Annotated in this window: 46 protein-coding genes, 1 tRNA gene and 5 pseudogenes (2 of these 52 cut by a window edge); 27 read left to right on the top strand and 25 right to left on the bottom strand. The window is 55.6% G+C overall.

The annotated features are described in order from the left end of the window. The 6 genes from I9H07_RS22895 to I9H07_RS22870 form a co-directional block, all read right to left on the bottom strand. Positions 1–1,574, bottom strand: partial view of an extracellular solute-binding protein gene (locus I9H07_RS22895; protein WP_236425620.1) — the 5' portion only. It extends 310 nt beyond the left edge of the window; the window shows 1,574 of its 1,884 coding nt (coding positions 1–1,574); the start codon lies at positions 1,572–1,574; its stop codon lies beyond the left edge, outside the window. A 145-nt stretch (positions 1,575–1,719) separates the two neighbouring features. Beyond that, on the bottom strand, positions 1,720–4,440 hold the full coding sequence (locus tag I9H07_RS22890) for a TonB-dependent receptor (protein WP_058824855.1): 2,721 nt from the start codon (positions 4,438–4,440) through the stop codon (positions 1,720–1,722). A 204-nt stretch (positions 4,441–4,644) separates the two neighbouring features. Continuing rightward, positions 4,645–5,046, bottom strand: a complete 402-nt coding sequence (locus I9H07_RS22885) for an ExbD/TolR family protein (protein WP_002555939.1) — start codon at positions 5,044–5,046, stop codon at positions 4,645–4,647. Continuing rightward, entirely contained in the window at positions 5,046–5,732 is a 687-nt protein-coding gene (locus I9H07_RS22880) for a MotA/TolQ/ExbB proton channel family protein (protein WP_032606084.1), read from the bottom strand. Before I9H07_RS22880 ends, I9H07_RS22885 begins: the two co-directional genes overlap by 1 nt. A 71-nt stretch (positions 5,733–5,803) precedes the next feature. Then, positions 5,804–6,628, bottom strand: a complete 825-nt coding sequence (locus tag I9H07_RS22875) for an energy transducer TonB (protein WP_080394603.1) — start codon at positions 6,626–6,628, stop codon at positions 5,804–5,806. Between the two features lie 1,172 nt (positions 6,629–7,800). Further along, a complete protein-coding gene (locus tag I9H07_RS22870) occupies positions 7,801–8,955 on the bottom strand; it encodes a cysteine desulfurase family protein (RefSeq protein ID WP_236425603.1) in 1,155 nt (384 codons plus the stop codon). Positions 8,956–9,298: 343 nt separating this feature from the next. Between I9H07_RS22870 and I9H07_RS22865 the strand changes: the two genes are divergently transcribed. Then, positions 9,299–9,769, top strand: a complete 471-nt coding sequence (locus I9H07_RS22865; RefSeq protein WP_024673691.1) for an Lrp/AsnC family transcriptional regulator — start codon at positions 9,299–9,301, stop codon at positions 9,767–9,769. An 83-nt stretch (positions 9,770–9,852) separates the two neighbouring features. Beyond that, positions 9,853–10,107, top strand: a complete 255-nt coding sequence (locus tag I9H07_RS22860; RefSeq protein ID WP_236425604.1) for a hypothetical protein — start codon at positions 9,853–9,855, stop codon at positions 10,105–10,107. A 100-nt stretch (positions 10,108–10,207) separates the two neighbouring features. On the opposite strand, the gene I9H07_RS22855 is transcribed toward I9H07_RS22860, so the two are convergent. Both I9H07_RS22855 and I9H07_RS22850 read right to left on the bottom strand, forming a co-directional pair. Beyond that, entirely contained in the window at positions 10,208–10,882 is a 675-nt protein-coding gene (locus tag I9H07_RS22855) for an HAD family hydrolase (RefSeq protein ID WP_236425605.1), read from the bottom strand. A gap of 423 nt (positions 10,883–11,305) precedes the next feature. Continuing rightward, positions 11,306–12,142 (bottom strand): helix-turn-helix transcriptional regulator, encoded by an 837-nt coding sequence (locus I9H07_RS22850; RefSeq protein WP_236425606.1) that lies wholly within the window; start codon positions 12,140–12,142, stop codon positions 11,306–11,308. Between the two features lie 97 nt (positions 12,143–12,239). Between I9H07_RS22850 and I9H07_RS22845 the strand changes: the two genes are divergently transcribed. Then, on the top strand, positions 12,240–13,127 hold the full coding sequence (locus I9H07_RS22845) for an SDR family oxidoreductase (protein ID WP_236425607.1): 888 nt from the start codon (positions 12,240–12,242) through the stop codon (positions 13,125–13,127). A 142-nt stretch (positions 13,128–13,269) separates the two neighbouring features. Here I9H07_RS22845 and I9H07_RS22840 read toward each other — a convergent pair whose 3' ends face one another. Then, positions 13,270–13,896 (bottom strand): FMN-dependent NADH-azoreductase, encoded by a 627-nt coding sequence (locus I9H07_RS22840; RefSeq protein ID WP_236425608.1) that lies wholly within the window; start codon positions 13,894–13,896, stop codon positions 13,270–13,272. A gap of 168 nt (positions 13,897–14,064) precedes the next feature. Here I9H07_RS22840 and I9H07_RS22835 point away from each other — a divergent pair, with 168 nt between their 5' ends. Continuing rightward, positions 14,065–14,730, top strand: a complete 666-nt coding sequence (locus tag I9H07_RS22835) for an SMI1/KNR4 family protein (RefSeq protein WP_236425609.1) — start codon at positions 14,065–14,067, stop codon at positions 14,728–14,730. 65 nt (positions 14,731–14,795) lie between these two features. Here I9H07_RS22835 and I9H07_RS22830 read toward each other — a convergent pair whose 3' ends face one another. From I9H07_RS22830 to I9H07_RS22815, 4 genes are all read right to left on the bottom strand, one after another. Continuing rightward, complete coding sequence (locus I9H07_RS22830; RefSeq protein WP_058392340.1) at positions 14,796–15,161, bottom strand: histone-like nucleoid-structuring protein, MvaT/MvaU family; 366 nt, start codon at positions 15,159–15,161, stop codon at positions 14,796–14,798. Between the two features lie 165 nt (positions 15,162–15,326). Next, positions 15,327–16,091, bottom strand: coding sequence for a hypothetical protein (locus I9H07_RS22825; protein ID WP_236425610.1), 765 nt, complete (start codon positions 16,089–16,091; stop codon positions 15,327–15,329). Positions 16,092–16,248: 157 nt separating this feature from the next. After that, positions 16,249–16,584 (bottom strand): hypothetical protein, encoded by a 336-nt coding sequence (locus I9H07_RS22820; RefSeq protein ID WP_024640768.1) that lies wholly within the window; start codon positions 16,582–16,584, stop codon positions 16,249–16,251. Between the two features lie 456 nt (positions 16,585–17,040). Next, positions 17,041–18,117 carry a PIN domain-containing protein gene (locus I9H07_RS22815; RefSeq protein ID WP_236426604.1) on the bottom strand — a complete coding sequence of 359 codons (1,077 nt, stop codon included), beginning with the start codon at positions 18,115–18,117 and terminating at the stop codon, positions 17,041–17,043. Positions 18,118–18,468: 351 nt separating this feature from the next. Here I9H07_RS22815 and I9H07_RS22810 point away from each other — a divergent pair, with 351 nt between their 5' ends. Both I9H07_RS22810 and I9H07_RS22805 read left to right on the top strand, forming a co-directional pair. Next, entirely contained in the window at positions 18,469–20,112 is a 1,644-nt protein-coding gene (locus tag I9H07_RS22810; RefSeq protein WP_236425631.1) for an SIR2 family NAD-dependent protein deacylase, read from the top strand. A gap of 385 nt (positions 20,113–20,497) precedes the next feature. Continuing rightward, complete coding sequence (locus I9H07_RS22805) at positions 20,498–21,559, top strand: hypothetical protein (RefSeq protein WP_236425630.1); 1,062 nt, start codon at positions 20,498–20,500, stop codon at positions 21,557–21,559. Between the two features lie 354 nt (positions 21,560–21,913). On the opposite strand, the gene I9H07_RS22800 is transcribed toward I9H07_RS22805, so the two are convergent. The 5 genes and pseudogenes from I9H07_RS22800 to I9H07_RS22780 all read right to left on the bottom strand — a co-directional run. Further along, positions 21,914–23,650: a DUF262 domain-containing protein gene (locus tag I9H07_RS22800; protein WP_236425629.1), complete on the bottom strand. Its 1,737-nt coding sequence runs from the start codon at positions 23,648–23,650 to the stop codon at positions 21,914–21,916. Between the two features lie 385 nt (positions 23,651–24,035). Beyond that, the gene (locus I9H07_RS22795; protein WP_236425628.1) at positions 24,036–24,377 is read right to left on the bottom strand and encodes a hypothetical protein; all 342 of its coding nucleotides are present in this window, start codon (positions 24,375–24,377) and stop codon (positions 24,036–24,038) included. 227 nt (positions 24,378–24,604) lie between these two features. Beyond that, a pseudogene (locus I9H07_RS22790) lies at positions 24,605–24,760 on the bottom strand (DUF927 domain-containing protein); the annotation flags it as partial. Positions 24,761–24,943: 183 nt separating this feature from the next. After that, complete coding sequence (locus I9H07_RS22785) at positions 24,944–26,302, bottom strand: MFS transporter (RefSeq protein WP_236425627.1); 1,359 nt, start codon at positions 26,300–26,302, stop codon at positions 24,944–24,946. A 482-nt stretch (positions 26,303–26,784) separates the two neighbouring features. Then, positions 26,785–27,254, bottom strand: a pseudogene (locus I9H07_RS22780) (DUF927 domain-containing protein); the annotation flags it as partial. A gap of 543 nt (positions 27,255–27,797) precedes the next feature. Between I9H07_RS22780 and I9H07_RS22775 the strand changes: the two are divergent. The 4 genes from I9H07_RS22775 to I9H07_RS22760 are packed head-to-tail and all read left to right on the top strand — an operon-like array spanning position 27,798 to position 32,600. After that, a complete protein-coding gene (locus tag I9H07_RS22775; RefSeq protein WP_236427020.1) occupies positions 27,798–28,598 on the top strand; it encodes a DNA adenine methylase in 801 nt (266 codons plus the stop codon). Between the two features lie 22 nt (positions 28,599–28,620). After that, the gene (locus I9H07_RS22770; protein WP_236427021.1) at positions 28,621–29,853 is read left to right on the top strand and encodes a metallophosphoesterase family protein; all 1,233 of its coding nucleotides are present in this window, start codon (positions 28,621–28,623) and stop codon (positions 29,851–29,853) included. Positions 29,854–29,856: 3 nt separating this feature from the next. Then, positions 29,857–31,638: a hypothetical protein gene (locus I9H07_RS22765; RefSeq protein WP_236427022.1), complete on the top strand. Its 1,782-nt coding sequence runs from the start codon at positions 29,857–29,859 to the stop codon at positions 31,636–31,638. Continuing rightward, entirely contained in the window at positions 31,638–32,600 is a 963-nt protein-coding gene (locus I9H07_RS22760; RefSeq protein WP_236426545.1) for a hypothetical protein, read from the top strand. The genes I9H07_RS22765 and I9H07_RS22760 overlap by 1 nt, the downstream gene beginning before the upstream one ends. Before the next feature lie 23 nt (positions 32,601–32,623). Here I9H07_RS22760 and I9H07_RS22755 read toward each other — a convergent pair. Further along, positions 32,624–32,873: pseudogene (locus I9H07_RS22755) on the bottom strand (helix-turn-helix domain-containing protein). A gap of 97 nt (positions 32,874–32,970) precedes the next feature. Here I9H07_RS22755 and tnpB point away from each other — a divergent pair. Together tnpB and tnpC are read left to right on the top strand one after the other, a co-directional pair. Continuing rightward, positions 32,971–33,369 carry an IS66 family insertion sequence element accessory protein TnpB gene (gene tnpB / locus I9H07_RS22750; protein WP_236425777.1) on the top strand — a complete coding sequence of 133 codons (399 nt, stop codon included), beginning with the start codon at positions 32,971–32,973 and terminating at the stop codon, positions 33,367–33,369. Next, a pseudogene (gene tnpC, locus I9H07_RS22745) lies at positions 33,263–33,988 on the top strand (IS66 family transposase); the annotation flags it as partial. The gene tnpB and the pseudogene tnpC, both read left to right, overlap by 107 nt. Positions 33,989–34,068: 80 nt before the next feature. Here the strand turns inward: tnpC and I9H07_RS22740 are convergent. The 3 genes and pseudogenes from I9H07_RS22740 to I9H07_RS22730 all read right to left on the bottom strand — a co-directional run bounded on the left by I9H07_RS22740 (position 34,069) and on the right by I9H07_RS22730 (position 36,832). Next, positions 34,069–35,032: pseudogene (locus tag I9H07_RS22740) on the bottom strand (IS5 family transposase). Between the two features lie 116 nt (positions 35,033–35,148). Further along, positions 35,149–36,258: a hypothetical protein gene (locus I9H07_RS22735; protein WP_236427023.1), complete on the bottom strand. Its 1,110-nt coding sequence runs from the start codon at positions 36,256–36,258 to the stop codon at positions 35,149–35,151. Between the two features lie 497 nt (positions 36,259–36,755). Then, positions 36,756–36,832 (bottom strand) — tRNA-Arg (locus I9H07_RS22730). 181 nt (positions 36,833–37,013) lie between these two features. Here I9H07_RS22730 and I9H07_RS22725 point away from each other — a divergent pair. The 4 genes from I9H07_RS22725 (at position 37,014) to I9H07_RS22710 (ending at position 43,005) form a co-directional block, all read left to right on the top strand. Beyond that, positions 37,014–38,276, top strand: a complete 1,263-nt coding sequence (locus I9H07_RS22725) for an FAD-dependent monooxygenase (RefSeq protein ID WP_236425586.1) — start codon at positions 37,014–37,016, stop codon at positions 38,274–38,276. 274 nt (positions 38,277–38,550) lie between these two features. Continuing rightward, positions 38,551–39,993, top strand: a complete 1,443-nt coding sequence (gene gabD, locus I9H07_RS22720) for an NADP-dependent succinate-semialdehyde dehydrogenase (protein ID WP_024675265.1) — start codon at positions 38,551–38,553, stop codon at positions 39,991–39,993. A 180-nt stretch (positions 39,994–40,173) separates the two neighbouring features. Continuing rightward, complete coding sequence (gabT, locus tag I9H07_RS22715) at positions 40,174–41,454, top strand: 4-aminobutyrate--2-oxoglutarate transaminase (RefSeq protein ID WP_024675264.1); 1,281 nt, start codon at positions 40,174–40,176, stop codon at positions 41,452–41,454. Positions 41,455–41,610: 156 nt separating this feature from the next. Then, entirely contained in the window at positions 41,611–43,005 is a 1,395-nt protein-coding gene (locus I9H07_RS22710) for a response regulator (RefSeq protein ID WP_236425585.1), read from the top strand. A gap of 292 nt (positions 43,006–43,297) precedes the next feature. Here I9H07_RS22710 and I9H07_RS22705 read toward each other — a convergent pair whose 3' ends face one another. Together I9H07_RS22705 and desA are read right to left on the bottom strand one after the other, a co-directional pair. Then, on the bottom strand, positions 43,298–44,296 hold the full coding sequence (locus tag I9H07_RS22705) for a GGDEF domain-containing protein (RefSeq protein ID WP_024675262.1): 999 nt from the start codon (positions 44,294–44,296) through the stop codon (positions 43,298–43,300). 132 nt (positions 44,297–44,428) lie between these two features. Next, on the bottom strand, positions 44,429–45,613 hold the full coding sequence (gene desA, locus I9H07_RS22700) for a delta-9 fatty acid desaturase DesA (RefSeq protein WP_024675261.1): 1,185 nt from the start codon (positions 45,611–45,613) through the stop codon (positions 44,429–44,431). A gap of 155 nt (positions 45,614–45,768) precedes the next feature. Between desA and dibA the strand changes: the two genes are divergently transcribed. From dibA to I9H07_RS22670, 6 genes are all read left to right on the top strand, one after another. Next, a complete protein-coding gene (gene dibA, locus I9H07_RS22695; protein ID WP_236425584.1) occupies positions 45,769–47,688 on the top strand; it encodes a phosphodiesterase DibA in 1,920 nt (639 codons plus the stop codon). A gap of 199 nt (positions 47,689–47,887) precedes the next feature. Beyond that, on the top strand, positions 47,888–48,070 hold the full coding sequence (gene oscA / locus I9H07_RS22690; RefSeq protein WP_024675259.1) for a sulfur starvation response protein OscA: 183 nt from the start codon (positions 47,888–47,890) through the stop codon (positions 48,068–48,070). A 147-nt stretch (positions 48,071–48,217) separates the two neighbouring features. After that, complete coding sequence (locus I9H07_RS22685) at positions 48,218–49,228, top strand: sulfate ABC transporter substrate-binding protein (protein WP_236425998.1); 1,011 nt, start codon at positions 48,218–48,220, stop codon at positions 49,226–49,228. A gap of 94 nt (positions 49,229–49,322) precedes the next feature. Next, the gene (gene cysT / locus I9H07_RS22680) at positions 49,323–50,144 is read left to right on the top strand and encodes a sulfate ABC transporter permease subunit CysT (RefSeq protein ID WP_003421596.1); all 822 of its coding nucleotides are present in this window, start codon (positions 49,323–49,325) and stop codon (positions 50,142–50,144) included. A 13-nt stretch (positions 50,145–50,157) separates the two neighbouring features. Further along, complete coding sequence (gene cysW / locus I9H07_RS22675) at positions 50,158–51,030, top strand: sulfate ABC transporter permease subunit CysW (protein WP_002551394.1); 873 nt, start codon at positions 50,158–50,160, stop codon at positions 51,028–51,030. A gap of 2 nt (positions 51,031–51,032) precedes the next feature. Next, on the top strand, positions 51,033–52,013 hold the full coding sequence (locus I9H07_RS22670) for a sulfate/molybdate ABC transporter ATP-binding protein (RefSeq protein WP_236424922.1): 981 nt from the start codon (positions 51,033–51,035) through the stop codon (positions 52,011–52,013). A gap of 131 nt (positions 52,014–52,144) precedes the next feature. Here I9H07_RS22670 and I9H07_RS22665 read toward each other — a convergent pair whose 3' ends face one another. After that, positions 52,145–52,669 (bottom strand): DUF962 domain-containing protein, encoded by a 525-nt coding sequence (locus tag I9H07_RS22665; RefSeq protein WP_025390920.1) that lies wholly within the window; start codon positions 52,667–52,669, stop codon positions 52,145–52,147. An 83-nt stretch (positions 52,670–52,752) separates the two neighbouring features. Here I9H07_RS22665 and I9H07_RS22660 point away from each other — a divergent pair, with 83 nt between their 5' ends. The 5 genes from I9H07_RS22660 to gcvH form a co-directional block, all read left to right on the top strand. Further along, positions 52,753–53,457 (top strand): Crp/Fnr family transcriptional regulator, encoded by a 705-nt coding sequence (locus I9H07_RS22660; protein ID WP_024675256.1) that lies wholly within the window; start codon positions 52,753–52,755, stop codon positions 53,455–53,457. A 115-nt stretch (positions 53,458–53,572) separates the two neighbouring features. Continuing rightward, positions 53,573–54,574 carry an extracellular solute-binding protein gene (locus I9H07_RS22655; RefSeq protein WP_236424921.1) on the top strand — a complete coding sequence of 334 codons (1,002 nt, stop codon included), beginning with the start codon at positions 53,573–53,575 and terminating at the stop codon, positions 54,572–54,574. Between the two features lie 149 nt (positions 54,575–54,723). Next, positions 54,724–56,340 carry an ABC transporter permease gene (locus tag I9H07_RS22650; protein WP_236424919.1) on the top strand — a complete coding sequence of 539 codons (1,617 nt, stop codon included), beginning with the start codon at positions 54,724–54,726 and terminating at the stop codon, positions 56,338–56,340. A 154-nt stretch (positions 56,341–56,494) separates the two neighbouring features. After that, on the top strand, positions 56,495–57,577 hold the full coding sequence (gene gcvT / locus I9H07_RS22645) for a glycine cleavage system aminomethyltransferase GcvT (protein WP_058392362.1): 1,083 nt from the start codon (positions 56,495–56,497) through the stop codon (positions 57,575–57,577). 47 nt (positions 57,578–57,624) lie between these two features. Further along, positions 57,625–57,671, top strand: partial view of a glycine cleavage system protein GcvH gene (gene gcvH, locus I9H07_RS22640; RefSeq protein ID WP_024645101.1) — the 5' end (the start) only. 340 nt of this gene lie beyond the right edge of the window; only the first 47 of its 387 coding nucleotides appear in the window; its start codon is at positions 57,625–57,627; its stop codon lies beyond the right edge, outside the window.

The raw sequence follows: 57,671 nt of genomic DNA, 5'->3' as shown, positions 1-57,671 counted from the left end.
GAGCTGCCCACTTCGGTGGCGCTTTGCGAGCCGAACAGGTTGTACAGTTCACGGCCTGGGGAAATGACGGGATTGCCGTTCTTTGGCAGGTTGACCACGATCATGTCGTAGTCACGGGCGTTGAGCCGGTTGATGTATTGCGCCGAATCGATACGCAGGAAGTCCAGGGTAATGCCGATCTGTGCCAGGGTACGTTTGAACGGCAGAATCAGACGGTCGAAACCACCTTGGCCGTCGAGAAAACTGAACACCATCGGCTCGCCCGCAGCATTGACCAGCTTGTTGTCTTTCGGGTGCCAGCCGGCTTCGGCCAGCAGTTTGAGGGCCTGTAGTTGTTTGTCACGGATGTAACCGCTGCCGTCGGTCCTGGGCGGCTGATAGACCTGCGTGAACACCTCGTCCGGCACCTGACCGCGCAATGGCTCAAGAATCTTCAGTTCGGCGGGCGTCGGCAGTTCGGTGGCGGCCATGTCGCTTTTCGGGAAGTAACTCTGTTCGCGCACGTAGAAATTGCGCATGACCCGCCGATTGATCCAGTCGAAATCCCACAGCAGCGACAGCGCCTTACGCACGCGGCGGTCCTTGAAGACCGGCTTGTCCAGATTGAACACGAAGCCCTGCGCGGCGACCGGACGTTGCTGAGCGGCGATGCGTTTTTGCAGGCGCCCGTCGTCAATCGCCGGGCCGCTATAGCCGACCACGAAGCCGGACGAGGAATACTCGCGGTTGTAATCGAACGTCCCGGCCTGGAGCAGCTGGCGAGCAATTTCCGTGTCGCCGTAGTAGTTCACGGCCAGGGTGTCGAAGTTGTACAGACCACGGCTGACCGGCAGGTCTTTGCCCCACCAGTCCTTGACCCGTTCGAAGGTCACGCTGCGCCCGGCGTCGACCTTGGCGACCCGGTACGGTCCGTTGCCCAGCGGCGGCTCGAAACCGCCGCCGTTGGCGAAGTCGCGGGTCTTCCACCAGTGCTGCGGCAGGATGTGCAGGCTGGCAATGTCCAGCGCCAGCATGCGGTTGAGGTTGTTCTTGAAGTCGAAGCGAATCTGTAGCGGCGCCTCGATGGTCACCGCTTTGACGTCGGCGAACATGGGGCGATAGCTGAAGCTGGCCTTGGTGGTCATCAGCTCGAAGGTGTAGCGCACGTCTTCTGCAGTGACGGGCGTGCCGTCCTCGAAACGCGCCTTGGGGTTGAGGAAAAAACGAATCCACAGACCGTCAGGGTCCATCTCCATTTTTTCCGCGATCAATCCATAAACAGTGTACGGCTCGTCCAGCGAGCGATAGGCCAAGGGTGAGTACACCCAGCTATCGACCTCGCGCACATTGATGCCCTGATCGACGTAAGGGTTGAGGTAGTTGAACTGGCCGATCTCTTCCGCCGAGCGCGTCAGCGAACCGCCTTTGGGGGCGTTCGGGTTGACGTAGTCGAAGTGCTGGAAGCCAGCCGGGTATTTCGGTGCCTCGCCATAGACAGTCAAGGCGTGAGTCGGCGCGGCCTGCGCGACTTGCCAGCCACTGCACAGCGCTACACCCAGAATCAGGCGCCGCAAAAAACGGGTATGACGCAACATGATGGGGCTTTCCTCATACGCACTGAATGACCCTGAGTCGCGAAAAAGCCCCCGGCCGGGGAAGGTGGATGAAACCTGGGCCGGAGGGGGCGAGCTCGCAATCTGACGTGGCCCACGGAGCGTGGTGTGGGCCGCGTCGTCACACTCAGAAGTGGTAAGTCGCGCGTGCGAACAGGGTGCGGCCCAGCGGGTCGGCGTAACGAGGGTCGTAGCCGGACTGGAAGTTGTAGGCCTGGTTGGAGAACGGCGGGGTGCGGTCGAACAGGTTGCGTACACCGGCGTCGATATCCAGCACCTTTTCAAAGGTGTGGCCGACCGACATGTCCCACAGCGCATACGACGCGACCCGAGCGTTGGTGGTGCGGTCATAGTCGTTGTAACCGCTGGTGAAGCGGTTGGTGAGGGACGCGCGGGTGTCGCCCAGCGACCAGGTGCCGGTCAGCACGTGCTTCCAGCGCGAGATCACGCCGTCGCCCTGGAAGTCGCCCACTTTGTCGGTATACGGGCCGTCGATGATGTTCTGGAAGTCATAACGGGTGACGTAAGTGCCAGTCATGCCCAGACCGAACTGGCCGTAAGGCGTGTTCGGAAAGCGATAGTCGAGGGACACATCGATACCGCTGGTTTTGACGACACCCAGGTTGGCGTTGCCGGTCACGATGTTGGCAATCGAGCCATCGGCGGCGCGAACGTAGCGGTCGGCGTAGGTGTTCGGGTCATCGAACACGGTCGACTCGGGGAACGACTGAATCTGGTTGGAGATGTGAATCCACCAGAAATCCAGCCCCATCGACAGGTTGCTGACTGGCTGATAGACGAAGCCCAGGGTCATGTTGCGGGCTTTTTCCGGGGCCAGCTCCGTGTTGCCACCGCTGTTGTTGAGGAACTGCTGCTGGCAGTCGCGACCGGCGTTACCGCCTGGTTGCACGGTGCCACCCGCACACAGTACCGGGTCGTTGTAATAGCCTTGGGTGTAGCTCAGGTTTCGCGGCGCATACAGCTCATAGAGCGACGGCGCACGGAAGCCTTCGCTGTAGGCACCACGAACCACCAGTTGCTTGAACGGCTGATAGCGGAACGAGTACTTGGGGTTGGTGGTGCTGCCGAAGTCGCTGTATTTGTCATGACGAACAGCTGCGGTCAGCTCAAGGCTGTCCAGTACGGGTACGTTAAGTTCGGCGTATTCGGCTTTGACACTGCGGTCGCCTTCTACGCTGCCGGCTGCGTCCAGACCCAGGCTGCTGATGTCGTTGACGAAGGGGTCGAAGTCCTGGTGCATCTTTTCCTTGCGGTATTCGCCGCCCAGCGCCAGCCCGGCAGGGCCTGCACCAAACCAGTCGCCGACTTCCCGGCTGATACGCGCATCCAGGCCGGCTACCCGGCCTACGGCGCTGGAATACTGGCCGTGGTACTCGTTGGCATCGATCAACGCCTGCCCTGCGGCAGTTTGCGGCCCGAACGGATTGAGTACGCCGTTAGCCAGACCCTGACGCATTGCCGAGTCGCTGACAAAACCGCTGTCGACCGAGGAAAGGACCTTGTTCTGGTTGTATGACGCGCCGACGTTGTAGTCCCAGCCGCCTACCAGACCGTCGAAATTCAGCAGGAAACGCTGGCTGGTGTTCTGGTCGCTTGACCCACGTGCGCCCGCTGCGGTTTCCCGCCAGGCGGTGCTGACCGGTTGCGTCGGGTCAAGGGTGAAATCGGTGGGTGCCGGGGTAATGCCGTTGCCGGGGTAGAACGGCGACGACGCGTCCAGCGACAAACCGGTGAGGGGCGCAGGGCCAATGCCGGTCTGGTTGTTGTTGCGCGCCCAGAAGTATTCGAGGCTGACGTTGTGATCGTCGGCCAGCTTGCCGGTGGCCTTGCCGAAGAACGAGGTTTTCTCGGTCTGCGGGATCAGGTCGATGTATTCGCGGGTGCTGAAGCGGCAGATGCCATTGCTGGCGATCAGGTTAGGCCCGTTGCAGTTTCTGCCCAGCGGGTTGCCCGAGTTATCGCCCTGATAATAGTTGGCCGGGTAGGCCGTGCCGGAGGTCTGGTTGAGCCCGCGACCGGGCTGGTAGTCGTTGGCAAACGAACGGTCGTTGGCATCCAGATTCTGCTGCTTGTTGTAGTTGAATACGCCCATGACGTTGAAGCGGTCCTGCTCCAGATCACCGAAGCCCCAGCTGCCGCTCATGTCCTTGCTGGCACCGCCACCGCTGGCGGTAGGCGTGTCGCCGCCCAGGGTCAGGGTGCCGTCGGTCAGGGATTTCTTGGTGATGAAGTTGATCACGCCGCCGATGGCGTCGGTGCCGTACAGCGCCGAGGCGCCGTCACGCAGTACTTCGACACGGTCGATGGCGGCGAACGGAATCATGTTCAGGTCGATGGCGCTGCCGTTGGGCGTGCCCACACCCGAGATCGCATTGTTGGCCAGACGGCGGCCGTTGAGCAGCACCAGCGTCTTGTTCGCGCCGATGCCGCGCATGTCGGCGAAGGACGCGCCGCCGGTGCTGGCGCCGATCGAGCCTGCGCTGTTCTGGATCGACTGGCTGCCGGTGATGCGCTGGACCATCTCCTGAGTGGTGGTCACGCCCTGTTTCTTCAGGTCGTCGGCGCGCAGGATGGTAATCGGTACTGCGGTTTCGGCATCGACCCGGCGGATCGCCGAACCGGTCACTTCGACGCGTTGCAATTGAGTCGTGGCAGGCACAACCGCTGCACTGGAGGACACGGCCGAGCCGCTGGTGTCCGCATCGACGGCGTCTGCCGCCTGAGCACCGCTCATGCCCATGGCCAATGCACAGAGCAGGGCACGTGGATGACGCCGGACCGCGAGGGCCAGTGGTTTGAGGGTGCAACCGGGAAGATTCATCAGCATGGTTAGTTCCGACTTGATCCAGACATTTATTGAAATGGCCTTGTGAGCCCTCTGTTCCCGACGCGGTTGTGCCGAGCGGGTATTCCACTTCTCTTTTTCCAGCAAGCCGCTCCCCTCCAGGGGCTTTTCAGCCCACGGACGACCGCATTAACGGGAGTCGGGTCAGACGGCTTCGCGCGGCGAAGCCCTCAAATCAATCGCGATTCATTTCGCTGTCATGACGGATATCTTCGTAATGCCGGAGCGTTCGATGGAGGCCATGGCCTTGGCCACCTGGCCGTAGTTCACGGCGGTGTCGGCCTGTAGCTGAACGCGGATTTCCGGGTCCTTGGCCTTTTCGTCCTGCAGGCTTTTCTCCAGCAGTTCCGGGGCGATTTCCGATTTGGCGAGGTAGAACTTGCCGTCCTGATCCACGCTGACCACCACCGGGTTCTTCTTCTCGGCAGGCGCGACCGCATCGGTCTTGGGCAGATTGACCTTGATGGCGTTGGTCATCAGCGGCGTGGTGACGATGAACACCACCAGCAGCACGAGCATTACGTCGACCAGCGGCGTGACGTTCATTTCGCTGAGTACTTCATCGCTGTCTTGAGTGGAGAACGACATTAGCTGGCCTCCCGAACGGCATGGCCGTTCTTGCTGGCGATGGGCTGACGCGTGACGGCAAAGGCGCTGCGCTGGGCGAGGGCGTCGAAGTCGTGGGCGAAGTCATCCATGTCGGCCACGGCGAGCTTGAGGCGGCGCAGGAAGAAGTTGTAGATCAGCACTGCCGGCACTGCGACGGCGATACCCACGCCGGTGGCGACCAGTGCGTGACCGATTGGGCCGGCGACCGCTTCAAGGCTGGCCGAGCCGGTCACGCCGATGCTTTGCAGCGCTTCCATGATCCCCCAGACCGTACCGAACAGACCGATGAAGGGCGCGGTGCTGCCGATACTGGCGAGAATCGCCTGGCCACTTTCCAGCGCGCGACGTTCTTTTTGTATCTGCTGGCGCAGGTTGCGTTCCAGACGGTCCGAGCGGTTGATGGTGTGGGCCAGTTGCTGGGTGGTGCGCGGCGCGTCATCGACCGCCATCGCCTCGAAACCGCTGTTGGCAATACGCGCCAGGGCGCCGGGGTATTGCGCCGAGTGTTCGGCCGCGGTGAGCAGGTCCGGCGCACTCCAGAACGCCTTGGTGAACTGTTTGTTCTGGGACTTCTGGCGGACGTACTGCGCCGACTTGATCAGCAACAGGGCCCAACTCAATACGGAAAACACAATCAAGGCCCAGAGCACGGCCGGGACGATCATGGAAGAGAGCGATGCGTTCATGGTTTAAACCTCACCAGCTTTAAATGAATTGTCGGTTGTCATGCGCCGGATCATTCCGGCAGCTTGAAGTCGATGGTCTGCGTCGCGAAGCCTTCAATCGGCGTATCGCCACGCTTGGCCGGGATAAACTTCCAGTTGCGCACGGCCTCTACGGCCGCATCGTCCAGTGCCGGTTTGCCGCTGGATTTGGTCACCTCGACCGACCCTGCGCGGCCGTTGGGCAGCACCTTGATGCGCAGCACCACGCGGCCTTCCCAACTGCGACGCAGCGCCAGCCCCGGATATTCCGGTGGCGGGTTACCCAGGCTGGCGAGCCCGGATACCGCAGCGCTTTCCTTGGCCGGAGCCGGTGGCGCGGCAGGTGCCGGAGGTGCAGGCGCAGGTGTTGGCGGCGCAGGCGGGCTCGGCGCGGCGGCAGGCGTTGGCGCAGGCGGCGTTGGCTTTTTCACCGGTTCGACTTTCTTGACCGGCTTGGGCTTCTCGACCTTCGGCTTCTCCACCGGCTTGGGTGGCGGCTCCACCGCGTCCGGGTCCTCGACCGGCTGTTCCGGCTCGGGTGGTGGCGGCGGGGGAGGTGGCGGAGGTGGTGGCTCGGGCGGCGGTGGTTCTGGCGCAGGCGGCGTCGGGCTGGTCAGTTCAATGGTCATTTCTGGAACTTGTGGTGCAACTTCCGGCAGCTCGGGCTGCGCAGTTTGCATGTACCACCAGATAACACCGTGGATAAGTACCGACGCAGCAATCAACACCATGACTTGCGGCTTGTTAACGCCGCCCGGGCGTGACGTATTGGCTTTGAAAGGGATGCCCTGCCACGCCGTCGACATTTCATCGGGCGATGGACCGGGGACCGCTTTCATTATTACCGCATCATTCATTAACGCTCCCTCGGGTAGTTGAAGGGCAATAAAAGTCCGTTCGAATATTTGATGAATATTCGATTGCTGGATATCCGCACGTTAGTCAGGTGCATGACACCCTTGAGCCTTGACGCAGTCACAGGCTCAAACAGGGCAACGAGTTCTCAACTAGGGCGTTCGCATTACTGATCCTTGTTTTCTTATCGTCGTGTACGCAGACGTACCGTCGTGTTCCTGAATGGATACATTGCAACCGTTGTGCCAGAAGGCTCTAGCGCCTGGCGCGGATTCAGTGTCCGTGTCGCATTCCTGTAACTATTTATCGATTGCAGCGTTCGGCTGGTTAGAAGCTGTTTATATGATGGACATTTGAAATGGATCTGCAGATGAAAGTATCCCCTCTGCTCATTCAGACGAATTGGAAAAGCATGACCTGTTGGTCAGTTTTCTGGATGCACCAATAAGGCTTGTCGGTGATCACGTTGGTGCATTAGTTGGTTATTCGCTCAAAGACAGACACTCCTGGTGTGTGTGATCGATAAAGGTATTGAAATAAAGAGCCACCGAAGGAAGATGGCCTGGATGAACCAATCCAATAAAAAGGTCCGACAGTCGTTGCCGGTTAGTTGACGTAACTTTCAGGCGCAAAAGCGGCCTGCTCTTATTGCGCGCGCAGGTAACCAGGCCCTGATTAATCAATCAGAACATCCAGAAAGAGGCGCGAAGGTTTTTACGTAAAAAAGTGCCGGGTTTTCAGACAGTCGCCAACGGGCACGGCACAGGATGAAGCAACCGGACAGGTCTGGTCGACGTCAACCGATAGTTCGAAGGCGGGTCGTCGGTGCAGCACGGGTTTGCAACGGTACTCATCTGGCACAGCTAGATTCCTTTCCTGGTGAGGCGCGAGACTCGTGATCGGGCGCCTGCACTGTTTATGAACGTTTTGGCATTCGTGGACTGCACGTTGGTGCGTGTAAGCCCCCCTTGAATGCTGCGAGCACCATTGGTTTATGGCACGACCGTTCCACAAGAAAGAACTGTGCCAATTTGTGTCTTTTTGTATCAGGAGATTTACATTTTCATTTAGCTGCAAGCTGCAAGCTGCAAGCTATAAGACAGAAGCTTAGGTTTGGGGGCGAAGAAAGGCGGGGAGCCGCCCGCTGGACGGGCGGCTTCAGAGGCTGTGTAAATTACCAGAACGCGGCAGGCGCGCTGAGTGCTTTGCTGAACACCTCAATGGCGCGCTCGACATCGGCCTGCGTGGTGTAGCGGCCCAGGCTGACCCGCACGCTGGCGAGCGCTTTCGCAGGCTCCAGCCCGAGAGCCAGCAGCACATGTGAAGGCGCATTACTCGCCGAGTTGCACGCGGACGTCGAGGACAGCGCCAGGCTGTGCGACACCTGCGAACTGCTGAAACCGCTGCGGGTGATGCACAGATTCAGAGTGTGCGGGATGCGCTGCTCAGGACAGCCATTGAGGTGTACGTCCGGCAGGGCCAGCAGGCCTTCGCGCAAATGACTGCTCAGTTCCTCGATACGACGGTTTTCAGCGTCGGCCTTGCCGATCGCCAGCGCAAAGGCCGTGCCCATGCCGACGATCTGATGCGTTGCCAGCGTTCCCGAACGAAAGCCGCCTTCGTGCCCGCCGCCATGGATCTGCGCCTGCAACAGCGAATGCGCACGGGGGCCGACATACAGCGCGCCGATGCCCTTTGGGCCATAAGCCTTGTGTGCCGAGAACGACATCAGATCCACGGCCAGGCTGGCCAGATCGACGTTCACCTTGCCGACCGCCTGCGCAGCGTCCACATGAAACAACGCCCCGTGTTCACGCACCCGTTCGCCAATGCGGGCAATATCGGTCAGCGTGCCCAGCTCGTTGTTCACCAGCATCAACGACACCAGCAGCGTGTCTTCACGCAAAGCCGCCTGAACGGCCTGCGGCTGGATCAGCCCTTGCGCGTCGGGCTTCAACCAGGTGACAGGAAAGCCCTGGCGCTCCAGTGTGCTGACGGTATCGAGCACCGCCTTGTGTTCCAGCACGCTGGTAATAATGTGCCGGCGCTGCGCGCTGGCATCATGAGCAATGCCTTTGATCGCCAGGTTATTGGACTCGGTCGCGCCGGAGGTCCAGACAATGGTATCGACCGGTGCGCCTACCGCATCAGCCACCTGACGCCGCGCCTGTTCGACAGCCTGACGCGCGACCTGCCCGTAACCATGCCCGCTGGACGCCGGATTACCGAAATGACCTTCGCGGCCCATGCAGGCAACCATGGCTTCGATCACCTGTTCGTCGACAGGCGTGGTAGCGGCGTAATCCAAATAGAGCGCAGAGGTGGTCATGGGCAATTCACTTTGTCATCGAGTCAGAATCAGGGGCTGGCCTGCAAGGCCGATTGCCTGAAAGATTACTGATGCGCGAGGCGAATTTTTTTGATATTTGCTCGGGTATGAAGAGTGAATGCGAAAAAATATTCGCTTTGGCTTGGATTAATACGATTAAAAATTCTAGGATGCTGCGTCAGGCAGTAAATCGGAGCCAGACACCTATCATTCCGCACGCTCTGCGTCCAATCCCAAGACATAGGGTGCTGCATAGAGGTGTGACGCGGAGCGTCACGACAGGCATTCCCACGCGGAGCGTGAGGAACGATCAATGTAGGGCGACTAAATCAGGAAACAGCTAATGGACAAGTTCGACCGGGCAATCCTCGACATCCTGCAAACCGACTGCACGCGCTCGGTCGCCGACATCGCCGAACGCATCGGGCTGGGCAGCACCGCCTGCTGGCGACGAATCCAGAAACTGGAAGAAGCCGGCATCATCGATCGTCGCGTCGCGCTGCTCAATCCACAGCGCCTGAACGTATCAGTCAGCGTCTTCGCCGCCATCCGTACCAATCAGCACAACGCCGCCTGGCTGGAACAGTTCCACGCCGCTGTCGGCGACCTGCCCGAAGTGGTCGAGTGCTATCGCATGGCCGGCGACACCGACTACATGTTGCGCATCGTAGTGGCTGATATCGCGGGTTACGACGCCGTCTATAAACAGTTGATCAGCATCCCCGGTATCAGCGACGTAAGCTCCAGCTTCGCCATGGAACAGATCAAATTCACCACCGGCCTGCCGCTGCAATACGCCTCGTTTGGCGGATGAGCATCGTCGCGTTCATCAATTGAATCGAACCCTCAGCCCCACGCCACGTCCACCTTCTTTGGCAAACGAAAAAGGTGGCTGACATGACGACCGATCCCATACTCACCGATCACGTACCGAAAGAAGACCCCTCCAGCCCGGAACTCGGCCAATACGACCGCGAAGCCGACCCGGTCCTGGCCATGAACTCGAACAAACCCGGTGTCAGTTCGAAAACGGGCGATGAAGTGAAAAAGCGTACTGAGAAAGATGAGGCCTATGACGAGGGTGAACCGGAAGTGGATCCGGACGACCCGGATAGTGTGGCGGATGAAGGTGGCGGTGTTTTGCCTGGGTGAGACAGTACACACCTGGCGCAGAGGTGGTGTAACAGCTCAAATGTGTTCATGCAGGGGACGTTGAGCTGCTCACCAGGTTGGGAAGGATGAACCCGATCTTTCAAGGGCGAGAAGCAATCTCGTCCAGGTGATTCAGCAAATCCAGCGGGTCTTCATACACCCTCAAAGCACCCGTCCGCTCAAGCTCGCCAATGTCATAGCCACCCGAGAGCAGGCCGACGCCGGTTGCCTTGCAGCGCCTTGCCGCCAGCATGTCCCAGATCGCATCGCCGATCACCAGGCACTCATCAATCGGGGCGCCTATCTTCTGCGCAGCCGCCAGGAACAGGTCAGGGTCCGGCTTGCCGTAGCTCACGTCATCGCGCGTCACAATGTTGATCTTGTTGATATCCAGTTTCAGCGCTTTCAGGTTGATCGTGGCCGTATCGATACCGCCGCTGGTGGCGATGCACCACTTCAGGTTTTCCTTGTCGAGCGTCTCCAGCAACTCGACCGCGCCCGGCAGCGCAATGATCTGCCCCTGTAGCCGCTCGTAAGCCTGTGCATGTTTTTCGCTAAGCCGCTCGGCTTGCTCATCGGTGATGCTCAAGCCGGTTTCACGCGACAACGATTTCAACATCAGCCCGCCGCTCATGCCGATCTTGCGATGAATACGCCACATCGCAAGCGGGATACCTTCTGCATCCAGTGCTTCTTTCCAGGCAGCAACGTTCTGGTAAACGCTGTCGGTCAGCGTGCCGTCCAGGTCGAAAATGAACGAGGTTTGAGGTCTCATGGGGTTACTCTTTTTGAATTCGGATTGACCCTCTGGCAAGGTCCGGAGCCTTGTGGGCGACACCTGTGCGTCAGTATCGGGAATGCCGCTGAGGCTTCAAATACGGCGTTGCCAGATGGTAGGGAAAGGGTTGAGTTTTGAGGTCACGAGCTTTCGAGTGCTTGATGAAGCGGGGGTTCGATCTTTTGGGCCGCAGAGCGTCGCACGATAGTTGAGATTTATCGTTCCCTACGCTCCAGCGTGGGAATGCAGTTCTCGACGCTCTGCGTCGCAAAAGGATGCGCCGCGCCGCTTGATCAAGACTGAACGCAGAGCGTCGCACGATAGTTGAGATTTATCGTTCCCTACGCTCCAGCGTGGGAATGCAGTTCTCGACGCTCTGCGTCGCAAAAGGACGTGCCGCGCCGCTTGATCAAAGGCGCGTCAACGCTCTGCAGCCTCACCTTCCAAATGCCCCTCCACCAGCGCCCGAACCCGCTCCGCGTCATCAGGGGTAACCGGGTTGTAAACAATCATCGACAGATCCGGCCGGCCATCTACGGCAAAGCCTGAATACTCCAGCTCAATGAGCCCGTGAACCGGGTGCCGCAAACGCTTGGTTCCTTCGCCTTGCAGACGCACATCGTTGTCACGCCACAGCGCAGCAAAATCGGCGCTCAGAATGCATAGCTCGTTGGCAAGTTCACTGAGTTCCGAGGACGCCCCGGCACGTGTGGCGTCTGCTCTGAATGCGGCGACGATAAAGCGCGCCACAGCCTGCCAGTCATCCTGTTTTGCACGTGTGCCAGGGTTGCAGAACATCAGGCGCAGAATGTTGCGCTGTTCCACCGGCAGCAGGCTGTAGTCAGTAAACACGGCCGCCGCCGCGTTGTTCCAGGCCAGAACATCCCACGTAGCCGTTTTGATGAACGCAGGGCTGAACGCGAGGGTATCCAGAATGCGTTGCAAGCGCGGCGATACGCCCTCGGGCGCAGAATAAACAACCTCAGGAAGATGACCGAAGGCGAGCATGAACAGGTGTTCCCGCTCGGGTTCGGTCATCAACAGACTTTGCGCGATCCGGTCCAGCACTTGGGCAGACGGTGCGCCACCGCGTCCTTGTTCCAGCCATGTGTACCAGGTGGCGCTGATATTGGCGCGCTGCGCAACTTCCTCTCGACGCAAACCCGGAGTGCGTCGACGCGTGTTGGAAAACCCCAGGCTTGCAGGGTCCAGACGCGCCCGGCAATCCTTCAAATACGTCCCCAGCGAGTTTGCCATGATGATCCTGTTGGTTCTTATACCCTGATAACGTCACGTCTTTTACCGGATAAACGTTACGCGCACTCTGCTCGCTTCAGCAAAGAGAGATTTAACCATGCGCGTATTTCTTACCGGCTCAACAGGCTTTATTGGCGCTCAAGTAGCCCGAGAACTTATCCACGCAGGCCACCAGGTACTGGGGCTGACACGCTCGGAGGCCGGTGCTCGTGCGCTGATGGCGATAGGCGTAGAACCCCATCGCGGCAACATCGAAGACCTGCCCAGCCTCCAAAGTGGCGCCGAACAATGCGACGCAGTGATTCACACCGCGTTCGATCACGATTTCGCCCACTTCGTCGCCAACTGCCAGAAGGACTCGCGTGTCATTACAGCCTTGGGCTCAGCGCTGGACGGTTCCGAGCGCCCGCTGATTATCACCTCCAGCACCGCAATGGGTTCGGCAGCGCCAGGACACGCCGCTGACGAAGATCACTTCGACCCCAGCCACCCCAATCCCCGAGTAGCCTCGGAACTGGCCGGGCAGGCGCTGTTGCAACGCGGGGTCAACGTGGTCGTCATGCGGCTGTCGCAGATTCACAACCCGGTTAGACAAGGTCTGGTGACCGAAGTCATCAAGCAGGCGCGGGAAAAAGGTTTTTCAGCCTATATCGATGAAGGCCTCAATCAGTGGTCCGCTGCTCACCTTGAAGACACTGCGCGCCTGTATCGCCTTGCACTGGAGAAACACCAGCCAGGGGCTCGCTACCATGCGACGGCCGAGTCGGGTATTGCGTTTCGCTTGATTGCCGAGGCTATTGGAGAAGGGCTGGGTGTGCCTGCGGTTTCGGTGTCCGCGCATGAGGCTGCTGCGAGTTTTGGCTGGCTGTCGGGTTTTGCGGGTAAGGATATGAGCAGCTTGAGTAACAAGACCCGCGAGCGCTTGGGGTGGCAGCCAAGTGGACCGGATTTGCTCGCGGACTTGGGGAGTTGTTTGAAGGGATAGTGCATGGCGGCGGGCGACCCTGCGGTCGCAGTCCGCTAAACAGCCTGTGTTTTCCGCCCCACCAGTACGCTGCCGGATTTCTCTGCGCAGCACCTCTCAGCAGCGGCAGAGCGTCCTGCCCCATACATCAACCGCTAACGTTTCATACCAGATCCGCAGCCAGCTTCGAAGCCTCGGCCAGCGCTGCGGTAAAATTGGCGTCTGCCGTCGCAGGGTCCGCGAGCGTTGCTTCTGACAGCACCGCGTCAACGGCAGTAATACCCACCATCCGTGCCCAGGTTCTGAGGTATGCGACCTGATGATCGTACGCTTCAACAGGGAAGTCTTCCCCAAGTGCTACCCCGCGAGTGGCAAACACCACCACCTTCTTGCCTTTAAGCAGACCCCGCATGCCTTGGGCATCGAACTCGAACAGCACGCCGCGCTGGGACACTGCGTCAATCAAATGCTTAAGGCGATAGGGAATACCGAAGTTCCACATAGGCACGCTGAAAAGGATGACGTCGGCTCGGTGGAAACGCTCGCCCAATGCATGGATTTGCTTCCACACAGCCTGTTGCTCCGCGCTCATTTGCAAGCCTTGGAGGTCTGCATACTTGGCATTCAGTGCTGGGCCGTCGAAGGGCAAAAGATCGGTCGTCCAGACGTCCAGGACATCTACGCTGGCTTCAGGATGCAGCGAGGTCAAGGTCTCAAGATAGCGCGAGGCCAGTTTCAGGGACGCTGAGCGCTCCCCGCGTGGGGAGCTGGCGATGTGGAGAATATGCATTGATTTATTCCAGGTGGGCAGCCGCAGAAGTGATTCAATTTAGTCCATCAGGCGGATGCTGATGTTCCCGGTAGTCATGCGGAGGTGTCCGACGGTCTGCCTCTGACCGGAAGCTCATGTTTCCAGTCTTGTTGTAATCTAACGCCTTTGCCCGGAAGGAAGCCTTGAATGAAAACAGTGATAGAACGACTGGAACAATGGCTGGAAAACAATCTTCCGGAAGTTCGCGCCGATTTGGCCCCTGGCTGCTCACAAGCCTCGCTTGCTGAGTTCGAGAGCCAGGTAGGTCGGGCTTTTCCGCAGAGCCTGGCGGATCTTTACCGAGCACATGATGGGCAGGCAGGCGGTGTCAATACGGGCCCCTTCTTCGGGCTCATGTTCCTGTCGCTGGCACAAGCAAGGAACCACTGGGAGTCATGGAAGCAGATTGTCGATGAATACTCCCCTGAGGATATGAAGGAAGCGAGCGCCTTCTGCAAATCAGCAATGCCCGGCGGCATCAAGGAAGTCTATGCAAACCAGTACTGGGTCCCGTTTGCGCATGATTACGGCGGTAACTACCTGGGAGTAGATTTAGACCCCGCACAGCGTGGGACCTCGGGGCAAGTGATCAACTTTGGCCGAGACGAAGATGAGAGGTTCGTGGTGGCTCTCTCGCTGGAAACGTTTGTCGAGTGGCTGGTCTGTCAACTGGAGAGCGGCAATGCGCTGATCCGGGACGAAGATGATGGGGGGCGAAGCCTGAACATCAGAGAGCCTGAAAGCTATAACTTTCTGGATTCACTGCCCGTGCTGTTCGCTTCGCAGCGCGATCTATCGAGTGATCCTGCGTAGGTGCTGCCGCAGGTTGTTATGCGGTCTGAAAGGGCCCGTCTGGACCCTTTTCAGGCCAGGCGGCCTTACTTCTTCAGCCAACCCTCAACAACGTCAGAGCCGTGTTCTGCTTTCCACTCCTTCAAGACCTTGTGATTCCCGCCTTTGGTTTCGATCACTTCACCGGTATTAGGATTTTTGTAAGTCTTGAGTTCACGCGGTTTGCGCGTGCCCGCAGGCTTTTCAGAGGTCTGGCGACTCGCCGGGCCGTGTGGTTCCAGCAGATTGATAATGTGCTTCAGGCTGAAGCCATAGTGCTCAAGCAGCTTGCGCAGCTTTGTTTCAAACTCGATTTCTTTCTTCAGGCCCTGATCACCTTTCATTGCCTCAAGTGCCTGGAGTTGCTCGGCGAGGTGTTTTTCCAGCTGACGGTATTCTGCGAGTTTAGACATTGGGTTTCCTTTATAAATAGATGCACGTAGTTATTGAGATAGGGGCACCTTATACAAGTTCAGCCTATTTTCCGAAGGGCCGGTTAGCCTCCAATGTGCGCCATTACCGGTTTAATTGCCTTGATCGTCAACGCTTGTAGCTGACTGATGTGGGTCAACTGGGCACTAACGCTTCGCCAACAACCGCGCCAACACAGCCGTCACCACAATAGCCAGCAAAACAGCAGTCGTGATAGAGAGAAGCGCACCCCATTGCAATATGGAATACCTGAGGGTCAGGTAAAAACTCACCACCCCGACAGCGCCAATGGCATTGCCGCGGATTATTGCCGCCAGCTCATAACGCCCGCCTTGAACGTGGACGAACACGGCAAGCGGCCAGGCGATCACCGGGATCGGCGCCAGCAGCCCACTGACCACCGGCCCGAGCCAGGTAGCACTTGCGGTAATCGCCAGCAGCAGAAGGGTGGCCGTCAACATGCGCATCGGAATGACCCAGCGCGGCAGTGCAACGTATGACGTTACATCCGGCGGCGTCTGTTTCAAGGTGGCAATGATGATCAACGTAACCATCAACAGCGTGAAAATGATCGACAGCGCCAGTGATCCCGACAGGTTCATCAAAAAGGCTGTTGCGCCATACATCGCCAACGCCAGGACGCATCCAGCCAGCGCTGAAACGCGTCGAGTGATCAGGAAATAAAACAGATAAGTCGCCTGAATCGCCGCCAGCCCGGCCAATGCCCCGGGCACCGCCATCGACGCAAATGCGGTGCCCTGCTCAAGGCTGAGAAACAGCATGACCAGCGCCGAGGTCATCGGCAGCCCGGAAAGAAGCCCCGCCACGCCAGTGCCCCAGCGCCTCGCCGCCAATGAAATGGCCAGCATGAGCGCGGGAGTGATGAGTAACTTGAGGTAGAAGGCCGTCATGCAGAAAACTTCACATCGGGAGGTGGGCAGGATGCTAAACCTTTTGGCGGTTGGTAACGATGTGTGTCTGTTCTTACACCATCGCCCGACAGCGCATCCGCCAATAGCCAGAAACAGAAAAGCCCGGCGAACCGGGCTTTCTGAAATCGAGCGGTGTTTATTTAGCCGTTTTCAGTTTGATCACGTCACCAGAGACGGTGGTGGTATAGCCGTTCAGAACCCAGGCCCAGAACCACTTCTCCTGCACTTGGGTATTGATCAGCGCATCGCCACCCTTGGCCTGGATGGCGCTGTTCTGCGCGCGAACAAAACGGTCGTTCTGACGAATCGGGATCAGACCAAACAGCATCAGGCCGGTGGCGCTTGCTTCACTGTGGCCAACGACGGTGTATTGGCTGCTGTCATAGTGCGGGGTTTTCATAGGGGTGCCGGTGCAACCCGCCAGAACCAGACCACATACTGCAGCCGCAACGACTTTGCTAAATGACTTCAAGGTAAAACTCCATGGGGGAACGCCCGGATTCAAATCTCGGGCGGCGGTACTTTACTCGCCGGGCTGGTGCTTGGGGTGGTTTTTTTGCAGTTGGGTCACGACGCTTTTGCAAGCGCGCGTTTGCTGAAATCTGAGAGTGGCTGGTTCCTGTTGTGGCGGGGGGTGATTGCCGGCAGCCCTGCTTGAGGCGGCCGCCTCTCAATGTCGATAGGCCGGGCCCTAAGGCATTGCTCACCATTTTTAATGCGGCGGACATGTCGTGGATTTTGGTCGATTGAAGCCGTTTGTGAAAGGCAGCAATCGGCCAAGAGCGGACGTTCGGCGGTGTCTACGAAATCGGTCAGCGATTCAATTACCTATCGCCCTGATACTGCCCGAGCAACGACTGCTTACAGTCAAGTTGGAACGCCCGGCCACGGCATCATGGACTTCGCATGGTTCACCAATGTGATCAAATCACATCCTAGGGTCTTCCCACGGATACTCTTCAACAGCAAATTCGATGCCACCACCCAAGCCTTTTACATGCAAAACAAATTCATCATTAATGAATTCACCTTCATCGGCTTCAAAAGACAAATCTAATTCTATAGAAAATTCTTTTTCCTCTTCCTCTTGCCGCTCAATAGAATCAAACGTGTAGAGGATGTCATCCTCCTTATCGTAATGACCATTCGCAGTGTCTGGGCCGCTGACATTTACTAGGAATTTCACGGTTACGTCGAATACGACCTTGCAGCTTTCATCATCCAAATGAACTATTTGAGGTTCAAAATCTTCAATTTCAGCAACTTCGAAAGTATCTACTTCAGCGTCTTCCCACGTAGAAGAGTTATAGCTTTCGGCATCTTCTAGCTGAGATTTTATTTGTTCTATGATTTCTTGTTTCTTGAGATTCAAAAACTGTTCAACGAACTGAGATCTATCGTCGTTGTGTTTATTATATATGTCTAGTAGCCCACTAAGAGTTTCAATGTTTACGAACCTCTCATTAGCCTCGCAAAACGCTTTGTGGTCAGGGTCCGCCGAAACAACGTAGACCTTTTCCTGCCCTTCCAAAGCAGAGCGTATAGCAAGGAGAGAGAACGCATCACGAAATTCGTTAGGCTTTTGAGTGCTAAATGGACTGACGTGATTAAAGAACATGTCAATAATCTCATTTCCATCTACGCGACTCATATCAACGACAGTGGCATTCGAAGCTTCAATAAAATCCTCAAATGCTTTTAGCGCTTTTGCCTCTAGATCGCCTTCATTGATTTCCGTAAAAAGGCTTTTTATACTTTCGTCATCATACTCTTTAAGGACAGCGGCTTTTCGTCGGAAATTCTTAATGCCTTTGAGTGCCTCTTTGATGTGATCAACAATCTTTCGTCGCACTTCATTAACTACGATTGTGGTAGTGATGTGGTTCAGTTGATTATCGCTGCACAATTCCTCAAAAGACTTTATTGTACTAGAATTGAAATCAAGATTTGCTTTGACAAAGAATTCCGTATCTATAAATACCTTGCGCGTGACTAACGGCATCATTCCTGTACTCCTTCAGGTCTATTGCGCTACTTTCGCACCAGCACGAAGAAAAGTCGATAGTGAGCGCTCGGCTGAGTAGGAGGTGGCTGAGGAGCCTTCACAACAAGTGGCAAACCAAGAGCAGAACTTCTGCGAGCATACCTGCTCTCTGCTGGCAGTAATCCACCAATCTCTTAGAAATGGATGACTGCTACTCGCCGATAGCTTCCTTCTATAAGGATCGACAAGTCCATCAAGCGTTGAAGAGAGTGGGCTGCTTCGATCCTCAACTGGATAGCTTTCAACGAGGCTAATTTGGCATCTAAATGCCATTACTGATATCGTTCGACGCTGCTCAAGGAGGATTTCGCAGTGGCCACAACTTACCTCAAGTATTTCCCCAAGCCGGTCCTAGACGACCTGGTGAACGGCAGGTGGCTGCCAATTATCGGCGCCGGAATGTCCCTCAATGCACATGTCACGTCGGGTCAAAGACCGCCGCTTTGGGGTGAGCTAGGCAAGCTTCTGGAGGATGACTTGATTGATTTCAGCTCCAGTGGGGCCCTAGACGCAATCTCAGCTTACGAGCATGAACTTGGCCGTGCGAGGTTAATGGACAAGCTCACACAAGTGCTGCTAATCCACGAGGCGCAACCAGGGAAAGCACACAAGAGCTTTTGCTCCATTCCATTCGATATCGTTTGCACAACGAACTTCGATTTTCTGCTGGAGCAGGAATACCGCCTAGGGCCCAATACCGTCTACCCCATCCTTGAGGAGGAACAGCTATCGCTGAATTCCTCTAAGGCGGGGGTGAACTTGCTGAAACTGCATGGCGATCTTCACCACCCTAGAAGGATGGTGGTAACAGAGGCCGATTACGACGGTTTCCTTGCGAACTACCCGCTCTTTGCAACCTATCTTGCGAACCTTTTGATCACCAAGACAGCGGTACTGGTTGGATATAGCCTTGACGATCCAGATTTTCGACAAATCTGGCACGTGGTAACACAGCGTTTAGGACGTACCAGACGATTTGCCTACACCATCGTTGTTGGCGCGAATCAATCCGATGTCTCCCGATTCGAGCGTCGTGGGGTAAAGGTGATAAACCTGCCAGGTACCCGAGACAAATACGGGGAGATCCTTGCCGCCGCATTCGATGAGCTTCGGGAGCTTTTGAGAGACAAAGCCTTCACAGTTATGAAAGCGACTGAGGAGAGGGCAATGCAGGAGCTGTCGCTGCCGAGGTCAGCGTCCTCACGGCTTTGCTTCTTTTCGTTACCGTTAGATGTTTTACCGTTCTATAAAGATCAAGTCTTCCCTGCTCTTGAAGATATCAACCTCGTCCCGATAACGGCGGATGGGGTGATTTCCCCAGGTGATATGGTCATCGCCAAGCTTGATGCGCTGATTGATAGATCAATTGCCATGGTAATTGATCTATCGTCTAACTGGACAATAGTTGAACTAAAAATGGCGCTTAACCGTGCTGCGTCTAGGAGGCGTGAGGGAAGGCCGCTCACGCTGATAGTGGTCATGAGAGAAGGACAGCAATTACCCACCTCATTAGAAGGGGTGATGGCGATCTACCGCCCCGATCTTTTAACCTCTCAATCAGAGGATTTTGCTCGCAACCTAGTCGTAACCCTCGAACGGGCGCTTCCCTCCGACGGTGATTCCCAGTTAGACGAGGCGCGCCGGCTTTTTAGAGTTAAGGCATACCGCGCAGCTATAGTTTCCGCCATCACGTACCTTGAAGGCGAGCTGCGAAAAGTTATGCGGGTCGGAGATGAGGAAACTGCTTTGAAGCCCCACCTGTCTCTGATTGGGATGATAAAAAATGCGGTTAATCGCGGCCTGATCAGTGTAGAAGCGCTACCAAATCTTCAAGACTGGATTCAGCTTAGGAACGGCATTGTTCATTCGAAGGAGGAGCTAGAAGTTACCAGAGGAATGGCGAAAACGATTGTTGACGGCGTAATCAGAATCGTAAGCGAGTTTCATAGTTCATAGAGTAGGTCAGATTCAATCGAGAAAGCGCATGTTTAGGCCCCCAGGTAGTGGCTTCGGTGGGCACAGTAATCGGAACGCTGAAAGCCCTCGCCTAGACACGAGTAGCCAGCGTAATAAGAAATGTTATACGCAACACAACAACAGTTTGGATGAGTGCAAGCCGGTCGCGTTCCTATCGACCCAAAACGGACAGCTCTGAGGGGCGGCTCTTGGCCGGAAGCTGAAGCGAACGTTGCAAATTTGTGCTCGCTTGCTTGAAGCACGCTGTAGTGACCGACTACAGTAAAGTCGATATGATTCACATGCTCTTGGGCGTGCAGTATCATGAGTGGCGGCCTAATTAATTGATCAAGCCCGCAAAGCTGGCTAAATAAGGATATTTAAGATGAAAGAAACCACGACCCATCGCAACTCATTGTTCAGGGAAGAGCTTTATAAATTAGAACTTGAATATTGCAACCATTACAAGCGTGACGATGCCAAAGCAAATAACGTTCGCGGCAAGATAAACTCTTTGATTTTGGAAAATTGTCCTAATTGGACTGAGCTGTCCCAAAGGGAAGTCCAATCAATTTTTCGCATATATAATTCGATAAGTTTGTCGAGCAAGACTGTACGGAAACTTGCTCATATGGATTTGCATGGGTTGAGTGATATTGCAAATACGTCTTTTGGTGATGCCATTAGCTACGTGAGTGATATAGCTGAGGTCGACCTCTCCAACGTGCAAGAAGTCCGGTTGGAGCGTTATGAGTGTGCTTATACTGAAGGTGAGTGCGTATCCTGCAATCAGGACAATCACCACATCTATTACTCTATCGATAGCAGCCAGGTCAGCTCTGTCGATTTACTCTGCCACGAGCTGGGTCACGCAGCTGATTTCACTAATTCAAGGCAAGCTTCCGCAGATGACAACGCACTGCATCGTCATCAAAGTTTAGCTGAAGCTGTAGCATTTTATTGTCAGTTTCGTTATCTACAAGATCATGGCAATATGAAAAAAAGAACAGGGGCATTAGGCGCCTTTTTATACACTTATTTGACTTATCTGATTTGCTGCTACTGTTTTGGGCAAAAAATCACACTAGACCAAGTGGACCCCGTCGAAGCTGTTGATGATGAAATTTTCAGTTCTTTTTTTTCTGCCTACACCTCGCTGTTTGGCGCTGAGCAAGCAAGAGAATTTCTAGCACAGAAAATCTATGAAACTCAGGCTAGATTCCAAGGCTTAGGAAATGTGATTCTCGAAGAATTAAATCCAAGGTTAGGCATCCCACTAGGGTTGGCACTGCTTGAAATAGAAAATTTGGATTTAGCTCTTGTATCGCGCATGAATATTTTGAGTGACGAACTTAATTATGTAATTGAGTCAATAGACCATAGTCTAAATGACAGGCTGTCGAACATGGATGCTCTCATCACCAAGTTCATAGAACAGGAAAAATAAGCGGAAACTTTCATTAATTCTATTCTAGGCAGCTCCCGTGCGGCAGCACAGGAGCTGTGTTTGAGTGCATATGGCATCAATGTGTGACATCCAACTACGCGCTGGCTGAGAGCAATCAGCCTATTCGATCACCCGGATAAATTGTGGCAACCCGACTTAGAGAAACTCGCTTAAGCGAGAAACCATACTGGTGCTGGCATCACCAGAAGTCGCAGATGCTGAGCACCAAAATTGGGATGTTCCTCCCAGAGCTTTAGGACCATTAGCGAGGCAAAGTCTACCTCTCCAGTGAAGACTGCGTCGAAGGGCCCCTAACTCACGAGGCCTCGACCCACCTCATTTAAATGCTAAGCATCAATCCTCATCCCACCACCTCTCAAGATTCGGTTCTAGGCGCCAGGTCTTCGCCAATCGCTCAAGCAATTCGATCCTCCGTACCTCCAGCTCTTCGAGCGTCCATTGAGAATACCCGCGCACTTCGTTGGTGAGAGTGAATGCGCATGAGTCACCAGATGCAAAGTACTTGGTCTTTTTTAGATCAAAGTCGTAGTTCTGCGCTGCGGAATTTTTACGCGTATTGAGCAGGACCAAGTTTGCCAAGCTATGCACCCAGGCCGCATGATCATCCGTATTAGAGAACCATTGCTCCCACTGCGATCCAGACGAGATTGTTTGCGGGCAGATATGCTCAACCGAAATAACCGGATAGTTGTAATTGGCCGAGCCATCCGTGGAGGCTTGTTCCAAACGAAGTAAGAGTGGTTTGACTATCTTGGGAACAAGGTAAACATTACCATCTAGCGCATTGAAGAGCATCGTGGCTTCAGTATGTTCAATTTCCAATCCTTTGGAGCGGTCCCGATTGGTCGATCGAATTTTGGGGGCCGTCGGCACGTCGAGATCATCCAATACATCGACATAGCGTGACATCCGTGCGTTGACATCGGCTCGGGTCAAGAAGAGAAAATAGGCAAGTCTTTCCAACCGGAAGACAAACTCTGGAACGTCGATATCATCTCCACCATTGCTCTGGCGCAGACAAAGCAGCAAGGGCGGCAACCAATCTCGGTTGTCCAATCGCTCCAAGGAGCGTACTAAGTCAGCGCTCTTCGCACCGAAGCGCGTGCGCAGCTTCTGATCATCCATTGCCAACATCAGAGCGTCAGCATAGGGCTCCAACACCGCGTCAATGAACCCAACGGGATTTTCGCGAAACGCTGGCACATGCACGGAAAAACCGCTTTCAAGCGCGGAACGAGGTTTGTCACGTTCGTAGATCATGCGGATGTGCGTGAATAAAGCACTGAATCTGTCGCGGCCCAGTGCTGTTTCAACTTCCTCCCAGCGGTGGGATAGTGATGACTCCTTGTCGGTGCCTGCTCGCTCCAAGAGATCCGCTTTAAGAATATCAGTGGCCGAAAGGTCGAGGCCGCGAGCGTTGAGAACGGTAAAGATTCGTCTCGCAGCAGTATCGGAGGGGACTTCGACTAGCACGAGATAACAATTTTGCAGCAGAAAGCGCAAAAGCTCATCGCGCTCCTTTTCATTCATGGCCTCTAATCTATCGCGAATTAGCTTTGCGTTTTCAACGATACGTGCTTTTGAGTCTGTGAGTCCGTCCAACGACGGCAGGTGGTTAGTCGCTCCGCGTGTCTGAATATGCTTCTCAAAAAAGCCCTGATCTTTCTGCCGCAGTTGCAGGCGTAGTGCCTCTGGGATGCCCTCATCCTCATTAGCTACCTGCTTGATGTAACTTTCGCGCTGCGCTTTCTTCTCTGCCCCTTCCGTCAGGTCGCGAATGACGCTGAACAGGAGAGTGAGGGTGGTCAGGCGCTGCTGACCATCGACTACACGTGATGCAGGGGTGCCGTGGGTTTTCACCAATACGATGCTACCCAAAAAGTAAAAGCCCCCGGCCGCAGAGTCTCGCGTCATGGCGTCCTTTAAGTCCGCAAGCAACTCCTCAGCTTGAGTCGTTTCCCAAGCATACGGACGCTGATAAGCGGGAACAGTAAAGGCATACTCTTTGGAAAAGACTTCCGCTATTTTTTTGTGAGCGGCCTCGATTCGCAACTGCGAAGCGTCATGCATGAAAAAATCCTTTTTGGTTTTAGCTCGACTTTTCATGCTGCCACAGTTGCATGTGCAGCATTGATGGCCAAGGGTTTAGCCGGTGGAAGGAATTCTGAAATACCTAAGCCTAAAGTAGATTTGCAGCCATAGTCGTCACATCAGTTTTAATCAGGCGGTTAGCCTGGGTTTTTGCGTATTGGCTCACCGGCAACCGAGTCTCCTGTCTCGTTAGACAGGCTAAACGTTCCGGATGAGCTGAACGGTTAGGCTGAAATGCCGACTCAGACCCAGGGACGAACCTGCGTGTAGCCAGAGTGCCACAACCTGAAAAAATAGGCTAAAAACAGCTCTGCAATTCAGGGGTGGGCACCTAACCTACCGTCCGCTTCTGGCCGATAGCAGACTACCCATCCCTTCTAGCCAGCCAGCGCATCATCGCTACCGCTGTTCCGGCAAAAACAAGAATCATGAATACCGTCCCAGCTACGTTCCAGCCAAAGCGCGTAGGCTCGACTTCGTAAAGGACGATCTCCTTGATGCGGTGTCCCTTGGGCCCGGTAAATGTCTCGATTTGTCCGCTCACCAACGCCAGGTAGAGTCCTCTGCTCATGCCGCAAGCTCCCACAAAACCGAATACAGCGAGCACCACGGCATAGAAGGGCTGGCGGCTCTTGGGTATCCGGTCGAGGAGAAACTTGCGTGGGATGAGAGCCTTTGGGGAGGGGCGGTGCTTCGGATAGGTCACTATGGCTGCTCCATGCAATCGATCTTAAGATCGTTCTATACCTGTTTCCGAATCAGGCGTCGGCTGTGCTTTTTATCATGAATCGGCGCAAGCCGGTGCCGCTTGGATCGCGATACCGGCTGGTGAAACGAACAATTACTGGTTCGACACTGAAGTCAGCTGCGAGAGATACAGCGACAGCTATTGATCCTTCGTGGCCTGAACCATGAGAGATAACACGCAGTGTGGCCACGATCATTAGCCCGTGCCTTTCCGGTTATGTTGCCAAGCATATACACCGTCTCGCCGATGATGCGCGGCTTGCACATCCCTGCCTCATCCAGCACCAAGCGCCACTCCGAGCGGGCTGCGATAGATTCCGATGCGATATGGGAACGCCACGAGCCAGAAACAACAAAGCCCGCACAAGGCGGGCTTCCGAAGTTCTTCGTAGACTGTCCACTGCTCACGACACATCTAGATTTCAATAGTGTGCCCAAGCGTGAATCACGCAAATAAAACCAAGCCGCCGCGGAGTGCGTGTGCAGTCTGCGGCGGCTCTTTCCTACTAAGCTTTGGGCGCTAAATCAGCTTTGCCCTTGCTTCGGATCCTCAGCGTGAGCCCAACGATAATCTAGACGCGGCGCGAACACTTTGATGCGACGCTTGATCTTGATCAGAATCGGGTCGTGCACCGGCTCCGGATCTTTCAGGAATGCGGTCAGCACAGCACTCAGTGCGTACAACCCGCAGAACGCCCAGACCACGCCTTCAATGCCGTAACTTTCATTGAAGATCGCAACAACAGCCGGGCCAACCCACGTCGACGCGCCTGCACCCAGGCTCAACACCGACAAGGCAGCCGCTTTGTTGTTCGGTGCCAAAGCCGGGGCAAGCGCCGACAGCGGCACGAAGCACGCCAGGGTCAGGCCGTAGAAGGCGCCGAAGATCGAGGCGATCAGGAAGTCGTTCGGAAACGCCTGTGGCATGAAGAAGAACAGCGGCGTGCTGATCGTGCTGCCCACTGCGCCAAACCACAGGATCGTGTTGCGATAACCGATCTTGGTGCTGATGACACTGGACCCCAGGTTTCCGATGATGTTGAACACAAAAACGATGGTCAGCAGGCGCAGCCATTCTTCCAGGGTGAAGCCGACGGTGTCCATGAAGAACCCTGGCATGACCACCAGAAAGCCAAACATCGACGAGGTGTTGATGACGCGCACGATACCGGCCAACGACACTTTAGGACGGGTCCACATGATGGTGATGTTCTTGGCCATCGACACCAGCGGACGCTCGCCTTCCGGGGCCAGTCGCCGCATGCCATGAGCTTCGCGCATCCCGACCAGACCAATCACACCACCGATGACCACCAGCGCGAAGGACAGCCAGAAGGTCTGCATTGCGCCGATCAGCGGAATAGCGATGCTCGCCACCAGAGAGCCCAGCATTGGCAGGCCCGCGGCGTAAGCCACCCAGAACCAGCCCACGGCCATGCCCATCTTGCGGGACGGCGTGGAAGCCGCGATCCAGACCAGGAAACCGTAGGCGAAGAGCGGATAACCGAAACCGCGCAAACCATAGGTCAGCAGAATCATGGAATAGCTCAATTCCTGCAGGCCGTAGACCAGGAAGAGCACTTCGAACACGCTCCAGATCATCAATCCCAGGAACATCACCCGTTTCGGGCCCCAGATATTGGAGAGCGCGCCGGCGAGCCACGATGAAATACCGACCGTGACGCCATAGACGGTGAAGATCATGGCGATCTCGTCGCCGGGCATGCCGCGTTCACTGAGGAAGGGTGAGAGGTATCCAAGTTCTACGCCATCGCCGATCATGAAGATCAACAGGCCGACAAAACCCCAGAACATGGGATAGGGAATACCAACTTTGTCGCAGAATCTAACGAGTGGAGTGTTCGGAGTGGATTGATCGCTCAATTTTCCGGTCCTTTTTGTTGCACGACGTTTGGGCGCGCCGTATGAATGGCCTCGATGAGGTTGAAAGACAGATTGGATAGCACAGGCATCCGCTTCGGGCAGCGAGCAAAACTGGCTTGATTATTTGACGCGCGGGGTCAGACGTTGGAGCAGCTATCGTCGACCCATTAATCTATGTTTTTCTAGATTTTCGAGCCCGAAGCCAGCCTTTTATGCCAGATGAAACGATTCATCACAACCGCAAGCCATTTTTTAGGGTGCGACAATGTGTCCGGTTGTATTGTCTGAGAGGTTCGAATTTAGGGGGGTGAGGTGTTTCGAATTGTGTATGAAAATAAATACATCTTTTTCCGAATGGTTACTTTTCTTCTAGCCATGATCGTTGATTAGCATCCGACTCGGAGTCAAGACGGAATGCACTGGCTTATGACTGCCAGGTCCAAACTCATACTCGGCTTCGCACTGTGATCCTATGCACTGTGCTCACCCGCTGCGGTGGCGAGGCCAAAGCGAGCGGCGGCACGGTGAGCTTGCCCGCTGGCCGACGTAGATGACGATTTGGCGATAAAGCCTTAGCGTGCGGCGCAGGATGGCGGACCAAGCCTTACGTTTGTCGGGTTCGCACAGCGCTGTGAGAAAGGCGGTAAGCGGTGTGCCAGTGCTGCCGCATATTCGAAACCATTCAGGGCGTTGAACATACTGAGGCCTTCGCTGGAGTCGGTTGGGTGGCGAGCATGCGTACCTCGATGCCCGCTTTCAGTTCCTTGTTCGCTTGGGCCATTTGCTGGTCCAACGTATTCTCGCCGGTGGAGAGGAACAGCAAGCGCCACTCTTTTACCTGCCGACCTCCCTGGCCTCGATCATTAGCCCGTGCCTTGCCGGTGCCGAGCATGTACACCGTCTCGCCGATGATGCGCGGATCGCGGAGGCCGATTTCATCCAGCACCAAAAGCTAGAAACAACAAAGCCCACACAAGGCGGGCTTTCGGAGTTCTTCGTAGACTGTCCAAGACATGTCTAGATTTCAATATGGTGCACCAGGCGGGATTCGAACCTGTTACCCCTGCCTTCGGAGTGCTAAAAGCCGACGTTTAGAATCAATAAGTTAGCGGGGATTAGCTGGAGAATCAATGGGTTGTGCTAGCTGGGGTTAGCGGGGGCGAGTGTGGCAAAATTGTGGCAGGTTACCCACAAGTGGGGCGCTTTAAGATAGCCATCGATAAGCTGACAGGTGTTCAATCTGGCAATATCGAGATTCAATAGCCGGGATTCGGCTGTAACCCATACCATTCCAATGTGACTGCAATTGCTTCAGATTTATACAGCTGGCGTCGAATTTTCGTATCGATCCATTTTGCCGTTGACGGAACAGGCACTTCAGATACGGAAGGGGCGTTTGCTGATACACAGGCGAATGGTTATGGAGTACGATGGACAATGACACGCACGACCGGTGCCGGAATTTCCTAATTTTAGATAAGTAAGCAGGTACTGGGTGGATCCCTTATTCAGATGGGCAGGGAGCAAAAGAAAGCTGCTACCCAATATCAAGTCAAGATTTCCGCGTTCATACGGCACGTACCATGAGCCATTCTGCGGTTCCGCATGTCTTTATTTTGATATCTTACCTGGTCACGCTGTTCTCTCTGACATGAATGAAGAGCTTATTCTCGCTTATCAGGAACTTCAGAAGTGCCCTAGTGGAGTATTTGACTACCTAGTTTCATACGAAGTATCGAAGGATAAGTACTATGAGATTAGAGGTCTAGATGTAGGTTCGATGACTACCGCCGAAAGGGCAGCAAGATTTATATACTTGAATAAGCTCTGTTTTAATGGTGTGTATCGTACTAACAAGTCCGGTTTTTTCAATGTGCCGATGGGCTCGAAAACGGGAAAAATGCCTACGCTGGAAGGGCTGTTAGCTATTTCAGAAGCGCTTCAGAATGCCCAAGTTATAAGCGGTGATTTTGCTGAGGCCGCTAAAAATATTAAATCTGGAGATTTGGTTTATTTGGACCCGCCGTACTCTAAACCCGAAAGTCGTGAGCGAGGTGAGTACGGATTAGGATCATTTCACTTCAGCGATATAGAACGATTGATTGTATTCCTGGAGTATATTAACTCCGTCGGCGCTTTTTTCATATTTTCGTACAGTGATTGTGAAATTATTAGACAAAATCTTCGAAGTGAATGGGTTGTTGAGGTTGTTAGTGTTAGGCGTCACGTTGCTGGTTTTAACGCCCACAGGAAAGTCGTGGACGAATTAATTGTAAGCAATTTTTCAGCTTGCTAAGGAGCGTAGTGTGGAGTATTCGATGAACATCGGTGTCGCTGTAATCAGCGATCTCCACATTGGCAGCGGCGCGAAGGCAAAGGATTTTTCTTTACCTGGGGCTGGCGGCGGTATCGTTGATAACTATATTTCTGAGTTTCGTAATTTTGTCGAGTCTGAAGGGTTGCGTGCCAATTATCTAATAGTTCCGGGGGATATTACTAACTCGGCATGTAAGCCTGAGTTCGAGTTGGCGTCAGAGCGGATTTCCCAGATCGCGTCATTCCTGACTGTACCTGAGTCAAATATTCTATTTTGTCCTGGAAACCATGATGTCGACTGGGAGACAATTAAAGCATTGAGCAGCCTTAATCATCCAGAGTCCCAGGTAATAAAAGCTAAGTACTTTAATTTTAATTCAGCAGGGTCTGTTTTTAGTCGAAATTTATCTAGCGCGACTGGCAGTTTTGATGAGTCTCCGTATTTGGCAGTTTGGGACTTCGATGATGCTTTAATCTGCGCTTTGAATACATCTGTATTCGATGGTCCTGATAAAAAGCCTCACTGTGGTGAAGTAAGGCCAGATCAATTGCTAAAAATAGACGCCTATCTTTCTAGCATTGGAAGGACAAAGAAGCTGAAGCTTTTTATGTTCCATCATCACCCTGTTCAGTATCTGGATGACACCTTTAATCAGCCAGATTTTAGTGTAATGTCAAATGCTGTCGGGCTTCTTGATCTGCTGTCTAAGCATGAATTTGACTTTGTTGTTCACGGGCACAAACACATACCTCGTTTTAATATGGAAATTAGAGATATCGGTCATCCTTTAAATATATTATGTGCAGGCAGTTTTAGCGCTTACTTGGATAACAAATATTTTGAGTCTGTGGGGAACCGATTTCATCTCGTCGAATTTCACGATCGTTGTCCAATAAGTACTTATGCACGAGGCGCGGTCAAAACTTGGACTCATTTCGTAGGGCGGGGATGGATGCCTAGCCTGCGCAGGCCTGGGGCTGAGCATCATCAAAACTTCGGCGCATTTCTACCTCGCGCTCAGCTAGTAATAAAAATCACTGCTGAGTTTGAAAAAATATTTATAAGCGCTCAGTTTATTAAGTGGGCGGACTTTGTATCAAACAATCCGGAGTTTAGGTATTTTACTAGTGAAACTCTTCGTGCATCGTTAAAAGAAGTCGCCGGTTCTATGGGTTTGATACTTCATGAAATAGATGCTTTTGGCTTGGATAAACTTGTGATCCTCAAGGGGTGAATGATGGCAATCTTCGATTCGACGAAGTTGATCAACCCGTTTGAAAATGATAATGCTCGTAACAGTACTATTGAGGACTTACCAAAGCAGTTTGTGTGGACAAAAATATTTGGTCGTTTGATTTCTCAGAAGAATCATATTTTACTTGGTGCTCGCGGGTCGGGAAAAACCGCGATCGTTAAAATGCTTTCGCATGAGTATCTCGCTAAGCTTAATCATCCTAAAGCCAAGCAGGTTATCAAGTCGAGAGCTTTTATTGGTATTTATGTACCTATGAGGTTGTCATGGGTTGGTGAGTTAAAAAGCTCCGTTTGGCTTACTGACTCGGAACAAGAGTTGCACTTCAAGTGGCGGTTGAATGCATCATGTTGCGCGTCCTACTTAAATACTTTGCGCAGTTGTATTGATTGCTATGCTGGGGATGTGGCGCAAAAAATTATAACTGAAAGAAGCATAGCCCGTAAGATATCTATGGCCTGGTTCGATCGTGATGATATAGTAAGTTTGCGTGAACTTAGGGAAACGCTTTCGGAGTTGGAGTACGATAAATTAATTGCTGAACAGAAGGCGAGGGTTAATTCGGAGATAAATCCAGCTGCAATTGGTGTCGCCTTTGAGTTAGGACTTTTTGAGCCTTTAAAGCGTGCCATTGCAATTACTAAGCAGTACATTCAATTTCCTCCAGATGTCGCCTGGGCGGTATGTTTAGATGAAGCGGAATATTTGAGTGAGTTTCACCATGTGATACTTAACTCACATCTGCGTACATTTGCGGATGGTCTCGTTTTTAAAATAACTACAATGCCTTACAAGCATTACACGCTTGAGACCAATACAAGTGTTCCTTTAAATAGGAAAGATGATTTTTCTTATATATATTTAGATAATTTAGATGTGGCCGCAAGGGTGTCTAAAGGTAACGAGTTTGAAATACTTGAGAAATTTTGTGAAGATATATTCAGTAAGCGATTAAAGAATAGTGCCTGGGCTGACAGTGGTGTGAATTTAAAATCGCTGCTGGGTACGTCATATCTACTGTCCAGTGATGAGAAGATAGATCAGGAAAAAATGCTCTTGTTGGTGGGCAAGCATTGTAATGAAAGAACTCGGCTAAGGGCTCGAGAACTAGCAGGGACTCAGCGATTTGATGATGAAATAGGCCGCAAATTAAAAGGGGCGCTATTAATAAGGGAGCTTAAGTCTTCTCATAGAGGCAATGCACACTTAGTCGCTTTTTCAGGTTACGAAATGGTGATTCGTTGCGCCGATGGTAACCCAAGAAGATTTATCAGTTTGCTTAATGCCTTTTATAATGCAAGCGGCGAAACTGGCGGATTCAAACCTATTTCGCCTGCAGTTCAAGATAGGACATTGCGAGCATACTCCTATGATGAATACAAAAGAATGGTTTACGAACCGAATCAGGGCCAAAAGGTCCATGATGTGTTATCGCTAATAGGCAAGTACTTTCAATATTGTCTACACAATCAAAAGCTGTCTACTGATATGGTTCTTTCGTTCAGATTTAACGTGGATGATGAGAGTATCTGGAGCGTAATAGCTGATGCGATTGGGCTGGGTCTTGTACGCCCTATTGTTGAGCGATCGAGCTACGACACGCTTCCCGTGAAAAGCGGCGTTTTCAGATTATCATATGTTCTCGCACCACATTTTAGTCTTCTTCCAAGAAGAGGCGACGACGTAGCGCTTAGTAGCATATTATCCTTCGGCGTGGATCGAGGTGTTGAACGTCACATTGGCTCTCAGCAAATGGAGTTGTTGTAATGGTATACCTAGATGTGACGGATATTTCGCTTGATGATGTAGAAAATTCTCACTATAACCTAGTGCTTTTCGCATGCGGTTATGAAGAGCGCTCAATATTTTTTCCCGGTGTATTCGAGTCTAGCTATGATGATGTTGTGGTATTCGGGTTCGCAGGTAGCGAAGGAAATGAAGACTATGCATTAAATAGTAATTACTATGCGCGTACTTCTAGATATAAAGTTTCGCCTACGCTTCTCGATTATTCTGACGCCAACAAGATTTTTTCTTACCTTGTTAAGGCTGTGTCCCTAGTAGACTTTTCGAAACATAAAAATTTTAAGATTCTCGTTGATTATTCCTCCATGCCCCGATTATGGTATTCGGAGATTTTGAACTTTATTAAGAATTTTGAGTTTTCAATTCCGGTGCAGTGTGATTTCGCTTATTCGATAGGTGAGCACTCGGGAGTTGGGCAAGCTAGGCAACTAAGTGATCCTATAGTCTTGCCAGGTTGCGCAGCTGTTTCAACATTTAGTAAAGAAACAGTTGGTATATTCAGTCTTGGGTTTAATGAGGGTGGTCCAATTTGTTTGCATCATAAAATTGAGCCGGATGTAGCGTTTTCTATCATTGCCCGCCCTGGGGCTTTAGATGACTATACAGAAAGAACGTTGCAATGTAATAGGTTCTTTTTGGATAATTTCTCATCGAACACTATATATCCTCCGCTTCATAGCGTTGCTCAATGTTATTCAGTTCTTCGGGAGATTTTCTTTCCATATCTTGGCAAGGCTGGCATTGTAATGGTGCCTTTTGGACCAAAGCCACATGCTCTTGCATCAATACTAGCGGCGATGAATTATCCGGAGGTATCCTGTCTTTACTCAAGTATGGGAGGTAGTGGGGGAGCGGTTAAACCTACGACTGAGCTAGTGATTTCAAGGGTCGACAAACTAGATCACTACCCATATATGGATTAGCTTCTCGGGGAGGCGTGCCCCCCCTACGTCCTTATATTTAAGGCCCGTTCATAGTTTTCCGTAAAACGAATGAGATCGGTCTTCAGTACTAGCACAAATCATGGAGTTGAACCGTATCTATCCGCCTCACCCCTCTCTCTACATCACTCATGAAAGATTGCGGTCTTCCTAATGCAGCTGAGCACTCCGCTTGGTCATCCCTGACTCAAGGCGCATACGCTTCAGCACCTGCAAAAAGATAACGTGCTCCCGTCGATAAATAGCCTTGGTCATTGCCGCATCCGTTGTAAGCGCTCCATAAACCCCACATTCAAATTGCTTAGCTGATCCCGGAAGCTGTGATCCCGATTCCCTCAGGAGCCAACTCGCCATGATGCGACCCGATGCCAAAGTCGAAAAAGTATATCTGTACCCCACGCCTGTGGACTTCCGAAAGTCTATCGACGGTCTGGCGGCACTGGTCGAACTGGACATCAAGGTCGCCGTATTTGATCCAGTACTTTTCGTCTTCCTCAACAAGCCACGCAACCGCGTGAAGATCTTGTACTGGGAGCGCAACGGCTTTTGCTTTTGGCTTAAGCGTCTGGAGTCCGAACGATTCAAAACATCGCCTGACGCCACCGACGAGGCGATTGTCCTGACGGTTCAGGAACTCAACTGGAGGCCCGCCCAGTCAGCCTGTTGTTCTGTTCGACTACTCAACCAGCCGTGCGCAGGAAGTACCGACGCGTCTGCTAGAAGGCTATCGTGGCTACTTGATGACGGATGATTACGCCGGTTACAACGCGCTTGGCGCGCAAGCCGGGGTCGAGCGCCTGGGTTGCTGGGCACATGCTCGTCGCAAGTTCGTAGAAGCACAAAAAGTGCAGCCCAAGGGCAAAACCGGGCGGGCGGATGTTGCTCTGAATTTGATCAACAAGCTTTACGGTATCGAGCGGGCGTTGAAAGAAGGCAGCGATGAGCAACGTTATGAAGCTCGCCAGCAAAACAGCGTACCGGTGCTGACTCAGTTGCACACCTGGATGGAGAAAACGCTGCCTCACGTCACTGTGCAAAATGCGCTGGGTAAGGCGATAAGCTATCTAGCCAGCAATTGGCAAAAGCTGGTGCGCTATACCGAAGCTGGATTTTTGCCCATCGACAACAATGCGGCCGAGCGTGCGATCAGACCGTTTGTGATCGGACGCAAGAACTGGCTATTCAGCGATACCCCCAAGGGTGCCACGGCCAGTGCTCAACTCTACAGCTTGGTCGAAACGGCTAAAGCCAACGGCCAAGAGCCCTATGCGTGGCTGCGCCACGCATTAGAACGGCTGCCAGTGGCGACCTCGGTTGAAGATTACGAAGCCTTGCTTCCGTGGAGCTGTACGCCTCGTTTGCATTCCTAGACGCACCGTCGTCTTTGGTTAGATGGGGTTTGTGGAGCGCTTACTCTTCAAACAGCACCTTTCCAAGGTGTTTTTCCGCATTACAGGTGTACCTCTCCTGTAGCCAGCAGCCGTTTTCGCGCCATCCAAAGGTTCGACAAGGCAAACAGAGTGGCCTGTTGCGCGATATTTTTAGCCAGCCCGCGAAACCGCACTTTCGTATAACCAAACTGGCGCTTGATCACACGAAATGGATGTTCCACCTTCGCTCGTACCTGGGCTTTCGCGAACTCGATCTTGCGGTATACCCGTGTGATCAAACTGGTCTTGCCATGCTTTTTGTAACAGCTTGGACGGACCGCAATTGACCATATCATCTGGCGATTCTGATGCTCCGCACGCTTGTCCACGCCGGTGTAGCCTGCATCGCCAATGACATAGGTTTCCTCGCCATGCAGCAACTGATCGACTTGAGTCACGTCCGCCACATTCGCCGCAGTACCCACCAGGCTATGGACTAAACCCGACTCGGCATCGACGCCTATATGCGCTTTCATGCCGAAGAAATACTGGTTTCCCTTCTTCGTCTGATGCATTTCGGGATCGCGTTTACCGTCCTTGTTCTTGGTAGAACTCGGCGCATGAATGATCGTCGCATCGACCACCGTACCTTGGCGCAGCATCAAACCACGATCACCCAGATAGCCGTTGATGACCTGCAAAATCCCGCCTGCCAACTCATGTTTCTCCAACAGACGCCGGAAGTTGAGAATGGTGGTTTCATCGAGAATCCGATCCAGACTCAATCCCGCGAACTGACGCAGGATTGTTGTTTCATACAACGCTTCCTCCATCGCCGGGTCGCTGTAGCCGAACCAGTTCTGCATCAAATGAATGCGCAGAACAGCCATTAAAGGATAGGCCGGAAGGCCACCTTCACCCTTGGGGTAATGAGGCTCGATCAGATTGATCAATCCCTTCCAGGGCACGACCTGATCCATCTCGATTACGGGTTTGCTTGCGTTTGCCAGCGTATTCGGCGTCGGCGAAGGTCATCTGCTTCATCAGGCGTCTCGGCGGTTGAGATCAGGCATCCTGCCAAATTTGGAGATCTTCTTCAGAGTTTCCCTAGGCGGGGTTTGTAGCGCGGATAATTTATAAGAAGGGTCTGATAGGAAATATTATAAATCGTCGTTTGAGTTAGAAGTTTTTCTACTCGCCCTAGCGTCTTCCGTCCCTCGAGCAAACACATATCCTGCGATAGTACCAAGCAATGTACCCAAAATCTCCTTGCTTAACTTCTCGCCAGTACCCAAAATAATTATTGTAATCAGCATAAATGCCATACCAACAACCTCTACAAGAGATCTATTTACTATTAAAGATTTCGCGACATCATCTGAAAAGACTTTTAACCCAAGAAACAGAAATAGCAATACACCTATCATTCCATAAACAGCATATACTAGTCTAATGTCTGTGCTTTCGCGGCGAGCCTCATCTTGTTTCTCTAGCTTTTTGAATTCTAATATAAAGCTAGATAACGCCTTTCTCTTGTCGTTCAAGCTCTCTTTTTCCTGTGTGCGAATATTTTTCAAAGCTAGCTCGGCTGCAATTTTTCCATTAACAATTGCTTCGAAATACCCATCTTGAATAGATGAATAGATAGAGTCATAATCTTTTGAAATCAAGAGCTTTAACTCAGAAATGTTGGCATTTAGTTCATTTTCGTCGATGTCTTCCCGTTCGTCTATAAACATTCTGCCAGTTGGTGAACGTCCTGCAAATATTAGTCCTACAGGGCCGCTTTTTGATTTAAACGCTTCTGAATACTTTGCCATTACGTCACTAGCAGCAGTTCTAGCAGCCTTTAAGTAGCCAGAGTCCACCGCAGAATCTCTTTCAAAATAAAAATCTAACGTTGAGCGACTCCAGAAATTTCCTTTTACGTCCATCGCACCCTCTAGTGATTGGCTTAAAAACACTAAAGCTTGTCGATATTTCTCCTGATTGACTTCGTTCCCTTTAAAGCTTTCGACAATCGCCTTCCCTTTTTTCCAATTACTTTCCGATATGGTGCCTTTTGGGGTCTTCTGTAATTGAGCGTTTTGAATTTTTTCCAACAAATCATCAAGGATTTTTATGTTGCGCTCATAAGCTCTTATGTCGGCTTTGGCTTGTCGTAGGTCGTCTTCAACTAATGGGGCAACAATGTTTTCGCCAACCTCGTCTGCTAATATGATTTGGCTAAACAGAAGGCATGTGAATATTAGCGATTTTTTGAAGTTCATAAAACCCTATGGAATGTGCCTCAGCTTCTTTAAAGCTGGAAATGAGAATATATTTATTTTTCTAAAAATATTAGCTAGCAGCCAAAAAATTAGATCTAAATTACGTTGAGCAGTTGCCATTTTGAGGTTTTTTTGACTGCCATCCGAGCGGGAAGCTTCTGTTGACGAAGATATGTGGTGCACTCTGCAGAGCATGTTATCCCTTACCAATTTGGATCCCTTTTAATTAGCCAGATGCTAGCAGGCCTGAATGGCAGTTGTCTTGCCAAATCGGTTAGCCCTAAACTTAATAGGGAATCCAAACGACGACTTTTGGCCGAAAGCAGGCTGCTAGTCGGGAGGAGCGGAGCTACAAATTTGGTGTCATGTTTTCACGAGGTCGTGTGCTAGGGCCTAGATTGTTCATTTTGTGCAAAAACAAAAAAAGCCCGCACAAGGCGGGCTTCGGGCATTTCGTAGACTGTCCACAACTCAAGACACATCCAAACTGCAAAATATGGTGCACCAGGCGGGATTCGAACCCACGACCCCTGCCTTCGGAGGGCAGTACTCTATCCAGCTGAGCTACTGGTGCAGCGCGGGCGCCATGATACTCACATGGGTACGGGGCGTCCAGTTGCGGGCGGTGCGTGACGCAAATACGATTAGCCGCCCCCATTGGCCCACGCCTGCCCCCGTCTCATCGCGTTACATGACCCCAGCGTTCAAAGCACCTTACCTAAACCCACACCCGGCTTTCAGCCCACTCGCTTCGGGTGCATGATGCACCCCACATCATCCACCCAGATCGTTCTCACCGGGGGCCTCCTATCAATCAGTTCAAAAGCATCGAGCGCAGCCCGTGTCGCGTTCTTGTCACCGGGGCCAGCATCGCGGGTTGCGCTGCGGCGTGGTGGCTGACGCAGCGTAACTGCGATGTCACGGTCATCGAGCAGGCGCCTGCCTTTCGCGATGGCGGGCAGAATGTGGATGTGCGGGGTGCCGCGCGTGAAGTGCTGCGTCTGATGGGGCTTGAGCAGGCGGTGAAGGACCTCAATACCGGCGAGACGGGGATTGCGTGGGTCGATGAGGACAACCGTACGGCGGCGCGCATTGATCTGTCCGGTCTGGAGGGCGACGGCCCGACGGCTGAGCTTGAGGTGTTGCGCGGTGACCTTGCGCGCCTGCTTTACGAGGCTTCTTCTGCCGACGCGTTCTATCGTTTTGGTGATCGGATCGTTTCGGTCGAGCACGATGATGCGGGTGTGAGTGTCACGTTTGAGGACGGTGGCGAGGAGCGTTTCGATTTGCTGATCATTGCCGAAGGTGTTGGTTCGCGTACGCGGGAGCTGGTGTTCCCCGGTGAGAATCGGCCGCGCAGGATGGATCTGGCGAGCGCCTTTTTTACCGTGCCTCGCGCACCGAGCGACAGTCAGACTGCGCGTTGGTACAACGCAGTGGGTGGTCGAAGTGCAGGTGTTCGTCCGGACAACCGTGGTACGACGCGGGCGTTTTTCAATGTGCAGGGTCAGAAGCACCTTGCGGTCGGCGGCAGTGTTGAAGAGCAAAAGGCTTTTCTTCGGGCGTCTTTCGAGGGCGCGGGCTGGGAGGTGCCTCGTCTGCTGGCCGGGATGGAGGTCGCGGAGGACTTCTGGTTCGATGACCTGCGCCAGGTGAAGATGGATCGCTGGTCGAACGGCCCTGTGGTGTTGCTGGGTGATGCGGCGTGGTGTGTCACGCCGCTGGGCGGGGTCGGTGCTTCGTTGTCGCTGATTGGCGCGTATGTGCTGGCGGGCGAACTCACCAAAACCGACACGATTGCAGAGGCCCTCGCCGCGTATGAGTACGTTCTGCGCCCGGTGGTGAAGAAGTCGCAGAGCGTACCGAAGCTTGTGCCGCGTCTGGTTCATCCGCAAAGTCGTGCAGGAGTAAAGATTCTTCGCGCTGTGCAGCGGATTGTTGCAACCCCTTTTATTGTCAGGCGTACGGCCAAGGCGCTCACTCCGGCGGTCCAGTCGTTCACGCTTCCCGATTATTGACAGTGGTGCAGTCTCATCCGGGGCTGACACTGATCAGAAAACCACACAGAACCATCTGGCCGTTCTTTTTTTCGAACGGGCTATTGTCCTTTGCCCCCGCAATGCCTAGGATTCGTTTGAGATTTCAAACGCTCTTGTTCGGTCTTCCTGCTTTTATGCGTTGCGCATCGCTGGAACCCGATGGAATGTTTTCCTGACGATGGCTTCCAAACGGGGTGCATCGATATTCAATTGTTAGCTCCGCCTTTGTGCGGCGCTGTTTAGGAGGCCCGACATGCAGCTTAAAGATTCCACTCTGTTCCGCCAGCAAGCCTACATCAACGGCCAGTGGCTGGACGCGGACGGTGGTCAGTCGATCAAGGTCAACAACCCGGCGACCAACGAAATCCTCGGCACCGTGCCGAAAATGGGCGCGGCCGAGACGCGTCGGGCGATTGAGGCGGCTGACAAGGCGCTGCCGGCCTGGCGTGCGCTGACGGCGAAAGAGCGCGGCAACAAGCTGCGTCGCTGGTTTGAGCTGATGATCGAGAATCAGGACGACCTGGGTCTGCTGATGACCCTGGAGCAGGGCAAGCCACTGGCTGAGGCCAAGGGCGAGATCACCTACGCCGCGTCGTTCATCGAGTGGTTCGCGGAAGAAGCCAAGCGCGTCTATGGCGATGTGATTCCCGGTCACCAGCCGGACAAGCGCCTGATCGTGCTCAAGCAGCCGATTGGTGTGACGGCAGCGATCACCCCGTGGAATTTCCCGGCAGCGATGATCACCCGCAAGGCCGGTCCTGCGCTGGCGGCGGGGTGCACCATGGTGCTCAAGCCTGCATCGCAAACGCCGTTTTCGGCACTGGCGCTGGCTGAGCTGGCCGAGCGTGCGGGTATCCCGGCCGGGGTGTTCAGTGTCGTGACTGGCAGCGCGGGCGATATCGGCAGCGAGCTGACCGGTAACCCGATCGTGCGTAAGTTGTCGTTCACGGGCTCGACCGAGATTGGTCGCCAGTTGATGGCTGAATGCGCCAAGGACATCAAGAAAGTGTCGCTGGAGCTGGGCGGTAACGCGCCTTTCATCGTGTTCGACGATGCTGATCTCGACAAGGCGGTCGAAGGCGCGATGATCTCCAAGTACCGCAACAACGGCCAGACCTGCGTCTGTGCCAACCGCATCTATGTGCAGGACGCGGTGTATGACGCGTTCGCCGAGAAGCTCAAGGCGGCGGTCGGCAAGCTGAAGATCGGTAACGGTCTGGAAGACGGCATCACCACCGGCCCGCTGATCGACGACAAGGCGGTGGCCAAGGTCAAGGAACACATCGCCGATGCGGTCAGCAAAGGCGCGACCGTGCTGACCGGCGGCAACAGCCTGGAAGGTTCTTTCTTCGAACCGACTATTCTGGTCAATGTGTCGAAAGATGCAGCCGTCGCCAGGGAAGAAACCTTTGGCCCGCTGGCGCCGCTGTTCCGCTTCAAGGACGAGGCTGAAGCGATTGCGCTGGCCAACGACACCGAGTTCGGTCTGGCGTCGTACTTCTATGCGCAGAACATGAGCCGTGTGTTCCGGGTTGCCGAGGCGCTGGAATATGGCATGGTGGGTATCAATACCGGCCTGATCTCCAACGAGCTGGCACCGTTCGGCGGTATCAAGTCGTCCGGTCTGGGCCGTGAAGGCTCCAAGTACGGCATCGAAGATTATCTGGAAATCAAATACCTCTGCCTGTCGGTCTGATTGACGCAGGGGTATTGCAGCCGATGGCGCGCGAGAGCGACGTGTCATCGGCTTTTTGCAGCACAGCAGTTTCTTGGTGGCCTGAAGGCTGCAGCAGTCGATCATCGTATGCTGCCGCAGTTGATCCAGCCCGCTTGATCCTTGAACCACGCCGACCGATGAGCGGCGAATGAGGAATACATGAGCAAGACTAACGACTCCCTGATGCAACGCCGCCATGCTGCCGTCCCGCGCGGCGTCGGGCAGATCCACCCGATCTTCGCTGCTTCGGCGAAGAACGCCACAGTGACCGACGTAGAAGGTCGTGAATTCATCGACTTCGCCGGCGGCATCGCTGTGCTGAACACCGGCCACCTGCACCCGAAAATCGTTGCAGCGGTGCAAGAGCAGCTGACCAAGCTGACCCACACCTGCTTCCAGGTACTGGCTTACGAGCCGTACGTCGAGCTGTGCGAGAAGGTCAACGCCAAGGTCCCGGGTGATTTCGAGAAGAAAACCCTGCTGGTGACCACCGGTTCCGAAGCGGTGGAAAACGCCGTCAAAATCGCGCGTGCTGCCACTGGCCGTGCCGGTGTGATCGCTTTCACTGGCGCTTACCACGGTCGGACCATGATGACCCTCGGTCTGACCGGCAAGGTGGTGCCTTACTCGGCCGGCATGGGCCTGATGCCGGGCGGTATCTTCCGTGCGCTGTACCCGTGCGAGCTGCACGGCGTGAGCGTTGATGATTCCATCGCCAGCATCGAGCGCATTTTCAAGAACGATGCCGAGCCTAGAGACATCGCTGCAATCATCATCGAGCCGGTGCAGGGCGAGGGTGGTTTCTACGTGGCGCCGAAGGCGTTCATGAAGCGTCTGCGCGAGCTGTGCGACAAGCACGGCATCCTGTTGATCGCTGACGAAGTGCAGACCGGCGCTGGCCGTACCGGCACCTTCTTCGCCATGGAGCAGATGGGCGTTGCTGCCGATCTGACCACTTTTGCCAAGTCCATCGCTGGCGGCTTCCCGCTGGCGGGTGTGTGCGGCAAGGCCGAGTACATGGATGCCATCGCACCGGGCGGCCTGGGCGGCACGTACGCGGGCAGCCCGGTAGCCTGTGCGGCGGCACTGGCGGTGCTGGATATTTTTGAAGAAGAGCACCTGCTGGAGCGCTGCCAGGCACTGGGCGAACATCTGGTAACGTCGCTCAAGGCGATGCAGGCCAAGTACCCGGTCATCGGTGAAGTGCGTGCGCTGGGCGCGATGATTGCGGTTGAGCTGTTTGAAGACGGCGACTCGCACAAGCCTAACGCGGCAGCAGTCGCTCAGGTTGTCGCCAAGGCGCGGGACAAGGGTCTGATCCTGCTGTCGTGCGGCACTTATGGCAACGTGTTGCGGGTGCTTGTACCGCTGACCGCCGAAGATGAATTGCTGAACCGTGGCCTGGCGATTCTCGACGAATGTTTTGCTGAAATCGCCTGAAAAATGTGAAGTCACGAATTGATTAATTTGTGACCAAACAGACAAAAAAAGCCCGTTTCGACGGGTTTTTTTTCGTCTGGAGCAAGGTATTTCGCTGTTTTGGCTATGTACGGGCGATTGCATTGGCTAAGGTGAGCGCATCGACATCGGAGAGTCATGATGACTGCTGTAGTTTTGCCCGCGGTTCCTCGCGTATTAATTGCTGAGTCTGACCCGTGGGTCCGCGAGACGCTGAGTGATCTGGTGTTGGGTGTGCGTGCGGATGTCGAACTGGAGATGTGCACCGATGGCAAACAGGCTGTCGAGTGGATGAAGAAGCATCTTCCTGATCTGGTCATCGCCTCGCGCGAGTTGCCGGGTATTGACGGGCTGAGCCTGCTGCGCGGTGTGCGCAACCTGCGTCGTCAGCCCGTCATCCCTTTCATCCTGCTCAGCAACCGCAACGACAGCGCCAGCGTGCGCGAGGTCGTGCCGCTGGCGCCGACGGCCTACCTGACCAAGCCGCTGAACACCGAGGGTTTGCGCCAGCGCCTGGAAGGGCTGCTGCTGGAGCATCGCGCTCCGGCTCCGGGCGATGTGCCAGCGCTGACACCTGGGCTGACCCTGACCGCGTTTCTCGACAAGCGTCGTGATATCGCAGACGGTGCGCCGCTGTACGTCGATGTCGCGACGGCGATCAAGCTCAGTCAGACGCCGGGCGGAACTGATCCGGTGTTGCTGGAACAGGAGCTACGCAACGATCCGCACATCACCGCCGTGCTGGTTGCCGCCGCCAACAGCGCTGCCCAGCATCTGGGCAAGCCGATTCAGTCGCTGGCCGGGGCTTTGGCCGTTCTGGGGCCGGTGCAGGGCGCGAACATTGCGTTGGGGCTGGCCAAAAAACGCATGGCTGTACTCACCGACGATGCGTTGCTGGCGCAGGCCAGTGAGCTGTGGGCCATGTCGCAGCGTACCGCCGACTACGCGCGTATTCTGGGCGGCATGCTGGAGCTGGATGTGGAGCGCTGTTTCTGCGCCGGGCTGCTGCAATCGCTGGGTGATCTGGCGGTAGTGGGTTGCCTGCAGGAATGGCTGCTGGCCGGTGGGGGGCTGAACGAGCAGGTCATCAAACACGCCCTGGAGCAGTATTCCGCCGCGTTCGGTTCTGCGTTGCGCACCCGCTGGCGCTTGCCGCTGGAACTGCGCGAGCTGATCGCTGCGGTGTATCAGTACAACACCGGCATCTACACGCGCGAAGTTCTGGCGATGAACCTGGCGGGCCAAATGGCGCGGTTAGGCGAGGAGGAAAGTGTCACTGAGCTGGTCAAGACCAAGTCGGCCAAGCTGCTGAAGCTGAGCGTGGGCGATCTACAGCGACTGCGCAAGAAGCTGACCGGTGTGACTGATCCGAGTTTGCTGAGGCCGGTGCCGACCGAGCCAGATGCTGCTGTTCAAGCGGCAGAAGAGGAAGACGAGCCCGACTTACTGGACCTGGCACCTGAGGCTCCTGCTGAAGAGCCTGCTGCGATCGAGGATCCGGCTGGCGCTATTCAGGGTCCGCCCGAAAAGTAAAAACCTGACTGACGCAGAAAATCCATCGACTGTACCGGACTCTTCGCGGACAAGTCCGCTCCTACAGGGCACCGCGTTCTCCTGTAAGAGCGAACTTGTTCGCGAAGGCGGTATTCCTGACGCAGAAAATCCATCGACTGCAACGAACTCTTCGCGGACAAGTCCGCTCCTACAGGGCACCGCAGACTCCTACAGGGCTTGGTGCCGTGTGCGCACTTGTGGGAGCGACCGGGGTGGCGATCCGCCTTGTTCGCGATGGACCAGTCGTGCTTTCTGCCTTCGAGAAGGCATTTCAGACCAGTACGATCTGGTTCTTGCCCTGGCGTTTGGCTTGATACATCGCAGCGTCGGCGCGGCCGTAGAGGGTTTCCAGGCTCTGGTCGTCCGGGCCAAGATTGGTCAGGCCCTGGCTGGCAGTAATGCTGAACGTAACGCCAGCAGCCTGGAAGTTCTGACGCTGGATCTCGCGTTGCAGGCGTTCGGCAATCTGCATGGCCATTTCCGGTGCGCAGCCAGGGAACACCGCCGCGAATTCTTCGCCGCCAATGCGCCCGAACAGATCACCCCGCCTCAATGCCGAACGACCGCTCTCGGCGATACGCTGCAAGACCGTATCGCCTTCCTGGTGGCCGTAGGTGTCGTTCACCAGTTTGAAGTCATCGATATCGAGCAACAGAAAGGCCAGCGGTGTGCCGTTCAGGCGCGCCAGTTCGAACTCGCGCTGGGCGCATTCAAAGAAGTGGCGGCGGTTGCTGCTCTGGGTCAATACGTCGGTGGTTGCCAGGCGTTGCAGTTCATCTTCGAGGTGTTTCTTCTCGGTGATGTCTTCGGCGATGCCCACTACGATCAAGCGCTGACTGGCGTCGGCGCGATGGCTCAGGAAGCATTTGTCGCTCAGCCAGCGAACTTCGCCGTCGGCACGAATGATCCGGTATTCGCGATCTTCAATGGCGCCTTTCTCGATGACTTCGCTCAGGCTGCGTTCGGCGTAGTTGAGATCGTCCGGGTAGATGCTGTCACGCCACTCGCCGTAGTCGGCCAGCAGCAACCCCGCCGACCGCCCGAAGATGCGCTCGTAGGCGGGGCTGACGTAGACCATGTGCTGGGTTTCCCAGTCAAACGCCCACAGAACAGCGTTCACACTCACCAGCAAAGAGCTGAACAATTGTTCGCGTTCGCTCAAGCGTGCAACTTCGGCCTGAGCGTGCATCAGGGCTAACAGGGTTTCTGCGGTTGCGGGCATATCTGTGATCGGTGCGCCAGATGAGGCGATAGGGGACTGCTTTTCCATGAGCATGCATCTCAAGCATTGGCGGCACTGCCAAACCCTTTCCCGTAGTTCCCGGGAACGTTGATGAGATAGGCTGAACGGGGGGAAGTTCAAAAACGGACGCGCCCGAGAGGGGCGCGCCGATCAACGGTATCAGGCGTGCGCAGGGCGCAGCGAGTAGGTTTTCAGCTGGTCAGCGAAGTCGCGCAGGGACTGAATGCCACTGGCTTCGGCTTCGTGAATCCACTCTTTCATGGCTGACAGCATGTCGTGACCATTGCTGCTGGTCTTGACCCAGATCTGCTGCAACGCGAGGCGTTTTTCGTAGATCACCTTCAGCGCGTGACTGTGTTCCAGCATGGTCTGGATACGCAGGTGGTGCTTGTCATCGAGCAGGCTGGTCTCACGTGACAGCAGCCGTTTGGCACGGCGGAACTGATGGCGCACCGATTCGTCAGCCTTGCCCAGCTCCTGGGCAACCAGTGGCGCGATCACCAGCTTGCGGTACTGCGCCATGATCTGAAACCGGTTGTTGAGGATCGCCATGGCGGTGTCCATGTCCATGCTGCCCTTGCCTTCGACCCGGTGGGCGATAGGCGCAACCCGCTGGACCTTGGCCAGACGCAGGAAGCTGAACACCTTGATCCAGGCCCAGCCCATGTCGAACTCCCACGGCTTGACGGACAGCTTGGCCGAGTTGGGATAGGTGTGGTGGTTGTTGTGCAGCTCTTCACCGCCGATCACGATGCCCCACGGCACCAGATTGGTCGCCGCGTCACGGCACTCGAAATTGCGATAGCCGACCGCATGGCCAAGGCCGTTGACCACGCCTGCCGCCCAGAACGGAATCCACATCATCTGCACCGCCCAGACGGTGATGCCGAGGGCGCCGAACAGGGCCACATCGATCACCGCCATCAGGGCGATACCCAGCAGCTTGTAGCGCGAGTACAGATTGCGCTCGATCCAGTCTTCCGGGCAGTTTTTGCCGTAGATGCGCAGGGTGTCCTGATTCTGTGCTTCTTCGCGATACAGCTCGGCGCCCTTGCGCAGCACTGTGGACAGGCCCTTGACGACCGGGCTGTGCGGGTCGTCGATGGTTTCGCATTTCGCGTGATGCTTGCGGTGGATGGCCGTCCACTCGCGGGTGTTCTGGGCAGTGGTCAGCCACAGCCAGAAACGGAAGAAGTGCTTCAGCCCCGCATTGAGTTCAAGCGAGCGGTGCGCTGAGTAGCGGTGCAGATAGACCGTGACGCCAATAATCGTCACGTGGGTCATTACCAGCGTGACTGCTATTACCTGCCAGACGGAAAGGTCGAGCAAACCGTTGTACCACATAGGCTGTTTGGCCCTCGTAGAAATTGCCGGTGAAGAAAAAAGTCGCCAGAGCATTATCACTGACATTGCACAGAAAACCAGTCACCCTTGCAGATAAGAGTCGCAGGATGTTTCTTGCTTTATAATCCAGACCTTTAGTCAGGCCTCCGTTTTTTATGTCCGATTATTCCCGTGGCGCGCTGCGAACCGCCGTTCTGTATGGGCTGCTGTCGATTCTGTGGTTCGTGACCGGCGATTACCTGCTGCCTTTTCTGGTCGACGATCCGGCGCAGCTGGCTTTCGGGCACCAGATGATCGGTTGCAGCTGGGCGCTGCTCAGCGCCGTCATGATCTTCATTGCACGTGACAGATTGAAGTGCATCGTCGGCGGCGAGGCGCTGTTTGAGCGGCAACAGCAAGACTATGACCGGCTGCTGCTCGCAGCGGTTGTATTCGACAGCACGCGTGAAGGTGTGCTGGTCAGTGATGCCGCAGGGCGCATCGTCCACGTCAATCGCGCGTTTGTCGACATTACCGGCTATCAGGCCGAAGAGGTTCTGGGCTTCAACCCCAGCAAGTTCAAGTCCGGTCGGCATGGCCCCGAGTTTTATCGGCAGATGTATCACTCGCTGCTGAGTGCCGGTCAGTGGAGCGGCGAGATCTGGAATCGGCGCAAAAGCGGCGAGATCTACCCGCAGTGGCAGACCATCCGCAGCATCAAGGGTGATGACGGGAAAGCCAGGCACTACGTGGCGGTGTTTTCCGACATCACGGCCATCAAGCGCTCCGAGCAGGAACTGGCGCAACTGGCGCACTATGACGCGCTGACTGAATTGCCGAACCGTTTGCTGTTGACCGACCGTATCAGCCAGGCGCTGACCTCGGCACGCTCCAGCAAGCGCGGTTGTGCGCTGTTGCTGGTGGATCTGGATAACTTCAGAAACATCAACGACAGCCTCGGCCATAACATCGGCGACGAGGTGCTCAAGGCGGCCGCCGAACGCCTCAAGGGGCTGGCCAACCGTGACATGACGGTCTCGCGTCTGGGCGGTGATGAATTCGCGCTGCTGGTCAAAAACTGTGCGCAAATGGTTCATGCTGCGGCCCTCGCGCAGCAGGTGATCAACGCGTTCAAGTCGCCTTACGTCATCGCCGGGCATCAGCTGTTTGTCACCGCCAGTATCGGCATCAGCCTGTTTCCCGGTGACGCACTGACCGCCGAACAGTTGCTGCGCAATGCCGACTCAGCGCTGTTCAAGGCTAAGAATGACGGCCGTGAAGGCTTTGCGCTGTACACCGAAGAACTGACCGTCCATGCCCGGCAAAGGGTGCAACTGGCCAGCGAACTGCGTCAGGCGATTGAGCAGGAAGAATTGCGGGTGTTCTACCAGCCGGTTCACGACCTGGTGACCGGGCGCATTTGCGCTGTCGAAGCGCTGGTGCGCTGGCAACACCCGACTCGCGGCATGGTGTCGCCGGGCGATTTTATCCCCATCGCCGAGCAGAACGGGCTGATCGTCGATATCGACGCCTGGGTGCTGAATACCGCCTGCCGGCAAATGCAGGCGTGGCTGGCGGCGGGCGTTGCGATTGCGTCCGTCGCGGTCAACGTGTCCAGCCGTCTGTTCAGCCGGGGCGATCTGGATCGGCAAGTGGCACAGGTACTGAACGATACCGGGCTTGATCCGACGTTTCTTGAGCTGGAAGTCACTGAAAGCGCGGTCATGGAGGACCCCGAGCAGGCCATCGAGCAATTGCACCGGCTGCGTGAACTGGGCCTGAGCCTGGCCATCGACGATTTTGGCACTGGCTACTCGTCACTCTTGCGGCTCAAGAGCATGCCGGTGCAGAAGCTCAAGATCGATCAAGGCTTCGTCGCCGGGCTGCCGGGTGACGATGATGACATCGCGATTGTCCGGACAGTCATCGCGCTGGCTTCCAGCCTGGGTATGCGCGTGCTGGCAGAAGGTATCGAACATGCCAGCCAGGCGTCATTTCTGCTGAGCAATGGTTGCCAGTTGGGCCAGGGCTACTGGTTCGCCCGGCCAATGCCCGCGCAGTCAATCGACTGGGCTCACGCGCCCGCGTTCAACTAGGCCGCTACCCAAGCGCATAACGCTGGTCAGGATGTGCAACACATCCTGACCGTATCCCGTTTGCTAAATTTCTTTTGGTTATATCTGCATTCTTAAATAGTCTTTTTAAGAATATCTCCGCCTCACTATGATTACGCCATCGCCACAGCCATCGACCCAGTCGCGACGGCAGGTTTCTCACCTTTCAAGGAATAAGATAATGAGCGCATCTCTACGTAGTGTTGACGGTCAGGACGAAGCAGCCATTCTGCGTGAGATACAGAGTGCGTTGCGTGACCTGCGTTTTGGCGCCGTCGAAATCACTGTGCATAACGCACAGGTGGTGCAGATCGAGCGCAAGGAAAAATTCCGTTTGCAGAACCCTGCCGCCAAGCAGAACTGACGTTGCAACCCGACTGGTCAACCGGAGGGCTTCATCCTGACTCCTGAAGCACCGCTGAACACAAGCAGCTCGCCAGCACGGATACCGCGCTGACGCGCCAAGAAGAACTCAAAAAGCCGACACACAGAATTTCCGGGAGCTTCATCTATGTCCATTCGCCGCTTTGCACTGGCCGCCATCGCCAGTGCCGTTTTCGCAGGTTCGGCTGTTGCCAAGGATTACGAACTGCTCAACGTGTCTTACGATCCGACACGCGAGCTGTATCAGGATTACAACGCAGAATTCGTCAATTACTGGAAGAAAGCCCATCCGGACGACAAGATCGAGATCAAGCAGTCTCACGGTGGTTCGGGCAAGCAGGCGCGGGGCGTGATCGACGGTCTGCGCGCCGACGTGGTGACCCTGGCACTGGCCGGTGACATCGACGAAATCGCCAAACTCGGCAAAACGCTGCCCGAAAACTGGCAGACCCGCCTGCCTGACGCGAGCACGCCTTACACCTCGACCATCGTGTTTCTGGTGCGCAAGGGCAACCCGAAAGGCATCAAGGACTGGGGCGATCTCACCAAGGAAGGCGTTTCGGTGATCACCCCCAACCCGAAAACCTCGGGCGGTGCGCGCTGGAACTTCCTGGCCGCCTGGGCCTACGGCCTGAAGGCGGGCGGCGGTGACGAAGCCAAAGCCAAGGAATACGTGCAGACGCTGTTCAAGCACGTGCCGATTCTGGACACCGGTGCTCGGGGTTCGACGATCACCTTCGTCAACAACGGCCAGGGCGACGTTTTACTGGCCTGGGAAAACGAAGCGTTCCTCGCGCTGAAGGAAGATGGCGGCAAAGACAAGTTCGACATCATCGTGCCTTCGCTGTCGATTCTCGCCGAGCCGCCAGTGGCCGTGGTCGACAAGAATGCCGAGAAGAAGGGCAACACTGAAATCGCGACCGAATACCTCAAGCACCTGTACAGCAAGGAAGGTCAGGAAATCGCCGCAAAAAACTTCTATCGTCCACGTGACAAGGAAATCGCTGCCAAATACGAGAAGCAGTTTCCGAAGCTCGATCTGGTGACTATCGACAAAGACTTTGGTGGCTGGAAGACTGCGCAGCCGAAGTTTTTCAATGATGGCGGCGTGTTCGACCAGATTTACCAAGCGCAATAAACCGAATGGCGATGCCGCGCGAGTGGCATCGCAGGTTTGGTCAGGCAGCCCGGATTAACTTCCGGGCTTCGTGCAAGTGAAACCAGGGACTTTTATGTCGCGTCGTATCTCCCCCGTCATACCCGGCTTCGGGCTGACGCTGGGCTACACCTTGGTGTACCTCAGTCTGATTGTGCTAATACCGCTGGCCGCCATGTTCGTGCATGCCGCGCAGCTCACCTGGGATCAGTTCTGGACCATCATCACGGCGCCTCGCGTGATCGCGGCGCTCAAGCTGAGTTTCGGCACCGCGTTCTACGCGGCCTTGATCAATGGTGTGATCGGCACGCTGCTGGCCTGGGTGCTGGTGCGTTACACCTTCCCCGGCCGCAAGATCATCGACGCCATGATCGATCTGCCGTTTGCCCTGCCGACCGCTGTGGCCGGTATCGCCCTGACAGCGCTGTACGCGCCCAATGGCTGGGTCGGGCAGTTCGCTGCAGACCTGGGCTTCAAGATCGCCTACACCCCGTTGGGCATCACCCTGGCGCTGACCTTCGTCACGCTGCCGTTCGTGGTGCGCACCGTGCAGCCGGTGCTGGCCGACATTCCCCGCGAAGTCGAGGAGGCCGCCGCCTGCCTGGGCGCGCGTCCGTTGCAGGTGTTTCGCCACATCCTCGTGCCGGCGTTGTTGCCCGCCTGGCTGACCGGTTTTGCCCTGGCGTTTGCCCGAGGCGTGGGCGAGTACGGTTCGGTGATTTTCATTGCTGGCAACATGCCGATGAAAACCGAGATCCTGCCGTTGCTGATCATGGTCAAGCTTGACCAGTACGACTACACCGGCGCAACGGCCATCGGCGTGATGATGCTGGTGGTGTCCTTCATTCTGTTGCTGCTGATCAATCTGTTGCAGCGGCGCATCGAAACCCCATCCTGAGGAGGCGCAGAACATGTCTTATTCATCTGTTTCAGCCGCCGCCTCAGCCAACGCCGCCCGCCGTGGCAGCGCGGTGTCGCGACGTATCCTGATCGGCCTGTGCTGGCTGGTGTTCGTGCTGTTTCTGGGCTTGCCGCTGTTCATCGTGGTGTCCCAGGGGCTGAAGAACGGCCTGGGTGCATTCTTCACTGCGATCCTGGAGCCGGACGCCTTGTCGGCCCTCAAGCTGACGGTCATTGCCGTCTTGATTTCGGTGCCGCTCAACCTGGTGTTCGGCGTCAGCGCGGCGTGGTGCGTGAGCAAATACTCGTTTCGTGGCAAGAGCATCCTGGTCACGCTGATCGACCTGCCGTTTTCGGTATCGCCGGTTATCGCCGGTCTGGTCTACGTGCTGATGTTTGGCGCGCAGGGCCTGTTCGGTCCGTGGTTGCAGGATCACGACATCCAGATCGTGTTTGCCCTGCCGGGCATCGTGCTGGCGACCATATTCGTCACCGTGCCGTTCGTGGCGCGTGAACTGATCCCGCTGATGCAGGAGCAGGGCACCCAGGAAGAGGAGGCCGCACGCCTGCTCGGCGCCAATGGCTGGCAGATGTTCTGGCACGTCACGGTGCCGAACATCAAATGGGGCCTGATCTATGGCGTGGTGCTGTGTACCGCCCGGGCGATGGGCGAGTTTGGCGCGGTGTCGGTGGTGTCCGGGCACATTCGCGGCGTTACCAACACCCTGCCGCTGCATGTCGAAATTCTCTACAACGAGTACAACCACGTCGCAGCCTTTGCCGTGGCGAGCCTGTTGCTGATCCTGGCGCTGTTCATCCTGCTGCTCAAGCAGTGGAGCGAATCGCGCATTAACCGTCTGCGCCATAACGCGGCGGAGGAATAATCATGTCGATCGAAGTCCGTAACGTCAGCAAGAACTTCAACGCCTTCAAGGCGCTTAACAACATCAGTCTGGACATCCAGAGTGGCGAGCTGGTGGCTTTGCTGGGGCCTTCAGGCTGCGGCAAGACCACTCTGCTGCGCATTATTGCCGGTCTGGAAACCCCGGATGACGGCAGCATCGTGTTTCATGGCGAAGACGTTTCCGGCCATGACGTGCGTGATCGCAACGTCGGGTTCGTGTTCCAGCATTACGCGCTGTTCCGTCACATGACGGTGTTCGACAACGTCGCCTTTGGCCTGCGCATGAAGCCCAAGCGCGAGCGCCCGACTGAAACGCGGATCGCCGAAAAGGTCCACGAACTGCTGAACATGGTGCAACTGGACTGGCTGGCTGATCGTTATCCTGAGCAGTTGTCCGGTGGTCAGCGCCAGCGGATCGCGCTGGCCCGTGCGTTGGCGGTCGAGCCCAAAGTGTTGTTGCTGGACGAGCCGTTCGGTGCGCTGGACGCCAAGGTCCGCAAGGAGCTGCGTCGCTGGCTGGCGCGCTTGCACGAAGACATCAACCTGACGTCGGTTTTCGTGACCCACGATCAGGAAGAAGCCATGGAAGTGGCCGACCGCATCGTGGTCATGAACAAGGGCGTGATCGAACAGATCGGCTCGCCGGGCGAGGTGTACGAGAACCCGTCCAACGACTTCGTCTACCACTTCCTCGGCGACTCCAACCGCCTGAGCCTGGGTGACGAGGGCCATGTGCTGTTCCGGCCGCACGAAGTGTCGTTGTCACGTCAGGAAATCGAAGACCACCATGCCGCAGAAGTCCGCGACATCCGACCGCTGGGCGCGACCACGCGGGTCACGTTGAAAGTGGAAGGGCAGAGCGAACTGATCGAAGCCGAAGTGGTGAAAGACCACGACAGCCTGGTGGGCCTTGCCAAGGGCGAGACGCTGTTCTTCAAACCGAAGGTCTGGCAGAAGCTTTGAGGGGCTGAGCGTGTGCGCTGGAGCGAGGGAGCGTCGGCACGATCAGCGTTCTTCCGGCCACCTATCGTTCCTCACGCTCCAGCGTGGGAATGCCGTTCTGGACGCTCTGCGTCCGACTTCAGGTAGCGGTGCTAAACCACCGCCTTGCGCACATGTCGCCCTACCGGGCCGGAGCGTTCTTCGATGGCGTGCTGCAAGGGTTTGCGCAGGCCCATCAGGAACGCCAGTTCGGCGACCACGAACAGCGGGCCGATGATCAGGCCTGTCACGTCATCGATAAACGCCGGTTTACGGCCTTCGTAGTAATGGCCGATGAACTGGATCACCCAGCCGACCACGAACAACCCGACCCCCGCACTCAGCCAGACCAGGGTGGCCTGCTGCGCCAGAAGCGCGCCAGCCCAGACGCACAGCACCAGCAACGCCGCCATCACCACGCCCAGCGCACGGTCGAGTTTCAGGTAAAAGACCGTCGACGCCAGCGTCACCACTGCCGCAGGCGAGCACCACAACCCGCCGATGTTCCAGCCCGGACGCGACAGCAGCACCGCCACCGCGAGCACAATTAACGGGATACCCACGAAGTGCGTCACGATATTGCGCGAATCACGATGATAGGACGCGTATTGACTGAGATGATCGACAAGGGTTTTCATTATTATCCTGCCTGCGACGATAATCGGTTTTAGCTACCGTATCGCCTTTGCAATACGAATGCCCGCAATAAAAGGGAGCAAAAATGACAAACGGAGTGCTGTGGCGGTCATCGTTGCTATCCGACTACTGGTTTTCCCATTTGCCTGCCGCGTTGCAGGATAGCGTGCTGCATGCAGCTCGCCAGGTGCGCAAGACGCCCGGCAAGATGCTGTTCGAAAAAGGCGCTGAGCCCTGCGGTCTTTATGCGCTGCTGGAGGGCAACGTGCGCATTGGCGGCGCGCATGTTCAGCGGCTGGGGCCCCGGCATGAGCCGATCCGGCGGCCGTACTGGTTCGGCGAAGTCTCGCTGTTCGACGGGATGCCGCGCCGGTTCGAGGTCTGTTCGCTGGAGCAGACCATCTTTTTGCATGTGCCTCAGTCATTCCTCGTGTCGTTGCTCGACCAGCACCCCGAGTACTGGCGATCATTCGCGGCGCTGCTGAGCCAGAAGCTTGGCTTGCCACTGCAAAATCCCGACAAACTGCGACAGTTGCCGCCCCGATCACGAGTCGCGTGGCGGCTGCTGGTGCTGAGTGAGGGGTATGGCCCGTTGAGTCATGCGCGGCGTCTGATCACGCTCGATGAAATCAGCTCGTTGCAAGGCCTCTCGCTTTCAGCCTTGCTGGAAGTGCTTGAGGACCTGCACGAGCGCAAGGTCATACGCCTGGGCATAGGGCAACTGGAAGTGTTCGACGTCGAGAAATTGCGCAAGATCGCAAACTTTTCCAAGGCGAAGGCGGTTTGCTGAGCGCGTAATTGATGAAGCCTGGAAACATTCGGTAACGGCTCTGTTCGCGCTTCGATTGAGATAGCAAATGGGATTCACTACCATTTCGCCTCATTTGCGAACGCGAGATACCCCGATGCAGGCAAGCAAGCGTCTTCTGGCTGCTCTGACACTGACTTTGCTGGGCGGCACCGCTCAGGCCGCCGACGAGGTGGTGGTGTATTCCTCCCGGATCGACGAACTGATCAAGCCGGTGTTCGATGCTTACACGGCCAAGACCGGTGTGAAGATCAAATTCATCACCGACAAGGAAGCGCCTTTGATGCAGCGCATCAAGGCCGAGGGCGAGAACGCGACTGCCGATCTGTTGCTGACGGTCGATGCCGGCAACCTTTGGCAGGCCGAGCAAATGGGCATCCTGCAGCCGTTCACCTCGCCGGTGATCGAAGCCAATATTCCTGCGCAATATCGCTCGTCCACCCACAGCTGGACCGGCCTGAGCCTGCGAGCCCGTACCATTGCCTATTCGACGGATCGGGTAAAACCGGCGGAGTTGACCACCTACGAAGCGCTGGCCGACAAGAACTGGGAAGGGCGCCTGTGCCTGCGCACCGCAAAGAAGGTTTATAACCAGTCGCTGACCGCCACACTGATCGAAACCCACGGTGCCGAAGCGTCCGAGAAGATTCTCAAGGGCTGGGTGAACAACCTGTCAACGGATGTGTTTTCCGATGACATCGCAGTGCTTGAGGCGATCAATGCCGGGCAGTGCGACGTCGGCATCGTCAATACGTACTACTACGGCCGGCTGCACAAGCAGAACCCTGACCTGGCGGTAAAACTGTTCTGGCCGAACCAGTCTGATCGCGGCGTACACGTCAACCTGTCGGGCATCGGCCTTACCAGGCATGCCCCGCACCCGGAAGCGGCGAAGGCGCTGGTCGAATGGATGACCGGCCCCGAGGCGCAGACGATCTTTTCCAGCGTCAACCAGGAGTTCCCAGCCAACCCGAAGGTGGCACCCTCCGAGGAAGTGGCAAGCTGGGGGCCGTTCAAGGCCGATACCCTGCCGGTCGAAGTGGCAGGCAAGCGCCAGGCAGAAGCCATCCGCATGATGGATCGCGCGGGCTGGAATTGATTTAATACCCAACGCTTGGCTCTATCAATTATCGCTCCCACGCTCCAGCGTGGGAGCGCCGTTCTGGACGCTCCGCGTCCGATCTTGAGCGGGCTGTTCCGCATGGATGCATGACTTAGAGACGTATAACCCCTCATTTCGAGAACCCCTTGGCCCATCCTGTCCAACGTCGCTGGTATCCCCTGGTCTTCGCCATCGCTGCGCTGGTGTTGTTGCCGCTGAGCGTTCTGCTGCTGTCGTGGGGGACGATTGACGGGCAGATCTGGTCTCATCTGCTCGACACCCAGATGACGCGCCTGCTGGGCAATACGTTGATCCTGCTGCTGGGTGTGGGCGTGGGTGTAACGCTGCTGGGAGTGAGTCTGGCGTGGCTGACCAGCCTGTGTGAATTTCCCGGTCGGCGCTGGCTGGACTGGGCGCTGATGCTGCCGTTTGCCATTCCTGCCTATGTGCTGGCGTTCGTCTTCGTCGGCCTGCTGGATTTTTCCGGCCCGGTGCAGAGCCTGATGCGTGAATGGTTCGGCGCTGGCCTGCGCCTGCCGCGTGTGCGCTCCACGGGCGGGGTGATCATCGTGCTGGTGCTGGTTTTCTACCCTTACGTCTACCTGCTGGCACGCACGGCTTTTCTGGCCCAGGGCAAGGGCCTGATGGAAGCCGCACGCGTATTGGGGCAAAGCCCTTTGCAGGCGTTCTGGCGAGTGGCACTGCCGATGGCGCGTCCGGCCATTGGTGCGGGTGTGGCCTTGGCGCTGATGGAAACCCTGGCGGACTTCGGTGCAGTCTCGGTGTTTAACTTCGACACCTTCACCACCGCCATCTACAAAACCTGGTACGGCTTTTTCAGCCTCTCCAGCGCCGCACAACTGGCAAGCCTGCTGCTGTTAGCGGTGCTGATCCTGTTGTACGGCGAGCGCCGTGCCCGAGGCGCAAGCCGCCCGACCAACGAACGGCCCCGAGGCCAGGCGCTCTACCCGCTGCGCGGCTTCAAGGCATGGGGTGCCAGTGCCTGGTGTGGGCTGGTATTTCTCTGCGCCTTCGTCGTTCCGGTGCTGCAATTGATCATCTGGGTCTGGCAGCGTGGCCGGTTCGACCTGGATGAGCGTTACGTCGGTCTGATCCTGCACACCCTCTATCTGGGCAGCATCGCCGCCCTGATCACCGTCAGCGTGGCATTGATTCTGGCTTTTGCCCGACGCATGGCACCGACGCCCGCGATTCGCTCCGGGGTCAGCCTCGCCAATCTGGGCTATGCGCTGCCGGGTTCGGTGCTGGCGGTCTCGATCATGCTGGCGTTCAGTTATCTGGACCGGGAACTGGTGATCCCGCTGTCCGGCTGGCTGGGCGGGGCGGGCAAGCCCTTGTTGCTGGGTAGCCTGTCAGCGCTGCTGCTGGCCTACCTGGTGCGGTTCATCGCAGTTGCCTTTGGTCCGCTGGAGCACAGCCTGTCGCGCATTCGACCTTCATTGCCCGAGGCCGCACGCAGTCTGGGCGTCAGTGGGCCCAAGTTGTTTCTTAACGTGTACCTGCCGCTACTGGTGCCCGGAGCCCTGAGCGCCGCGTTGCTGGTGTTCGTCGATGTGCTCAAAGAGATGCCTGCAACCCTGCTGATGCGCCCGTTTGGCTGGGATACGCTCGCCGTGCGGATCTTCGAAATGACCAGCGAGGGTGAGTGGGCGCGCGCGGCGCTGCCGGCTTTGACGCTGGTGCTTGTAGGATTATTGCCTGTCATCGGGTTGATTCGGCGCTCTGCTCGTCACATTGGTTAGGTGCGGGGTCCACACCTTGCGGCTACAATGCGCCGCAATCGGTGCGGTCTGTCAGATTATTCGGCCAGTTGTAAACGTGCTGCAAACCCCGGTCTATTGGGGGCTTGTCGACTTTTTCTGCCCGCACCCTCGCCACGCCCGGAAGGAGAAACCCATGGGACAGCGTACCCCCCTGTTCGACCTGCACCTCGCCCTTGGCGCGAAGATGGTCGATTTTGGTGGCTGGGACATGCCGTTGCATTATGGATCGCAGGTCGAGGAGCACCATCAGGTGCGTCGCGACTGTGGGGTCTTCGATGTCTCTCACATGAACGTGATCGACGTGGTCGGTCGTCAGGCCAATGCCTGGCTGCGTTACTTGCTGGCCAATGATGTCGACCGGCTCACTACACCGGGCCGGGCGCTCTACAGCGCCATGCTGGATGAGGCGGGCGGAATCATCGACGACATGATCGTCTACCTGACCGCCGAAGGTTATCGTCTGGTGGTCAACGCCGCGAACGGTTTCAAGGATCTTGCCTGGATGAAGTCGCAACTGGGCGACTTCGATGTGCAACTGAACGAGCGCAGCGAGATGGCGATTCTGGCCATTCAGGGGCCACGGTCCCGGGCGAGGATTGCCGATCTGGTTTCCAGCTCGCGCGCCAGGCTGATCACCGAGCTCAAACCGTTCGAAGGCCGCGATGATGCCGACTGGTTCATCGCACGTACGGGCTATACCGGCGAAGACGGCCTGGAAATCATGCTGCCTGCCGAGCAGGCGCCGAGCTTTTTCAATGAGCTGGTCGGCGCGGGTATTTCCCCCATCGGCCTGGGGGCTCGTGACACGTTGCGCCTTGAGGCGGGCATGAACCTGTATGGTCAGGATATCGGCGAGGGCGTTTCACCGCTGGTGTCGAACATTGCCTGGAGCATCGCCTGGGAGCCTGCCGACCGTGACTTCATAGGCCGCAAGGCTCTGGAGCGCGAACGAGCCGAAGGGGTTGCCTTCAAACTGGTCGGTCTGGTGCTCGAAGAGCGTGGCGTGTTGCGGGCTCATCAGGTGGTAAGAATCGCAGAAATTGGCGAAGGTGAGATCACCAGTGGTAGTTTCTCTCCTACGTTGAGCAAATCCATTGCGCTGGCGCGTGTTCCGATGGCGACTGCCGACCGGGCCGAGGTGGAAATCCGCGGCAAGTGGTATCCGGTGCGGGTGGTGCAGCCTGCGTTCGTGCGACATGGCAAAGCCCTGATCTAACCTATGGCGGGTTTTCCGCTGACCCGATCGATGTTGAGGATGACTAAATGAGCAATATTCCCGCCGAGCTGCGTTTCGCCGAAAGTCATGAATG

The organism is Pseudomonas syringae, from assembly GCF_023278085.1.
GTDB lineage: Bacteria > Pseudomonadota > Gammaproteobacteria > Pseudomonadales > Pseudomonadaceae > Aquipseudomonas > Aquipseudomonas syringae_Q.
Note: the sequence above shows the minus strand (reverse complement) of the source record. Positions and strands in the feature narration are given on the sequence as shown.

What these genes read in the sequence shown, in the direction of transcription:
- I9H07_RS22890 (WP_058824855.1), bottom strand. Translation starts at nt 4,440, where the DNA reads ATGCTGATGAATCTTCCCGGTTGCACCCTCAAACCACTGGCCCTCGCG.
- I9H07_RS22885 (WP_002555939.1), bottom strand. Translation starts at nt 5,046, where the DNA reads ATGTCGTTCTCCACTCAAGACAGCGATGAAGTACTCAGCGAAATGAAC.
- I9H07_RS22880 (WP_032606084.1), bottom strand. Translation starts at nt 5,732, where the DNA reads ATGATCGTCCCGGCCGTGCTCTGGGCCTTGATTGTGTTTTCCGTATTG.
- I9H07_RS22875 (WP_080394603.1), bottom strand. Translation starts at nt 6,628, where the DNA reads ATGAATGATGCGGTAATAATGAAAGCGGTCCCCGGTCCATCGCCCGAT.
- I9H07_RS22870 (WP_236425603.1), bottom strand. Translation starts at nt 8,955, where the DNA reads ATGACCACCTCTGCGCTCTATTTGGATTACGCCGCTACCACGCCTGTC.
- I9H07_RS22865 (WP_024673691.1), top strand. Translation starts at nt 9,299, where the DNA reads ATGGACAAGTTCGACCGGGCAATCCTCGACATCCTGCAAACCGACTGC.
- I9H07_RS22860 (WP_236425604.1), top strand. Translation starts at nt 9,853, where the DNA reads ATGACGACCGATCCCATACTCACCGATCACGTACCGAAAGAAGACCCC.
- I9H07_RS22855 (WP_236425605.1), bottom strand. Translation starts at nt 10,882, where the DNA reads ATGAGACCTCAAACCTCGTTCATTTTCGACCTGGACGGCACGCTGACC.
- I9H07_RS22850 (WP_236425606.1), bottom strand. Translation starts at nt 12,142, where the DNA reads ATGGCAAACTCGCTGGGGACGTATTTGAAGGATTGCCGGGCGCGTCTG.
- I9H07_RS22845 (WP_236425607.1), top strand. Translation starts at nt 12,240, where the DNA reads ATGCGCGTATTTCTTACCGGCTCAACAGGCTTTATTGGCGCTCAAGTA.
- I9H07_RS22840 (WP_236425608.1), bottom strand. Translation starts at nt 13,896, where the DNA reads ATGCATATTCTCCACATCGCCAGCTCCCCACGCGGGGAGCGCTCAGCG.
- I9H07_RS22835 (WP_236425609.1), top strand. Translation starts at nt 14,065, where the DNA reads ATGAAAACAGTGATAGAACGACTGGAACAATGGCTGGAAAACAATCTT.
- I9H07_RS22830 (WP_058392340.1), bottom strand. Translation starts at nt 15,161, where the DNA reads ATGTCTAAACTCGCAGAATACCGTCAGCTGGAAAAACACCTCGCCGAG.
- I9H07_RS22825 (WP_236425610.1), bottom strand. Translation starts at nt 16,091, where the DNA reads ATGACGGCCTTCTACCTCAAGTTACTCATCACTCCCGCGCTCATGCTG.
- I9H07_RS22815 (WP_236426604.1), bottom strand. Translation starts at nt 18,117, where the DNA reads ATGATGCCGTTAGTCACGCGCAAGGTATTTATAGATACGGAATTCTTT.
- I9H07_RS22805 (WP_236425630.1), top strand. Translation starts at nt 20,498, where the DNA reads ATGAAAGAAACCACGACCCATCGCAACTCATTGTTCAGGGAAGAGCTT.
- I9H07_RS22800 (WP_236425629.1), bottom strand. Translation starts at nt 23,650, where the DNA reads ATGCATGACGCTTCGCAGTTGCGAATCGAGGCCGCTCACAAAAAAATA.
- I9H07_RS22770 (WP_236427021.1), top strand. Translation starts at nt 28,621, where the DNA reads ATGAACATCGGTGTCGCTGTAATCAGCGATCTCCACATTGGCAGCGGC.
- I9H07_RS22765 (WP_236427022.1), top strand. Translation starts at nt 29,857, where the DNA reads ATGGCAATCTTCGATTCGACGAAGTTGATCAACCCGTTTGAAAATGAT.
- I9H07_RS22760 (WP_236426545.1), top strand. Translation starts at nt 31,638, where the DNA reads ATGGTATACCTAGATGTGACGGATATTTCGCTTGATGATGTAGAAAAT.
- tnpB (WP_236425777.1), top strand. Translation starts at nt 32,971, where the DNA reads ATGATGCGACCCGATGCCAAAGTCGAAAAAGTATATCTGTACCCCACG.
- I9H07_RS22735 (WP_236427023.1), bottom strand. Translation starts at nt 36,258, where the DNA reads ATGAACTTCAAAAAATCGCTAATATTCACATGCCTTCTGTTTAGCCAA.
- gabD (WP_024675265.1), top strand. Translation starts at nt 38,551, where the DNA reads ATGCAGCTTAAAGATTCCACTCTGTTCCGCCAGCAAGCCTACATCAAC.
- gabT (WP_024675264.1), top strand. Translation starts at nt 40,174, where the DNA reads ATGAGCAAGACTAACGACTCCCTGATGCAACGCCGCCATGCTGCCGTC.
- I9H07_RS22710 (WP_236425585.1), top strand. Translation starts at nt 41,611, where the DNA reads ATGATGACTGCTGTAGTTTTGCCCGCGGTTCCTCGCGTATTAATTGCT.
- I9H07_RS22705 (WP_024675262.1), bottom strand. Translation starts at nt 44,296, where the DNA reads ATGGAAAAGCAGTCCCCTATCGCCTCATCTGGCGCACCGATCACAGAT.
- desA (WP_024675261.1), bottom strand. Translation starts at nt 45,613, where the DNA reads ATGTGGTACAACGGTTTGCTCGACCTTTCCGTCTGGCAGGTAATAGCA.
- dibA (WP_236425584.1), top strand. Translation starts at nt 45,769, where the DNA reads ATGTCCGATTATTCCCGTGGCGCGCTGCGAACCGCCGTTCTGTATGGG.
- oscA (WP_024675259.1), top strand. Translation starts at nt 47,888, where the DNA reads ATGAGCGCATCTCTACGTAGTGTTGACGGTCAGGACGAAGCAGCCATT.
- I9H07_RS22685 (WP_236425998.1), top strand. Translation starts at nt 48,218, where the DNA reads ATGTCCATTCGCCGCTTTGCACTGGCCGCCATCGCCAGTGCCGTTTTC.
- cysT (WP_003421596.1), top strand. Translation starts at nt 49,323, where the DNA reads ATGTCGCGTCGTATCTCCCCCGTCATACCCGGCTTCGGGCTGACGCTG.
- cysW (WP_002551394.1), top strand. Translation starts at nt 50,158, where the DNA reads ATGTCTTATTCATCTGTTTCAGCCGCCGCCTCAGCCAACGCCGCCCGC.
- I9H07_RS22670 (WP_236424922.1), top strand. Translation starts at nt 51,033, where the DNA reads ATGTCGATCGAAGTCCGTAACGTCAGCAAGAACTTCAACGCCTTCAAG.
- I9H07_RS22665 (WP_025390920.1), bottom strand. Translation starts at nt 52,669, where the DNA reads ATGAAAACCCTTGTCGATCATCTCAGTCAATACGCGTCCTATCATCGT.
- I9H07_RS22660 (WP_024675256.1), top strand. Translation starts at nt 52,753, where the DNA reads ATGACAAACGGAGTGCTGTGGCGGTCATCGTTGCTATCCGACTACTGG.
- I9H07_RS22655 (WP_236424921.1), top strand. Translation starts at nt 53,573, where the DNA reads ATGCAGGCAAGCAAGCGTCTTCTGGCTGCTCTGACACTGACTTTGCTG.
- gcvT (WP_058392362.1), top strand. Translation starts at nt 56,495, where the DNA reads ATGGGACAGCGTACCCCCCTGTTCGACCTGCACCTCGCCCTTGGCGCG.